This window comes from Marilutibacter aestuarii (assembly GCF_006546775.1).
GTDB classification, from domain to species: Bacteria; Pseudomonadota; Gammaproteobacteria; order Xanthomonadales; family Xanthomonadaceae; genus Marilutibacter; species Marilutibacter aestuarii.
This window is the reverse complement of sequence record NZ_VICE01000007.1, coordinates 1-40,584: the sequence shown is the minus strand read 5'-3', so window position 1 is coordinate 40,584 and position 40,584 is coordinate 1. Positions and strand designations below refer to the sequence as shown.

At 70.5% G+C, this 40,584-nt stretch carries 31 protein-coding genes; 22 read left to right on the top strand and 9 right to left on the bottom strand.

The annotated features are described in order from the left end of the window. The first annotated feature begins 29 nt into the window (after window positions 1–29). Window positions 30–1,862 carry a phosphogluconate dehydratase gene (gene edd / locus FKV25_RS01135; protein WP_141516951.1) on the top strand — a complete coding sequence of 611 codons (1,833 nt, stop codon included), beginning with the start codon at window positions 30–32 and terminating at the stop codon, window positions 1,860–1,862. Between the two features lie 76 nt (window positions 1,863–1,938). Beyond that, window positions 1,939–2,568, top strand: a complete 630-nt coding sequence (gene eda / locus FKV25_RS01130; RefSeq protein ID WP_141516950.1) for a bifunctional 4-hydroxy-2-oxoglutarate aldolase/2-dehydro-3-deoxy-phosphogluconate aldolase — start codon at window positions 1,939–1,941, stop codon at window positions 2,566–2,568. 19 nt (window positions 2,569–2,587) lie between these two features. Here eda and FKV25_RS01125 read toward each other — a convergent pair whose 3' ends face one another. Continuing rightward, on the bottom strand, window positions 2,588–3,628 hold the full coding sequence (locus FKV25_RS01125) for a LacI family DNA-binding transcriptional regulator (protein ID WP_141516949.1): 1,041 nt from the start codon (window positions 3,626–3,628) through the stop codon (window positions 2,588–2,590). A gap of 80 nt (window positions 3,629–3,708) precedes the next feature. After that, on the bottom strand, window positions 3,709–4,998 hold the full coding sequence (locus FKV25_RS01120) for a sugar MFS transporter (RefSeq protein ID WP_141516948.1): 1,290 nt from the start codon (window positions 4,996–4,998) through the stop codon (window positions 3,709–3,711). A 401-nt stretch (window positions 4,999–5,399) separates the two neighbouring features. Here FKV25_RS01120 and FKV25_RS01115 point away from each other — a divergent pair, with 401 nt between their 5' ends. The 8 genes from FKV25_RS01115 to FKV25_RS01080 all read left to right on the top strand — a co-directional run bounded on the left by FKV25_RS01115 (window position 5,400) and on the right by FKV25_RS01080 (window position 17,651). After that, a complete protein-coding gene (locus FKV25_RS01115) occupies window positions 5,400–6,413 on the top strand; it encodes a glucokinase (protein WP_141516947.1) in 1,014 nt (337 codons plus the stop codon). 122 nt (window positions 6,414–6,535) lie between these two features. Beyond that, window positions 6,536–9,283, top strand: coding sequence for a TonB-dependent receptor (locus FKV25_RS01110; RefSeq protein ID WP_141516946.1), 2,748 nt, complete (start codon window positions 6,536–6,538; stop codon window positions 9,281–9,283). A 145-nt stretch (window positions 9,284–9,428) separates the two neighbouring features. Continuing rightward, the gene (locus FKV25_RS01105) at window positions 9,429–11,789 is read left to right on the top strand and encodes a beta-N-acetylhexosaminidase (protein ID WP_141516945.1); all 2,361 of its coding nucleotides are present in this window, start codon (window positions 9,429–9,431) and stop codon (window positions 11,787–11,789) included. Between the two features lie 111 nt (window positions 11,790–11,900). Then, window positions 11,901–12,530 carry a tetratricopeptide repeat protein gene (locus tag FKV25_RS01100; protein WP_141516944.1) on the top strand — a complete coding sequence of 210 codons (630 nt, stop codon included), beginning with the start codon at window positions 11,901–11,903 and terminating at the stop codon, window positions 12,528–12,530. A 143-nt stretch (window positions 12,531–12,673) separates the two neighbouring features. Then, window positions 12,674–14,389, top strand: coding sequence for a gamma-glutamyltransferase (ggt, locus tag FKV25_RS01095; protein ID WP_141516943.1), 1,716 nt, complete (start codon window positions 12,674–12,676; stop codon window positions 14,387–14,389). 54 nt (window positions 14,390–14,443) lie between these two features. Then, window positions 14,444–15,160 (top strand): 2OG-Fe(II) oxygenase, encoded by a 717-nt coding sequence (locus FKV25_RS01090; RefSeq protein ID WP_141516942.1) that lies wholly within the window; start codon window positions 14,444–14,446, stop codon window positions 15,158–15,160. A gap of 10 nt (window positions 15,161–15,170) precedes the next feature. Further along, entirely contained in the window at window positions 15,171–16,787 is a 1,617-nt protein-coding gene (locus FKV25_RS01085; RefSeq protein ID WP_170218459.1) for a putative 2OG-Fe(II) oxygenase, read from the top strand. Between the two features lie 120 nt (window positions 16,788–16,907). After that, window positions 16,908–17,651 carry an SEL1-like repeat protein gene (locus tag FKV25_RS01080; RefSeq protein WP_141516940.1) on the top strand — a complete coding sequence of 248 codons (744 nt, stop codon included), beginning with the start codon at window positions 16,908–16,910 and terminating at the stop codon, window positions 17,649–17,651. 22 nt (window positions 17,652–17,673) lie between these two features. On the opposite strand, the gene FKV25_RS01075 is transcribed toward FKV25_RS01080, so the two are convergent. Further along, window positions 17,674–19,155 (bottom strand): AAA family ATPase, encoded by a 1,482-nt coding sequence (locus tag FKV25_RS01075; protein WP_141516939.1) that lies wholly within the window; start codon window positions 19,153–19,155, stop codon window positions 17,674–17,676. Between the two features lie 126 nt (window positions 19,156–19,281). Here FKV25_RS01075 and FKV25_RS01070 point away from each other — a divergent pair, with 126 nt between their 5' ends. From FKV25_RS01070 to FKV25_RS01035, 8 genes are all read left to right on the top strand, one after another. Continuing rightward, window positions 19,282–20,199, top strand: a complete 918-nt coding sequence (locus tag FKV25_RS01070; RefSeq protein WP_141516938.1) for an AEC family transporter — start codon at window positions 19,282–19,284, stop codon at window positions 20,197–20,199. A gap of 47 nt (window positions 20,200–20,246) precedes the next feature. After that, window positions 20,247–21,449: a hypothetical protein gene (locus FKV25_RS01065; RefSeq protein ID WP_141516937.1), complete on the top strand. Its 1,203-nt coding sequence runs from the start codon at window positions 20,247–20,249 to the stop codon at window positions 21,447–21,449. 83 nt (window positions 21,450–21,532) lie between these two features. Continuing rightward, window positions 21,533–22,162 (top strand): ParA family protein, encoded by a 630-nt coding sequence (locus FKV25_RS01060; RefSeq protein ID WP_141516936.1) that lies wholly within the window; start codon window positions 21,533–21,535, stop codon window positions 22,160–22,162. A gap of 61 nt (window positions 22,163–22,223) precedes the next feature. Next, window positions 22,224–22,700, top strand: coding sequence for a SixA phosphatase family protein (locus FKV25_RS01055; protein ID WP_141516935.1), 477 nt, complete (start codon window positions 22,224–22,226; stop codon window positions 22,698–22,700). Between the two features lie 99 nt (window positions 22,701–22,799). Next, the gene (locus tag FKV25_RS01050) at window positions 22,800–23,351 is read left to right on the top strand and encodes a YceI family protein (protein ID WP_170218458.1); all 552 of its coding nucleotides are present in this window, start codon (window positions 22,800–22,802) and stop codon (window positions 23,349–23,351) included. Between the two features lie 13 nt (window positions 23,352–23,364). Then, window positions 23,365–25,380, top strand: coding sequence for a phospholipase D family protein (locus FKV25_RS01045; RefSeq protein WP_141516933.1), 2,016 nt, complete (start codon window positions 23,365–23,367; stop codon window positions 25,378–25,380). A gap of 283 nt (window positions 25,381–25,663) precedes the next feature. Continuing rightward, a complete protein-coding gene (locus tag FKV25_RS01040) occupies window positions 25,664–25,858 on the top strand; it encodes a hypothetical protein (RefSeq protein ID WP_141516932.1) in 195 nt (64 codons plus the stop codon). 158 nt (window positions 25,859–26,016) lie between these two features. Further along, window positions 26,017–26,466: a hotdog fold thioesterase gene (locus tag FKV25_RS01035; protein ID WP_141516931.1), complete on the top strand. Its 450-nt coding sequence runs from the start codon at window positions 26,017–26,019 to the stop codon at window positions 26,464–26,466. 8 nt (window positions 26,467–26,474) lie between these two features. On the opposite strand, the gene FKV25_RS01030 is transcribed toward FKV25_RS01035, so the two are convergent. Next, window positions 26,475–27,461 (bottom strand): YheT family hydrolase, encoded by a 987-nt coding sequence (locus tag FKV25_RS01030; RefSeq protein ID WP_141516953.1) that lies wholly within the window; start codon window positions 27,459–27,461, stop codon window positions 26,475–26,477. Between the two features lie 45 nt (window positions 27,462–27,506). Next, window positions 27,507–28,310 (bottom strand): lysophospholipid acyltransferase family protein, encoded by an 804-nt coding sequence (locus tag FKV25_RS01025; protein ID WP_141516930.1) that lies wholly within the window; start codon window positions 28,308–28,310, stop codon window positions 27,507–27,509. Window positions 28,311–28,434: 124 nt separating this feature from the next. Here FKV25_RS01025 and FKV25_RS01020 point away from each other — a divergent pair, with 124 nt between their 5' ends. Both FKV25_RS01020 and FKV25_RS01015 read left to right on the top strand, forming a co-directional pair. After that, a complete protein-coding gene (locus tag FKV25_RS01020; RefSeq protein ID WP_141516929.1) occupies window positions 28,435–30,504 on the top strand; it encodes a tetratricopeptide repeat protein in 2,070 nt (689 codons plus the stop codon). A 121-nt stretch (window positions 30,505–30,625) separates the two neighbouring features. Next, window positions 30,626–31,252, top strand: a complete 627-nt coding sequence (locus tag FKV25_RS01015; protein WP_141516928.1) for a YbhB/YbcL family Raf kinase inhibitor-like protein — start codon at window positions 30,626–30,628, stop codon at window positions 31,250–31,252. A gap of 24 nt (window positions 31,253–31,276) precedes the next feature. On the opposite strand, the gene FKV25_RS01010 is transcribed toward FKV25_RS01015, so the two are convergent. After that, window positions 31,277–32,071, bottom strand: coding sequence for an undecaprenyl-diphosphate phosphatase (locus FKV25_RS01010; RefSeq protein ID WP_141516952.1), 795 nt, complete (start codon window positions 32,069–32,071; stop codon window positions 31,277–31,279). A 161-nt stretch (window positions 32,072–32,232) separates the two neighbouring features. On the opposite strand from FKV25_RS01010, the gene glk reads away from it, so the two are divergent. Further along, the gene (glk, locus tag FKV25_RS01005) at window positions 32,233–33,240 is read left to right on the top strand and encodes a glucokinase (protein ID WP_141516927.1); all 1,008 of its coding nucleotides are present in this window, start codon (window positions 32,233–32,235) and stop codon (window positions 33,238–33,240) included. A gap of 451 nt (window positions 33,241–33,691) precedes the next feature. Here the strand turns inward: glk and FKV25_RS01000 are convergent, their stop codons facing one another. Then, window positions 33,692–36,466, bottom strand: coding sequence for a TonB-dependent receptor (locus tag FKV25_RS01000; RefSeq protein WP_141516926.1), 2,775 nt, complete (start codon window positions 36,464–36,466; stop codon window positions 33,692–33,694). A gap of 349 nt (window positions 36,467–36,815) precedes the next feature. On the opposite strand from FKV25_RS01000, the gene FKV25_RS00995 reads away from it, so the two are divergent. Further along, window positions 36,816–39,482 carry an alpha-amylase family glycosyl hydrolase gene (locus FKV25_RS00995; RefSeq protein ID WP_211345332.1) on the top strand — a complete coding sequence of 889 codons (2,667 nt, stop codon included), beginning with the start codon at window positions 36,816–36,818 and terminating at the stop codon, window positions 39,480–39,482. A gap of 19 nt (window positions 39,483–39,501) precedes the next feature. On the opposite strand, the gene FKV25_RS16070 is transcribed toward FKV25_RS00995, so the two are convergent. Both FKV25_RS16070 and FKV25_RS00990 read right to left on the bottom strand, forming a co-directional pair. After that, complete coding sequence (locus FKV25_RS16070; protein ID WP_170218457.1) at window positions 39,502–39,657, bottom strand: hypothetical protein; 156 nt, start codon at window positions 39,655–39,657, stop codon at window positions 39,502–39,504. 122 nt (window positions 39,658–39,779) lie between these two features. Continuing rightward, on the bottom strand, window positions 39,780–40,142 hold the full coding sequence (locus FKV25_RS00990; RefSeq protein WP_141516924.1) for a hypothetical protein: 363 nt from the start codon (window positions 40,140–40,142) through the stop codon (window positions 39,780–39,782). Window positions 40,143–40,584: the final 442 nt, after the last annotated feature.

Here is a 40,584-nt window from a genome sequence, read left to right as displayed (position 1 = left end):
CGCGGCATCGAACACACAACGAGGTCAGCATGGTTTCCCTGCATCCCACCATCGCCGAGGTCACCGAGCGCATCCGCGCCCGCAGCCGCGACGGGCGCGCGGCCTACCTGGCGCGGATCGACGCCGCCGCCGGCCAGGGCCCGCACCGGGCCACCCTCTCCTGCGGCAACCTGGCCCATGGCTTCGCCGCCTGCGGCCCCGCGGACAAGGAGGCGCTGCGCGACGGCCGCGCGCCCAACCTGGGCATCGTCACCGCCTACAACGACATGCTCTCGGCGCACCAGCCCTTCGAGCGCTTCCCGTTCCTGATCAAGAACGCCGCGCGCAACGCCGGCGCGACCGCACAGGTCGCCGGCGGCGTGCCGGCGATGTGCGACGGCGTCACCCAGGGCCGGGCCGGCATGGAGCTGAGCCTGTTCTCGCGCGACGTGATCGCGCTCTCCACCGCGGTCGCGCTGTCGCATGACATGTTCGACGCCGCGCTCTACCTCGGCGTCTGCGACAAGATCGTGCCCGGCCTGCTGATCGGCGCGCTGAGCTTCGGCCACCTGCCGGCGATCTTCGTGCCGGCGGGACCGATGCCCTCCGGCATCCCCAACGACGAGAAGTCCCGCGTGCGGCAGCGCTACGCGGAGGGCAAGGCCACGCGCGAGGAACTGCTGGAGGCCGAGTCGGCGAGCTACCACTCGCCCGGCACCTGCACCTTCTACGGCACCGCCAATTCCAACCAGATGCTGATGGAGATCATGGGCCTGCACCTGCCGGGCGCCAGCTTCGTCAACCCCAACACGCCCCTGCGCGATGCGCTGACCGCCGAGGCGGCGCGCCGGGCGGCGGCGATCACCGCGCTGGGCACGGACTACCGGCCCGTCGGTCGCCTGGTCGACGAGCGCGCCATCGTCAACGGCGTCGTCGGCCTGCACGCGACCGGCGGCTCGACCAACCACCTGCTGCACATCGTCGCCATCGCCGCGGCGGCCGGCATCGAGCTCAGGCTCGAGGACTTCGACGCGCTGTCTTCGGTGGTCCCGCTGCTGGCGCGCGTGTATCCCAACGGCAGCGCCGACGTGAACCACTTCCATGCCGCCGGCGGGCTGGCCTTCATGATCGGCGAGCTGCTCGACGCCGGCCTGTTGCATGGCGACGTGGAAACCGTCGCCGGGCCCGGCCTCGCGCGCTACCGCGTGGAGGCCCGGCTCGACGAGGCCGGCGGCCTGGTCCATGTGCCGGCCCCCGGGCGCAGCGCCGCTCTCTCCGTGCTGCGTCCGGTGGCCGAGCCGTTCCGTGCCGACGGTGGGCTGCGCGTGTTGCGCGGCAACCTCGGCACCGGCGCGATCAAGGTCTCCGCGGTACCGGACGACCGCCAGGTAGTCGAGGCGCCGTGCCGGATCTTCAGCGAGCAGGGCGAGGTCAAGCACGCCTTCGAGCAGGGCGAGCTCGACCGCGACGTGGTCGTGGTCGTCCGCTTCCAGGGGCCGCAGGCCAACGGCATGCCGGAGCTCCACCAGCTCACGCCGACCCTGGGCGTGCTGCAAAAGCGCGGCCATCGCGTTGCCCTGGTCACCGACGGCCGCATGTCCGGGGCCTCGGGCCAGGTGCCCGCCGCGATCCATGTCAGCCCCGAGGCCGCCTGCGGCGGGCCGCTGGCGCGCCTGCGCGACGGCGACGTGGTCCGCGTCGATGCCGTCGCCGGCACCCTGGAGGCGATGGTGGACGCGGCCGTGTTCGAGGCCCGCGAAGCGGCCACGGCCGACCTGGCCAGCCACCACGCCGGCATGGGCCGCGAGCTGTTCGACCTGTTCCGTCGCGTCGCCGGTCCGGCCACGCGCGGGGCCAGCGCCTTCGACGCGAGCGCGACCTGATCGTGCCGCCGCGTCCATTTCCCACCCGCGCCTGCGGCTCGTCCGCACGCCGAGCCGGCCTTTGACGGAGCCCCTGATGACCCTGATCGAGAAAGTGCTGCACCTGGCCCCGGTGATCCCCGTGGTCGTGATCGACGATGCCCGCCAGGCGGTGCCGCTGGCGCGCGCGCTCGTGGCCGGCGGCCTGCCGGTCATCGAAGTGACCCTGCGGACCGCCGCCGCGCTGGACGCGGTGCGCGCGATCGCCGACGAAGTCCCCGACGCCGTGATCGGCACCGGTACCGTGCGTCGCCCGGCCGACCTGGACGCTTCGGCGAAGGCCGGCGCGCGTTTCGCCGTCTCGCCCGGCGCCAGCCCGGACCTGGTCGCCGCCGCCCGGGGCCACGACGTGGGCTGGTTGCCCGGCGCGGCCACGGCCTCGGAGGCAATGACCCTGGCCGAGCAGGGCTTCGTGTTCCAGAAGTTCTTCCCGGCCGAGGCGGCGGGCGGTACCGCCCTGCTGCGCAGCCTGCACGGGCCGATGCCGGAGATCCGCTTCTGCGCGACCGGCGGTATTGGCGTCAAGAACGCGCCGGACTACCTGGCCACGCCGAACGTCGCCTGCGTGGGCGGCTCGTGGTGCACCCCCGCGGCGCTGATGCGCGCGGGCGACTGGCAGGCCATCGAGGCCCTGGCGCTGGCGGCGTCGCAGCTGCGCGGCGACTGAGCGCGCGGGTTCGCCGCCCTCAGGCCTTCGGTCGGGGCGGCGCGGTCGAACCGCGGACCACCAGTACCGGGCTGAAGCCTTCGTTGGGGTGGGTCTCGATGGGCGTTTCGTTGTCGCGGCGCAGTTCGGCGATCAAGCGATAGGTGGCGTGGCGCGCGATCGCCTCGGTCGCCTGGCTGGCGGTGGTCAGCGGCGGCCATGACTGCTTGGAGAACGGGCTGTCCTCGAAGCCGGCGATGGACAGGTCGTAGGGCACGTTCAGGCCACTGGAGCGCGCCGCGGCCAGCACGCCGGCGGCGATCTCGTCGTTGCTGCCGAAGATCGCGCTCGGGCGGTCGGGGAGGGCGAGCAGGCGCCGCGCGCCGCGGAAGCCATCGTCGAAGGAGTAGTCGCCGGGCAGGACCAGGGTGTCGTCCTCCTCGATGCCGTAGTCGGCCAAGGCCTTGGCGTACCCCTTGTAACGCTCCCAGCTGGACTTGTGCGAGGTGCCGCCCCACAGGAAGCCGATGCGCTGGTGGCCAAGCTGGATCAGGTGCTCGGTGATGTCGTAGGCGGCATCGTGGTCGTCCACCCAAACGCAGGGCGCGCCATCGTGCGGGTCGGCCGCGGCGGAGACGATGCGCACCAGCTTGATGTCCTGCGCGACCAGCTCCTTGACCAGTTCCATCTGCTCGGACATCGGCGGCGCCAGCACCAGCCCGGCCAGGCGGGCGCCCTGCACCAGGTCGATCAGGTCCGCGGCGAGTACCGGCGAGGACGCGTCGCAGGGATGGATCTGCAGGCCGTAGCCGGTCTCCCGGCAGGCCGAGAGCACGCCGTTCTGGACGGCAATGATGTAGTACGGGTTCGGGTTGTCGTAGACCACGCCCAGCGCGTAGGGCTGCGCGCTGCGCAGGCTGCGCGCCGAAGGGTCGGGACGGTAGCCCAGCTCGCTGATCGCCTCGTTGACGCGCTCGCGGGTGCGCGCGCGCACCCCCGGCTCGTCGTTGATGACCCGCGAAACGGTCTTGAGCGAGACTTCGGCGCGTTCGGCGACGTCTTTGATCGTGGGTCGGCGCACCGGAACCTCGGTTGTTCGGGTCAATGGCCTAGCGTAACGTCCGCGGCGCGCGCCGGGAACACCGGGCGCGCCGTCGGCGCTCATCCCGCTTTCGACAGCCCGGCGCGGTGGCCGGCGCGCGCGAAGTAGAGGATGTACAGGTAGCACGGCACCATCAGCAGCAGGAACACCCACTGGAAGTCGTGCGCCTGCTTGAAGTGCGCGAACAGCTGCGGGATCACCGCGCCACCGGCGATGCCCATGATCATGATCGCCGAACCGTACTCGGTCAGCCGGCCCAGGCCACGGATCGCCAGCGGGAAGATCGCCGGCCACATCATCGCGTTGGCGAAGCCCAGCAGCGCCACGAAGGCCACCGACACGTAGCCGCTGGTGAGGAACGCGCCGATGGTGAACAGCACGCCGAGCACGGCCGACACCGAAAGGTAGCGTTCCTGCGAGATGTAGCGCGGGATCGTCACCAGGCCCACCAGGTAGCCGACCAGCATGCCGCCCAGGGTCAACGAGGTGAAGAACTTGGTGTGGTCCAGTGGCAGGCCCAGCGATTCGCCATAGATGCCGATGGCGTCGCCGGCCATCACCTCGACGCCCACGTAGGCGAACAGGCAGGCCGCGCCCAGCCACAGGTGCGGGTACTGGAACAGGCTGCGCTTGCCGCCGGCGGACTCGGCGTTCGCCTCCTCGGGACGGATTTCAGGCAAGGGCGAGAACAGCACGCCGACCGCGACCAGCGCGAGCAGGCCGGCCATCACCATGTAGGGGTCGTGGATGCGCGAGGCGAACTCGTTGAGCAGGGCATCCTTGGTCGCCGCGTCGGCACCTTCGACCTGGGCGGCCAGGTCGCCCATGCCGTGCAGGACGAGCGCACCGAGCAGGAGCGGCGCGGCGATGCCGGCGAGCTTGTTGCAGATGCCCATCACCGCGATGCGCTGCGCCGCGCCCTCGATCGGGCCGAGGATGGAGATGTAGGGATTGGCCGCGGTCTGCAGGATCGCCAGGCCGGTGCCGATGATGAAGATGCCGGTGACCGCGCCGGGGTAGTAACGCTGGGTCGTGTACTGGCCGAACACCGCGGCCCCCACCGCCATGACCAGCAGCGCCAGCGCCATGCCCTTCTTCATGCCGGTCTTCTTCAGGATCAGCGAGGACGGCAGGGCCAGGAAGAAGTAGGAGATGTAGAACGCGAACGGGATCAGGAACGCCGCCGATTCGCTGACGTCGAAGGCCAGCTTGGCGAAGCCGATCAGCGGGCCGTTGAGCCAGGTGACGAAGCCGAAGATGAAGAACAGCAGGCCGATGATCGCCATCGACCCGAGGTGGCGCTGCGCGCCGCCCTGGCCGGCGACTTCGGTGGCAGTGGTGGATGACATGTACGGACTCCCCTCCGGAACGGCGGGACGTCCCGCCTGTGGTGTGGACTGGCCTGGACCTTGCCGGCAGTCGTTGACTGCACGTTGTCACAAGATTGTCCTGTAAGCCAGTGGTCTAGATGGACCCACTTATACCGGCCTTTCAGGCGCAAAAACTCATGCTGCGGCGCAGCAAATTCACGGAATCGTGACGGTTGTTCGGGGCTCTGGGTGATTTTTTTGTCCGAAGTGTTGACATCGTTGTCAGGACTGAAGCAGTCTCGGTTCGCACACCGGGCGGGGAGACGCGGAGGCCGGATGAAAGGGGAATGCAGCAGCACATGTCACACCTTCTTCAATCGCATGGATGTCGGCCCGATGACGGTCTCCCACCCCGCCCAGTCCTGCGGGACGCCGACCGCATGAGCGCAGCGGAAAAGTTCGCCGCGTCCGCGCGCGGTCGCTTCATCGCCGCCGACGTCGGCGGCACCCACACGCGCGTCGGCCTAGTCCGCGCCGGCGGCCCCGACGAGTCGCCGATCGCCGTGCTCGCGCATCGCAAGTACGCCTGTGCCGACTATCCGGGCCTGGCCGAGATCCTGTCCGACTTCATTGCCGCCATCCCCGGCGGCGCCGGTCCGGTCGAGAGCGTGGCGATCGCCTGCGCCGGCGTGGTCCTCGACGACACGGTCATCAACTCCAACCTCAGCTGGAAGGTCTCGCTGTCGGAGCTGCGCCGCGCGCTCGGCCTGGAGCGCGTGCTCTTCATCAACGACTTCCAGGCCGCCGCCCACGCCGCCCAGTGCATGGACCCCGCGGATTCGACCCTGCTCACGCCGGGCGTCGACGCGATCGAGCCCGGCCCGGTGCTGGTGATCGGCCCGGGTACCGGCCTGGGCGCGGCCGTCCGCGTCCCGCATCGCGGCGGCACCGTCGTGCTGCCGACCGAGGCCGGCCACGCCGCGTTCTCGCCCGGCAACGCGCGCGAGATCGAGATCCTGCGCCAGCTGCAGCAGCGCGGCGCGCACGTGCCCAACGAGGACCTGGTATCCGGACCCGGGCTGGCCAACATCTACCGCGCGCTGTGCGCCATCGACGGCACCCGGCCGGTCACCCTGGCGCCGGCCGGCATCACCGCCGCGGCCCGCGAGGGCGACGCGGTCGCGCGCGAAGCGGTGCTGACGTTCTGCGCGCTGCTGGGCAGCGTGATCGGCGACCTCGCCGTGACCAGCAGCGCCCGCGCGGTGTTCATCGCCGGCGGGATCCTGCCGCAGCTCAAGGATTTCCTCGCAGACAGCCAGTTCCTGGCCCGCCTGCGCGACAAGGGGGCGATGCAGCCGGTGCTCGAGCGGCTGCCGGTCCGCCTGATCGAGAACGACCGGCTGGGCGTCATCGGTGCCGCCAGCTGGTACCTGGAGCATGCGCGCACCGACTGAACCGACCGTAGCAACGAAGCGCCGCCCGGTCCGTGCCGGTCGGCATCGACACACCGGACCACGCCAGCCCCGCCAAGAAGGGAAGCATGGGCCGGATACGAAACCGAGGGAGAGAGAACACAATGAAGCTTCGCAAATCCATGCTGTCGGCGAGCATCGTCGCAGCCTTGATGGTTTCGGCCACCGCGACCGCGCAGGACGCTCCGGCCGAAGCCCCATCCGACAATCCCCAGGCCGCCGGCACCCGCGACGACGCCACCGACCTGGACACGATCATCGTCACCGGCATCCGCGGCAGCCTCGAGAAGTCCCTCGACACCAAGCGTGACGCGGCGACCCACGTCGAGGCGGTCAGCGCCGAGGACATCGGCAAGCTGCCAGCCAAGAACGTGGCCGACGCCCTGCAGCAGCTGCCGGGCGTGAACATCAGCTCCTCCAGCGCCAGCGAGGGCGGCTTCGACGAAGCCGACCGCGTCAGCCTGCGCGGCACCAACCCCAGCCTCACCCAGACCCTGGTCAACGGCCACGCCATCGGCACCGGCGACTGGTTCGTCCTGAGCCAGGTCGCCAACGTCGGCCGCAGCGTCAGCTACTCGCTGCTGCCGGCCGAGATCGTCGACCAGGTCGTGGTGCACAAGTCCTCCGAGGCCAAGCTGGTCGAGGGTGGCAGCGCCGGCTCGGTCGACATCATCACCCGCAAGCCGCTCCAGTACCCCGACCAGCTGACCATCTCCGGCTCGGTCGGCGCGGTGCATTCGGACCTGGCCGGCGAGACCGATCCGCAGGTCAGCGCGCTGTTCAACTGGAAGAACGACGCCAACAACCTGGGCGTGCTGCTGCAGGCCTTCTACCAGGAGCGCAGCCTGCGCCGCGACGGCCAGGAAGTGGTCGGCGGCTACGGCCAGATCGCCTATGACGCGCCGGTCACCGTGACCAATCCCGACCTCGCCGGCGTGCTCTACCCGAACCTGCTCGGCGCGGTGCTGTTCGAGCAGAAGCGCGAGCGCCGCGGCGGCGTGCTGGACATCCAGTTCAAGCCGACCGACAACCTGACGCTCGACCTCAACGGCTTCTACTCCAAGCTCGAGGCCGACAACTACAACCGCAACTACATGATGTGGACGAGCCAGTTCGCCAACATCCGTGCCCCGGAGCCGGGCTACGTGGTCGATGGCAACCTGCTCACCCACGCCGTCTACCCGGCGGTGACCGGCGGCACCGAAGTGCCCTACGGCGTTTACGACATGATCTCCCGGCCGGGTGCTTCGTCGGAGTCGAAGTACCTCACGCTGGAGGCCGACTGGCAGGCGACCGACAACCTGGACTTCCATTTCCAGGCCGGCACCACCAAGGGCAATGGCCGCAGCGAGACCCAGGACGTGCTCGAGACCGGCATCGCCCCGAACGGCGGCGCCAGCTGGTCGATGCACGGCATCGACGAGGCGATCGACTGGAGCCTGGGCGGCAACAACACGCCTTCGACCCACCGCCCCGACTTCGGCTGGATCTTCGGTGGCCAGGGCATCGACGTGCTCGACAAGGAAGACTGGTTCGCCGCCGACGGCACTCTGTTCACGATGAGCGACAGCGTGCTGTCCTCGCTGGACTTCGGCGTGCGCTACGCCGAGCACGAGCGCAGCAACGACTACGAGATCGCGCAGGGCCCGAACTGGGCGTCGCCGTGGCAGGACATCAGCGCCTACCCGACCACCGGCGGCTATTACCCGGGCGACTTCGGCAACGGCCTGGGCGGCAACTTCCCGGGTGGCATCTGGTACTACACCCCGGACCAGCTGGCCCAGATCAACGCCGACTTCGCCAACCGCAACTTCCCCGAGCGCTTCTACTTCTCCGACGTCTACGGCGTGTACGAGAAGAACTCGGCGGCCTACGTGCAGGCCAACTTCACCGGCGACAGCTGGAGCGGCAACATCGGCCTGCGCTATGTCAGGACCGACAGCGACATCGAGTACACCCAGGCGCTGCCGATCGGTTCGGGCATCCCGGGGGCGATCACCGGTTCCGCGTTCGGCGACTACCTGAAGGTCTCCAACAGCAAGGACTACGACGAGCTGCTGCCCAGCGCGAACGTCAAGTTCGACCTCAGCAGCGACCTGCTGCTGCGCTTCGCCGCGTCCAAGACCATGACCCGCCCGGACTACTCCGCGCTGGCCGGTTCGCTGACCCTGGACGACCTGACCCACACCGGCAGCGGCGGCAACCCCGACCTGGATCCGCTGATCTCGACCAACCTCGACGCTTCGCTGGAGTGGTACTTCGCCCCGCGCGCACTGCTGTCGTTCAGCGTGTTCCAGATGGACCTGAAGGACTACATCAGCTTCGGCAACCAGACCATCCAGTACAAGGACCAGCAGGCCAGCCAGGATGCCGGTACCGACGTCTACTCGGACTACCTGGTCTCCGTGCCGGTCAACACCGACGGCAAGCTGAAGGGTTACGAGATCGGTTACCAGCAGCCGATCGGCGAGTGGTTCGGCGTCGCCGCCAACTACACCTTCGCCGATGGCGAGACCGACGACGGCAAGCCGCTCAACGGTGCCTCGCGCAACACCTACAACCTGTCGGCGTATTTCGAGAACGAGCGCTTCAACGCGCGCGTGGCCTACACCTTCCGCGAGGCCTTCTACGCGGGCGTGTCGCGCACCGATTCGTTCTACCAGGACGACTTCGGCACCGTGTCGGCCTCGCTGGGCTGGAAGATCAACGATGCGATGAGCCTGTCGCTCGATGGCCTGAACCTCAACAACCCGACCTACTCGTACTACACCGACAGTGCCGTGGGCGTGCTCCCGTACGCCATGTACTCCAACGGCCGCCAGTACTACCTGAGCTTCCGCTTCAGCTACTGAGGCACGCGCAGGGCCGCGCCACCCGGCGCGGCGATCCACCCGGCGGGCCCGCTTCTGGCGGGCCCGCCCCCATTTTCCGCGACGGCCGCCCGCGATCGGGCGATCATCGCAAGACGGATTCGAACAACACGAGCGGGGACACGGCATGACCGGCAGCACACGCAGGGCGACCTCACGATTCTTCGCGGCGGGCCTGGCCTGCGCGCTGCTGGCGGCATGCAACGCGCCGGACACCGATCCTGGCGCTGCCGCGGACGTCGCCAAGGCGCAGGGCGCCATCCCGGCCCCCGACCTCGTCCCGCGTCCGCGCACGCTCGAAGCAGGCCAGGGCCATTTCACGCTGTCGGACGCCACGCCGATGCTGGCCTCGGGCGAAGGCGCCAAGGCCGAGGCCGAGCGCTTCGCCGCGTACATGCGCGACACCCTCGGCATCGCCCTGGCGATGGGCGCCGGCAACGAAGGCAAGGGCGCCATCCGCTTCGTCGTCGATCCCGGTTTCAAGGCGGATTCGCCGGAAGCCTATCGCCTGCACGTCGCGCCCTCGGGCATCGACATCAGCGCCGCCACGCCCGCTGGCCTGTCCCGTGGCGCGGCGACCCTGTGGCAACTGGCCGCCAATCCCGGCGCCGAAGGGCGCATCCCGGCGCTGAGCATCGACGATGCGCCGCGCTTCGCGTGGCGCGGCTTCATGCTCGATTCCGCGCGCCACTTCCAGAGCCTGGACGAGATCAAGAAGCTGCTCGACGCCATGGCGCTGCAGAAGATGAACACCTTCCACTGGCACCTGACCGACGACCAGGGCTGGCGGATCGAGATCAAGCGCTATCCGAAACTCACGGAGGTGGGTGCATGCCGCCTGCCCGCCGGCGACGCCGGCAAGGACCCCGCCACCGGCGAACCGCGCCCCTATTGCGGCTTCTATACCCAGGACCAGGTCCGTGAAGTCGTCGCCTATGCCGCCGCGCGCCACATCATGGTGGTGCCCGAGCTGGACATCCCGGGGCACGCGACCGCGGCCATCGCGGCCTATCCGGAACTGGGCACGATCGACACCCCGCTGGTGCCGTCCAACGAGTGGGGTGTCTTCCCCAACCTGTTCAACACCGAGGAGGACACCATGGTCTTCCTCGAGAACGTGCTGAGCGAGATGATCGGGCTCTTTCCCGGCCCGTACGTGCACATCGGCGGCGACGAGGCTGTCAAGGACCAGTGGGAGGCCTCGGCGCGGGTGCAGCAACACATGCGCGAGGCGGGCGCGAAGGACGAGATGGCCATGCAGGGGCTGATGGTCGAGCGCCTGGAGAAGTTCCTCGCCGCGCACGACAAGCGCCTGATCGGCTGGGACGAGATCCTCGAGGCCGACCTGCCCGACGAAGCGACGGTGATGTCCTGGCGCGGCATCGACGGCGGCATCGAAGCCGCGCGCAAGGGCCACGACGTGGTGATGGCGCCGGTGTCGGACCTCTACATGGACTACCTGCAGACCGATTCGCCGGACGAGCCGCCGGGCCGCCCGGCGACCATCCCGCTGCAGCAGGTCTATGCGTTCGACCCGGTGCCCGGCGCGCTCGACGAAACGCAGCGCAAGCACATCCTCGGCCTGCAGGCGACGATGTTCACCGAGCACACCCGCTTCGACGAGCGCCTCGAGCACAACGTCTTCCCGCGCCTGGCGGCGGTCGCCGAGACGGGGTGGACGCCCGCCGGGGAGAAGGACTGGGCCGATTTCCGCCAGCGCCTGCCCACGCTGCTGCATCGCTACGACCTGCTCGGCATCCGCTACGCGAAGACGCCGTTCCAGGTGCAGGCCGTGGCCGAGGACGACCGCGCCGCCGGCAAGGCGTCGATCCGCCTGTCCAATCCGCTCGAATACGAAGTGCGCTACACCACCGACGGCAGCGAGCCCGGCGCCGCTTCGCCGGTCTACGACGCGCCGCTGGACCTGCAGCTGCCGATCGAACTCAAAGCCGCCGCGTTCTTCGATGGGCGACCGCTGGCGACGCCGCAGGCCTTCCGTTTCGACGCCGACTCCCTGCTCAGCCGCACCGACGAACAACTGGCGGTGTGTCCCGATGCCGGGCGGCTGTTGTTGCGCCTGGAGGACGACGGCCCGGCCGACGGCGAGCGCGCGATCTTCAACGTGACGATCTTCTATCCCTGCTGGCAGTGGAACGGCGCCGACCTGGACGGCATCGCCGCGCTGGACGTCCGCCTGGGGCGCATTCCGTACTATTTCCAGCTGGCCCACGACGAACCGCTCCGCAGCTTCGAGCCGGCCACCGGCGCGCACGGCGAACTGCTCGTCCATGCCGGCGGCTGCGAGGGCGAGCGCCTGGCCGCGGTCCCGCTGCCGGCGGCGCCGGAGGCCGATGGCTTCGTCGACCTGAAGGTGGAGCTGCCGGCCGGAACCCGCGGTCGCCAGGACCTGTGCATTCGCGCCACCGGCGATACGCGTCCGACGATGTGGGTGCTCGATCGCGCGACGCTGGTGCCGCGCGCGCGCTGAGATGCGTGTTTCCTGAACGGGGAATACCCCGCTGGGGCTGGAAAACGCGCTGTTTGCCGCGTCTCCCGTCGCAGTCGGGGTATCCTATAAGGGTTTACAGGGGGCCCCACGATGAAACTACGCTTGCTGATCCTGGCGACGCTGTTCGCCGCGTCTTTCTCCGCCCTGGCGCAAACCCTGCCCAGGCCCGCCGAGTTCTACTTCGACGCCGACAGCCACGCGACCAAGCCGATCGTCGTCGTCAACGAGACCGGTGAAGCCGCGATGGCGCGCTTGTTGGCGACCATCCAGCGCGACCCGCATGCCAATGCCGAAGCGGCCCAGCTGGGCCACATGGCGATGGAGGCCGGCCGCATCGAGGTGGGCCAGGCGCTGTACCAGCGTGCCCTCAGTGGCCTGGGCAGCGGCAACACGCTGTGGCGCGCGGCCAAGTGGAACTATGCCTGGGACCTGTATCGCAGCGGCGACCGCGAGGCCGCGCTGACGCAGTGGGTCGAGCTGGTGACGGCGCGCAACATCACCGGCAGCTGGATGCCGCAGACCCTGGCGATGGCCTTGTGGTCGGTGGACCGCAAGGACGAAGCCGTGCAGTGGTATGCCGCCGCCGTGCGCAGCGAGCCCGACCAGTGGCGCGGCACCTCGCGCTACGACGAGCTGCTGCCCGACTGGCGCGACGACGAGCGCGCGACCCTGGCCGAAGTGCAGGCCGCCTGGCAGGCCAATCCGCCCAGCTGGCCCTGAGCGGCGGCGCCGCCCACATCGACGGACGCAGCACAGGGCCGCCCCCGGGGCGGCCCTGTCTTTTGGCGGATCGGCACGCCTCCGGCCCTCGCGTTAGGATGGGACTTTCCACCAACGCGGCCGCGGGCCGCGCGACAGCCGCCATGCGCCGACTGCTTGCACTCTCTTCCCTGGGCCTCGCGCTGGCGCTGGCCATCCCCGCCGCCAGCGCCGCCGACCGCATCGTCGGCGAGGCCTTCGCCACCCGCAGCGAGGTCTACGCCCCGCACGCGATGGCAGCGACCTCGCATCCCTTGGCGACCCAGGTCGCGCTGGACGTGATGAAAGGCGGTGGCAGCGCGGTCGACGCGGCGATCGCCGCCAATGCCGCGCTCGGCCTGATGGAGCCCACCGGCAACGGCATCGGTGGCGACCTGTTCGCGATCGTCTGGGACCCGAAGACGAAGAAGCTGTACGGTTACAACGGGTCGGGGCGTTCCCCGCGTGGCCTGGACCTGGCGGAATTCCAGCGCCGCGGCCTCACCGAGGTGCCGCCGCATGGTCCCTTGCCGGTCACCGTGCCGGGCACGGTCGATGCCTGGTTCGCGCTGCACGGCCGCTTTGGCCGCCGCCCGATCGCCGAGGACCTCGCGCCCGCGATCCGATACGCCCGCGAGGGCCACCCGGTGCACCAGGTCATCGCCTATTACTGGGGCCGCAGCGTGCCGGTGCTGTCGAAGTGGCCGGGCTTCGCCGAACAGTTCACCGTCGACGGCAAGCGCGGCCCGCGCACCGGCGAGATGTGGCGCAACCCCAACCTGGCCAACACCCTGGAAGCGATCGCGGAGGGCGGTCGCGATGTGTTCTACAAGGGCGACATCGCGCGCCGGATCGACGCCTACTTCAAGGCCAACGATGGCTTCCTGCGCTACGAGGACCTGGCCGCGCACGAGGGCGAGTGGGTCGAGCCGGTCAGCACCCACTACCGCGGCTACGACGTCTGGGAGCTGCCGCCGAACGGGCAGGGCATCGCCGCGTTGCAGATCCTCAATATCCTGGAAGGCTACGACCTCAAGTCCTACGGCTTCGGCAGCCCCGAGCACGTGCACCTGTTCACCGAGGCCAAGAAGCTTGCCTTCGCCGACCGCGCCGCATCCTACGCCGATCCAGCGTTCTACCGCACCCCGGTGGAACGGCTGGTGTCCAAGGACTACGCCGCCGAGCGGCGCGCGCTGATCTCGATGGACCGCGCGATGAAGGCCGCCGAACCGGGCGTGATCCCGCAGCTCAACGAAGGCGACACCATCTACATGACCGTCGCCGACGCCGACGGCATGATGGTCTCGCTGATCCAGTCCAACTACCGCGGCATGGGCAGCGGCATGGCCCCGCCCGGCCTGGGCTTCATCTTCCAGGACCGCGGCGAGCAGTTCGTCCTGAAGCCCGGCCACCCCAACAGCTTCGCGCCGGGCAAGCGCCCGTTCCATACCATCATCCCCGCCTTCGTCACGCGTGACGGAAAGCCGTGGATGTCCTTCGGCGTCATGGGAGGCGCGATGCAACCCCAGGGCCACGCGCAGATCATCATCAACATGGTCGACTTCGGCATGAACCTGCAGGAAGCCGGCGACGCGCCTCGCATCCAGCACGACGGCTCCACCGAACCGGCGGGCCAGGCCGTCGCCATGAGCGACGGCGGCGAGCTCGACCTGGAGACCGGCTACCCCTACGAGACCGTGCGCGCGCTGATGCAGAAGGGCCACAGCGTGCGGTTCGCCCACGGCCCCTACGGCGGCTACCAGGCGATCCAGGTCAACCCGGAGGGTGGCTACATCGGCGCCAGCGAGTCCCGCAAGGACGGCCAGGCGGCCGGCTACTGACGCCGCGCCGCCCCTCCCGCCGAGTCCCCGGGTTCCCTCGATGTCCGCGACGCCATGATCAACGACGCACTCGATCTTCCCGCCTGGCGCAGCGCGCTGCAGCGCGACGGCCGCGTGCAGGTGCCCGACTTCCTGCAGGCCGACGCCGCCGACCGGCTGCGCGAATGCCTGGAGCGCGACGTGCCCTGGACCCTCGCCTTGCGCGACGGCGAAGGTCCGCGCACCCTCGACGCGGCCGCCTACGGCGCGATGGACGAGGCCGCGCGCATGGCGATGTACGCGCGCACGGCGGCGTCGGCGCGCGGGCAGGCGGGCGATGCCGGATATCGCTTCGCCTACGACAGCTACATGATGGTGTCGGCATACCAGCAGGGACGCGATCCGGGCCTGCTGCTGCACCGCCTGCTCGAGGTCTTCAACTCACCCCAGTACATCGCCTTTGCCCAGGCGCTGAGCGGCGATGCGCGGATCCGCCGGGTCAATGCCCAGGCCACGCGCTACCGCCCGGGGCAGTTCCTGCGCCGGCACACCGACATCGACAGCCGCGAAGGCCGCCTGTACGCCTACGTGCTCAATCTGGCCCCGCACTGGGAGGCGGACTGGGGTGGCTTGCTGCAGTTCATCGACGATGCCGGCCAGGTGGTCGACACCTTCCTGCCGCGCGCCAACAGCCTCTCGCTGTTCGCGGTACCGACCGGGCACGCGGTGAGCCTGGTGGCGCCCTGGGCCGGCAATGATCGCCTCGCGATCACCGGCTGGTGGCAGCTTTGAGTCCAGCGCCATGAGCCAGCAGGTGCGCACCTTGCTGCAACGCGCCTGGCAGGCCATACAGGCGGGGCAGTGGCAGGCTGCATGCGATGCCGCCCACGAGGCGACGCGCGCGGATGCGGGCGCCTTCGACGCCTGGCGCATGCTCGGCATCGCCGCGCTGCGGCTCGGGCGCGCGGAGCTGGCCCTGCAGGCCCTGCAGCGCGCGCACGTGCTCAAGCCCGGCGACGCCGGCACCGCGCTGGACCTGGGGGGGCTCTGGCTGGACGCCGGACAGCCCGCGCGGGCCCGGCCCCTGCTCGCCGACGCCGCGGCGGGATTGCCGGGCGATCCCCGCGCGCAGTTCCGCCTGGCCACTGCGGCCTATGCCCAGGGCGACTTCGAGGTCGCCGCGCGTGGCTTCGAGGCCGCGACGCGCCTGCAGCCGGACTGGGTGATGGCCTGGAACAACCTGGCCGCCGCGCACGGCCGTCGCGGCGACTACCCGGCGGCCATCGCGGCAGCGCGCAACGTCCAGGCGCTGGCCCCGGTGGAGGCCACCGGCCACTTCGCGCTGGCGGCCTTGCTGAGCAACCGCTTCGACCGCGATGCGCTGGGCGAGGGCCTGCGCGCGGTCGAGGAGGCCTTGCGCCTGGACCCGGGGATGGCCGACGCGCATCGCATCGCCGCCCTCTTGTTGCGCAAGCTCGACGCCCCGGCGCGCGCCGAGGCCCACGCCCGGCGCGCCCTCGCGCTGGCGCCGGACGATGCCGACAACGTCGATGCCTGTGGCGAGCAACTGCTGCTCAACGACAAGCCGCGCGAGGCGACCGAGGTCTACGCAGCGGCCTTGCAGCGCGGGGTCGACGCCCCGGCGCTGCGCCGCCAGCTCGGCATCGCGCTGCTGCAGGACGGGCGCGCCGGCGACGCCCGCCAGGCGCTGTACGACGCGCTGTCCCGGGCTCCCGACGACCAGCGCACCATTGCCCACCTGGGCGTGGCGACCGCCGACGTGGAGGGCGGCGAGGCGGCGGGCGCGCTGCTCGGCGTGCAGCGGCACGTGCACCGGATCGCATTGCCGACGCCGCCCGGCTTCCCGGACGCGGCCCGGTTCCACGCCGCCCTGGCCGGGGACATCCGCCGGCACAGCCAACAGCGATGGGAGCCCGCCGGCCTCGCCGCGCGCCAGGCGTACCTCAGCGGCGACCTGCTGGCCGACCGCACCGCGGCGATCGTGGCGTTCGAGCAGGCCCTGAGGGCGGCGATCGACGCCTTCATCGCCGGCTGCAAGCCCGACCCCAAGGACGTGTTCCTGCGCAACATTCCCCGCGACTACGTGCTGCATGTGTGGGCCACGCAGGCCGCCGAAGGCGGGCACATCGACACCCACATCCACGAAGCGTCCTGGCTGTCGGGCGCGTACTACGTCGAACTGCCGCCGGCGGTCGCCGGCGACGATGGAACGCACCCCGGCTGGATCGAATTCGGCCGCCCCTACCCGCACCTGGCGCCAGCGGCCGCCGCGCTGCGCCTGGAGCAGCCGCGCGTCGGCGACCTGTTGCTGTTCCCGTCGTACCTGTTCCATCGCACCTTGCCCTACCGTGGCGCGGGCGAACGCATCAGCATCTCCTTCGACCTCGCGGCCGCCTGAGCCGCCGAACGGCGATTTGACCCGGTGAAAGCCGCGGGTGTACACCGGAAGCCCCGGCTGGAGGACCCCGCCATGCGCCGCCCACCCAAGGCTTTCGCATTTGCAGCTGCCGTGCTGGCAATGCTGTCCATCCCACCGCTGGCCGCCCAGCCGGACGCCTCACCGGAGGTGCGCGACGGGTTGGCGCCCCAGTTGCGGGAACTGAGCCTCAACCAGCTCGACCAGGCCGCATCGATGGCGGCCGACCATCCCAACGAACTCTGGCGTGCGCGGGCGCTGCGTTCGCTCAAGCTCGAGCGTCCCGAGCGGGCGGTCGAGCAGTTCCGGACGGCCGCCCGCTACGCCGACAAGTTCTCGCAGCACTCGCTGAGCCTGATGTACTGGCACGGCGTGGGCGTGTCCGCCGATCGCGCCCTGGCCTATGTCTGGAGCGACCTGGCCGCCGAGCGCGGCTACGAGGACCTGCTGCGCGTGCGCGAGAAGATGTGGCTGTCGCTGGACGCGGCCGAACGCCGGCGCGCGCTTGAGATCGGTCCGGCGCTGTACGCCCGCTACGGCGACGACGTGGCGCGGCCGCGGACGGACTGGGCGATCCGACGGGCGCTGGCGGATGCGACCGGCAGCCGCGTCGGCGCGACGGCGGATCGCATCGAGTTCGTCGCACCCACGCAGGGGCGCGCCAGGATGAGCGCCCGCACCGACATTCCGCGGGGCAGCGAATACTATGCCGCCCATCGCTGGTCGCCCGAGCGCTATTGGCAGGCCGAGGACCGCAAGTGGAACGGGCGGGTCATCGTGCTGCCGCTGGAAACCCTCGACGCGCCGGCCGACGTGGGGGCGGACGCTTCCGACGGGCCGGGCTGAGGCCCGGCGCGCGGCGTCGGCCTCAGTCCGCCGGCACCGTCCGTCCGCGCGCCCAGTCGCGCAGCGCGTCCACCTGCTCGGCCATCAGCACCGACAGCGGGCGGGCCTGCTTGATCTCCGCGCGCAGGCTGAAGTCGTTGAGTGCCGCGCCGGTGGCATGCGCCGCGTACAGCGCCGACACGATCGCCTGTTCGATCTCGGCCCCCGAAAAACCCTCGCTGGCCGCGGCCAGGCCGTCGAGGTCGAAGCGGGAGGGATCGAGCGTGCGCTTGCGCAGGTGCAGCGCGAACAGTTGCCGGCGGCTCTCCGCGTCGGGCAGGTCGACGAAGAACACCTCGTCGAAGCGGCCCTTGCGCAGCAGTTCCGGCGGCAGGGCGTCGACCTGGTTGGCGGTCGCGACGATGAATACCCGCGAGTCGCGTTCGGCCATCCAGGTGAGCAGGTGGCCCTGCACGCGGCGCGACACCCCGCCGTCGCTGTCGTCGGCGGAGATGCCCTTCTCGATTTCATCGATCCACAGCACGCAGGGGGCAAGGCGCTCGGCGGCCGCGAGCGCATCGCGCAGGTTGCGCTCGGTCTCGCCGTGGAACTTGTTGTAGAGCGCGCCGATGTCCAGGCGCACCACCGGCACGCCGAACCCGCTGGCGACCGCCTTGGCCAGCATCGACTTGCCGCAGCCCTGCACGCCCAGCAACAGCATGCCCTTGGGCAGGTCCAGCCCGGGCGGGGCCTCGCCGCTGGCGAACACGCCGCGGCGGTGTTCGACCCAGCGCTTCAGGCGGCGTGCGCCGGCGACGTCTTCCATGCGCGCGCTGTCGTATTCGTAATGAAGGTGCCCGCTGCGGCTGAGCAGTTCGAACTTCAGCTTGGCCAGTTCGGGCAGGTCGTCCGGGCCGAGTGCGCCATCGCGGAAGATCAGGTGGCGGGCGATCCGCCGCGCATCCACCGGGTCCAGTCCGGCCAGGTTGCGGACGATCTGCTGCACGGCCTCGCCGTCGACCTGGACGCGCTTGCCGCCGTGCTCGCGCGCGTAGTCCTCGGCCTGCTGGCGCACCAGCTTGAGCAGGGCGTTGGCGTCGGGCAGGCGCGGCCGGTAGCGCACCGCCATCGACTCCAGGTCGGGTGGAAGTTCCACCGCATGGCCCACGAGCACCAGCACGTGCGGCTGGCTGCCCCGGCGGTCGATGATCTCGCGCACCTGTCGCTGGGTCATGGCCGCGCCGAGGAAAGGGTGCGCGTCGAACAACAGGTAGACCCCGCGCTGGCCCGCGGCGCGGATGGTGGCCATGGTGCTGGACATGTCCGGCGCGCCATCGGGCGCGTCCTCGCGGTCGATGTCGATGCGCCGAAGGCCTTCGGTGATCGACCAGCGGTACATCGCGCGCCAGACCTGCATGAGGGCCTGGCGGAAGAGTTCGACCACGCGGGCTTCGTCGCGGGTCTCGATGACGATCAGGGGGGTGTTGGCGCGGATCAGCGCGACCAGGTCTTGCAGTTCGCTCATCAGGCAGGGCTTCCGTGTCGAACGACCATGATAGCCGGCGCGGCGGTCGCGTCGGCTGGCGGAACGTCTACTTGAGCGTAGCCGGGCCGGCGGCGAGGATGGCATGCCCCCACACGGAAGCCGCCGATGGCCTTCGATGCCTTCGCCCTGGTGCTGGCGATGCTCGCGCTGGGCTACGCGTTCCAGCGCTTCAGGGTGCTGCCCGGCGATGCACCGCAGGTGCTGAACCTGGTGATCCTCTATGTCTGCCTGCCGGCGGCCGTGTTGCGCTATGCGCCGCGCCTGGCGCTGGAACCGGCGTTGCTGGGGGTGGTCGCGGTACCCTGGCTGCTGCTGCTGGCGACCGTCGTACTGGTCGGCGCGTGCGCGCGCTGGCTCGGCTTCCGGCGCGACGAACATGCCGTGCTGCTGCTGACCGTCGCCCTCAGCAACACCAGCTACCTGGGGTACCCGCTGGTGAGGGCCCTGGTCGGCGAGGCCGGCCTGCCCTACGCGGTGGTCTACGACCAGTTCGGCGCCTTCGTGATCCTGTCCACCTTCGGCCTGTGGGTGCTGGCGCGCTATGGCGGCGAGCACACCCCCGGCGCGCGCGAGATCGCCGTGCGCATCCTGCGCTTCCCCCCGCTGTGGGCCCTGCTGGTCGGCTTCAGCGTGATGCCCGCCGAACCGCCGCACTGGATCGCCGGCGGCCTGCAGAAACTCTCCGATGCCCTGTTGCCGCTGGCGATGCTGACCATCGGCCTGTCCGTGCGCTTGGCCCTGCCGCGCGACGAGCTGCGTCCGCTGGCGGTGGGCCTGCTGCTGAAGCTGGCGCTCATGCCCCTGCTGGCGCTCGCCCTGCTGCCGCTGCTGGGCCTGCAGGGCGTCATGGCGCAGGCGACCCTGCTGGAGGCGGCGATGCCGTCGATGGTCACCGCCGGCGCCCTGGCCATCGCCCAGGGCCTGGCGCCGCGACTGGCCGCGGCCATGGTCGGCTACGGCGTACTGTTGTCGATGGCGACGCTGCCGCTTTGGGCGATGCTGGCGCGATCGCTGTTTGCCTGAGCGTTCGCCTTGCTACGCCGTGGACTGGATCACGAGGGGATGACGGCATGGATGGGTTGCACTCGCGCGCGCTCGCCTGGCTCACGGCAGGCGTCGCGGCGGTCATGCTGGCCGCGTGCGGCGAGGCCGATCGCTCGCCGGATGCGGTGGCGGGCGCTGCCGGCGATGTCGCGGTCGTGCCGGCGGATGCGGCGCCCGCGCCGGCGACGTCCACGGGCCGCCCTGCCCCTGTTGCCTACCCTTCGCCGGATGGAACCTCGGCTGCCATGCAGCAGTGGTACGCCGACTACGACGCCGCGATCCTGTCCCACCTGCGCGCCCTCGCGGCACGGGGCGACCCCTACGCCCACCTGGCGCTCGCGATGATGCTCCCGCTTCCGGATGCGCCGGACCAGACCGAGGCGCTGGAGCGGGCGCGGATGGCCGCCCTGCGGGAGGCGGCGCGGCTTGCGCCGGACGATCCGCTGCTGGCCTGGATGGAGCTGCAGTTCTGCATGGCCGGGGACGCGGCATGCGACCGCGACGCGGCCCTGGCGCGCCTGCAGGCGATCGCGCCGGACAATGCGGCGCACTGGTTGCCTTCGCTCGCCGACGCCTGGGAACAGGGCGATGCGGCGGCAACCGACCGTTATCTCGGGCTTGCGGCGGCGGCGGATCACGTGGACTTCCATTACGGCGACGTCCTCGCCATGTTGACCGAAGCCACCCGGGACGCGCCTATACCGCCGCTGGATGCCCGGACCCGCGCCCAGATCGGCCGGGAGTTGGGCCTCGGCAGGCCCGCGACCGACGCGGAACTGGCCGCTATTTCCGTATCCGCCCGCGCCGCGGCATATGGGCTGCCGCCGTTCAACGCGGTCATGGCCACGTGCCGCCCGGACCCCGTCCGCCCGATGACGGCGACGCGCTCGGGCAATTGCCGCCGCCTGATGTCCCGGCTCGCCGTCGGGTCCTCCCTTTACGAGCGAGCGCTGGGACTGGCGGGCATGGTCCGTCTGACGCAGGGAAGGCCGGAAGGCGCCGAATGGCGTGAACAGCTCCGCCGCTTCCTGTGGATCCAGCAACAGTATCCCCAGGACGCGCTCACGATCCCCGGCTATTGGGAGGCCCATGTCTACCAAGGCGAGATGGTCGCCCTCGAGGCCCTTCTTCGACGACAGGGGCGCCTGGAGCCGCCCGACGACTGGCTGCCGGCCAATCCGCGCCAGCGCGAGCGGGTCCTGACCGGAGGTGAGCCCCCGGGGGCGTGATCCCGGGCGCGTCGTCACGCGTTGTCGATGGCCGGGCCCGCGCCGGCGGTGTAGGCTGCGGATTCCGTCCGGAGGGAGCGCGCATGAAAACCGTGCTGGTCGCCAGTTCCAAAGGGGGGGTCGGCAAGACCACCATTGCCACCCACCTGGCCGCGCACGCGGCCCTCGAAGGCCTGAACACCGTCCTGCTTGACGTCGACCCGCAACGTTCCTCGACCCGTTGGGCCGAGCGCCGTGCCGCCGCCGACAGCGCCGTCCTGCCGCTGGACGGGACCAAGCGCAAGAGCTGGCGCAAGCAGCTGCCCGACGACACCCAGCGCCTGGTGATCGACGCGCCGGCCGGGGCGATGGGCGATTCGCTGGAGCACCTGCTCGACATCGCCGACCATGTGGTCGTGCCGGTGCAGCCGTCGACCCTGGACCTGGAAGCGACGGTCCCGTTCCTCGAGTCGCTGGCCCAGCACACCCGGGTGCGCAAGGGCGAGCTGGGCGTGGGCCTGGTCGCCAACAAGCTGCGCCCGTGGACCAACACCTCGCAACAGACCGTGGAACTGCTCAAGCACTGGCCCTACCCGCTGGTGGCCGAGCTGCGCGACAGCCAGGCCTACGTGTTGCTGACCGGCCTGGGCAAGAGCCTGTTCGACTACCACTCGGCCAAGGTGCGCGAACACCAGGACGACTGGACCTCCCTGCTGCGGTGGCTGAAGCGTTGAGGCCGGTCCCCGGCGTTGGCGCCCGCCCGGCGCCGTCCCATCCACCCATCGGGGCCCGTCCATGCGTGAACTGATCCTGCTTCGCCACGCCCACGCCGAACCCGCCGTGGTGGGGCGCGCCGACCTCGACCGGCCGCTGTCGGCCGAGGGCCTGGCCGAGGCCGAGGCGGCCGGGCGCTGGCTGGCCGAACAACGGCTGATCCCGGACTGCGTGTTGTGCTCGCCCTCGCGGCGGACCCGGGAGACGCTCGAGGCGGTGCTGTCGGTGATCGGCTACGTCGACCAGCGCATCGAGCCCTCCATCTACGAGGCCACGCCCGGCACCCTGATCGCGCTGGCCGACACCCATGCCGACGTCGGCCGGCTCATGCTGGTGGGCCACAATCCGGGCTTCGAGCGCCTGTCGGCCCTGTTGCACAGCGGCCAGACGAGCGAGTACCGCGGCATGCCACCGGCTGGCCTCGCGGTACTGACGGTGCCTCCTGAAGCGGCGCTGGAGCCGGGCATCGCCCAGCTCAGCGCCTTCTGGTGGCCCTGACCGGAGCCCCGGGCGCTTGATGCAGCCATGCGGTGGCAGGGGGCCCTCGGCATGAAACGGGCAGACGGGGGTACCTGGCGGGCCTGGTGTTGCGCGGGCATGGCGATCGCCCTGCTGGTCGGCGCGCCGCCCGGGAGGGCGCAGCAGTCGGTAGGGCGCTTCGACGAGGCCCACACGCGCTTCGGCGTGGAACTGCTCACGCGCTGGGGCCAGCGGGTCAAGGGCGACTTCCCGCGCTACGACGGCAAGATCGTCGCGCTCGACGACACGCGCCGGCAGGTCCGCGTGCGCCTGCTGGCCTCGGCCGTGCGCATCGGCGACTCCGAGCGATACACGCAGATGGCGCGTGGCGACAGCTTTTTCGACGCCGTGCACTTTCCCTACGTGGAGTTCCTCTCCGATCCGATCGACATCCGCCTGGTGGAAACCGGCGGTCCACTGCGCGGTCGGCTTACCATACGCGACGTGACACGCATCGAGACCTTCCATCTGTTGCCCGCGACCTGCAGCCGGCCCGCGCGCGATTGCGACGTGGTCGCCCACGGCCAGGTCGATCGCTATGCCTATGGCCTGGATGCCTGGCGCCTGGCGCTGGACAAGGACGTGCGCTTCACCATGCGCGTGCGGCTGGCCCCGGACGAACAGCCGTGAGGTGGGCGTGGTGATGGCGTATCCCGCGCCGGGAGGCGGATCCTGCTGGCGGCGACGGGCACGGGTCGTGCTGCTGCTGGGCCTGGTCCTGCTGCTGCCCGCCTGTGCCGGCCTGTCCAATTCGCAACGCGTGCGCGCACAGGCCGTCGCCGTGGAGGCGCAGTCGACCGAATCCACCTGTGAAACATCCGGCCACTGCGCCACCGCCTCGCCGCTGCGGCGCCTTGCGTCGGAGGCATTCGCCTCCTCCACGCCCGACGCGCCGCGGCATTACGCCATCCTCCTGGATCGTGGCGACAATGCATTGCTGGCACGCCTGGACCTGCTGCGCAGCGCGACCACCTCGATCGACGTGCAGACCTACATCTTCGACGAGGACGACGCCGGGCTGTTGTTCCTGCAGGAATTGCTGGCCGCGGCGCGGCGCGGCGTGCGCGTGCGCCTGCTGATCGACCAGCTCGCGGCGATGCGCAACGTCGACACCCTGGCCGCGATGGCCGCCGCCCACGTCAACCTCGAGGTCCGCCTCTACAACGCGGTGATGGACAAGGGACGGCTCAGCTATCCCGAATACGTCATCGCCGCCGCTTGCTGCTGGAACGACCTCAACCAGCGCATGCACACCAAGCTGCTGCTCGTCGACGGCGCCGTGGGGATTTCCGGGGGGCGCAACTACCAGAACGACTATTACGACTGGGGCGAGAACTACAATTTCCGCGATCGCGACGTGCTCGTGGCGGGCCCTGCCGCGCGGGTGATGCGGACCGATTTCGAGCTGTTCTGGAACGATCACCGCAGCGCGCCCGTGGCGCAGCTCGACGACGTGGGTCGTCGCCTCCTGGACCGCGGCGCGCCGCCGCTGCCGGTCCCGGTCTACGACCGGCCCGAACGCGTGGAAGCGATGCGCGCTCTGGCCGCGGACCCGGCTGTCGTGCAGGAACGGGTGGCGCGCCGGGCCTTCCGGGTCGGCGAGGTGCGCTACCTGTCCGACACCCCGGAGAAACACAGTGGCCTGGTCGGGGCCGGCACCAGCCGCTCCCTGCGCGAACTCATCGAGTCGGCACGGGACGAGGTGCTCCTGCAGACCCCCTACCTGGTCCTGTCGCCGGCCGCGCAGGACATGTTCCGCCAGATGCACGAGCGGCCCGATGCCCCGCGCATCGTGGTGTCGACCAACAGCCTCGCCGCGACCGATGCCTTCATCGTCTACGCGCTGTCGCACAAGTACAAGCGCCGCTACCTGCGCGAGTTCGGCTTCCACATCTACGAGTACAAGCCGTTCCCCAAGGATGCCCCGATCGATGTCGGCGGCGAGGGTGGGGCGGTGGCCGGTGCCGACGCGCCGCCCGCCGCTGGCGTGACACGCGACGACCTGGCACGCGTCGGCACCGCGGGGGCGGACGCCGCGGACGAGGTGCATCGCGACCTGCGCCAGCGCTACGACCGGCGCAGCGTGGTCGGCCGGGCGCAGTACCAGCGCGCGCTGTCGCGTGAGTACCGGGCCCTGCGCTTCGCGTCGCAGTCGGCCAACGCGCCGGTGCCGCTGGAACGGGAAGGGCCACGCGTCGGCCTGCATGCCAAGTCGCTGGTGATCGACGGCCGGATCGGCGTGGTCGGGACCCATAACTTCGATCCCCGCGGCGACCACTACAACACCGAAGCGGCGGTCGTCATCGAGGACGAAGCCTTCGCGCGGGCACTGGGCGACAGCATTCGCCGAGACATCGCGCCCGCCAACTCCTGGACCATCGCGCGGCGCGACAAGCCGCCGGTCTTCTCGGGCCTGGATTATTCGCTGGGCAAGACCTTCGAATACCTGCCGGTCTTCGACCTGTGGCCGTGGCGATACGCCACCAGTTACGAGTTCGTGCCCGGCCCGGCCTGCCCGCACCCGCTGCCGCAGGACGACCCGGGCTTCCGTGCCTGCTACCAGCCGGTGGGCGACTTCCCCGAAGTCGACCTGGGCCTGAAGGGCCTCACTACGCGGATCTTCACCGCCTTCGGCGCCGGACTGGCGCCGATCCTGTAGCCGGACGTCCGGAACCGCCCCTTCCCGGGGACACCCCTGCCGTCAGTCATGGCAACCCCCGCGCCTCCCGGCCCATCCCATGAGGGGTGGCTGGCCGCGCGTGCGCCTGGCGACCCCGGACGCCCGGGGAGCCCCGTAAAACCGAGTGTGTCTTCCGATGGGTGACTTTCGGCACATGGGCAAACCGTCTAGGTGTTATACTTTACCAGCACACCGATTCACTACACCGCTTCGGAACCCCCCACCAGACGCTCCCCCGCACACCAACCCAAAGGAAACCGACATGAACGCCATCCTCAACAGCCAGCTCCTCAACCGCCGTCGCGACGACCGCCGCGCCGCCAACGACGATTCCAACCCGGTCCGCCGCCCCTACCGCGAACGCGATTTCGGCGTCGGCTACGGCAAGAGCAGCGGTTACGCCGCTGACCGCCGCTACACCACCCGTACCTTCACCCCCCTGTACCGCTGTGCGTGAAGTGGTGCCGGTGACCCGGCCCTCCCGACAGGCCCTCCCCCACCCGGCCCCGTTTTCCCCTGCCGATCGGCGCGCCTCCCTCCCCATCTCTCATGGGCGCGCCGGTCGGTGTTCTTGTCCCGCTGTCGGCACGACGTGCCAGGCGGTATCGTGAGGCGATGACTGCCTCACACGAACCCGCCCCCGAGTCCCCGTTCCGCCGCGACGTCAGCCTCGACGCCCTCAACGCGCTCTCGCGCAATACCGCGATGGAGCCCCTGGGCATCGTCTTCACCGAAATCGGCCACGACTACCTGCGTGGCACCATGCCGGTCGACGCGCGTACCCACCAGCCCTACGGCCTGCTGCACGGCGGCGCGTCGGTGCTCCTGGCCGAGACGCTCGGCTCCAGCGCCGGCGGCCTGTGCGTGCCGGAGGGCAAGGGCGTGGTCGGCATCGAGATCAACGCCAACCACGTGCGCGGCGTCCGCGAGGGGCTTGTCACCGGCACCGCGCGCCCCCTGCACGTGGGCGGCAGCACCCAGGTGTGGGAGATCCGCATCGAGGACGAATCAGGCCGCCTGGTCTGCGTCTCGCGCCTCACCCTGGCCGTCGTCGGGCGTCGCTGAGGCCGCTGTCAGCCCAGTGCGTCGACCAGGCGCGCCGCGATCCAGCGCTCGGCAAAGCCATCGAGGCGGGCGCTCTCCAGGAAGCCGCAGTGGCCGCCCCAGGGGGATATCTCCAGGCTCGAGGCGGGCGGCAAGCGCAGTGCGCGGAAGCCTTCGACCGGGATCACCGGATCGTCCTCGGCCATGAGGATGCTTGCCGGCACCTCCAGGGCGGCCAGCCGGTCGCCGGCGACCGAATACCCGTCGAAATAGTTCTCCAGGCTGCCGAAGTCGGTGTGCCGCTCGATCATCCACTGGGTCAGCGGGCGCATGCGCAGGCCCAGCACGCGGTTGTCGAAGGCGTGCTGTTCGGGGAACAGCTCGCGCTTGCGCGCCAGCGAGTTGCGCCACTTCTTCTCGAAATACCACAGGTACAGCGGCAGGCCGGCCTCCATGGCGTCCATGGTCCGGGCCGGGTCGAGCACCGGACAGACCGCCGCCACGTGGGCCAGCGGCAGGCCCGCGGCCGGTGCGCGAAGCGCGAGGCGAAGAGCGAAGTTGCCGCCCAGCGAGTAGCCCGCCACCGCCATCGGCCGGCGCCCGAAGCGGCGCGATACGTCCAGCGCGGCATGCACGACCTCGTCGATGCGGTTGGAGTGGAACAGGCCTTCGTTGAGGTGGTGGGTGCCGCCGTGGTCGCGGAAGTTGAGCCGGAACACCTCGAAGCCCGCTCGCAACAGGCTCGCGGCGGTCAGGCGCATGTAGCTCGAGTCGACGCTGCCCTCCCAGCCGTGGAGCAGCAGGGCCAGGCCGCGCGGTTCGGTGCCCGGCATCACGCTGTGCAGGCCGTGCAGGCGAACGCCATTGCCGCCGTCGATGATGTGGCCGGTGGTTTCCGCCTCGCAGGCCGCCAGGCTGCGCTCGCCATGGCGCCGCCGCAACGGGCTGCTGCCCAGCACCGACTGCACGTGTGGGCTGCGCAGGAAGCGCGGCGGGCGGTAGTCCCCGGCGGTCAGCCGGTGGACGGGGGCGGTGGGCGTGGATGCCGGTTGGGCCATGGCTCAACCCGCCATCGCGTCGACGATGCGCTGCCGCGCCAGTTCGGCGATGCGGCGGCGCCCGGACTCCGCCGCCGGCGGGATCGCCTCCAGGAAATGCACCTCGGCCACCCGCGGCGGATCGCCGAGCAGGCGCAGGAAGTTCTGCACGAAGTTTTCGCCAGGTCCGAACGCGACGTCGGCCTGCGCGGCGCCGCGCGTGCCGTAGCGCAGCGCGACCGGCTGCACCGGCACGCCGGCCTCGACCGCGGCCAGGAAGATGCGCGCATGGAAAGGTCCGACTTCGCGGCCATCGCGGGTCCGGCCTTCCGGGAACACGCCCACCGAGTGCCCGCTGCGCAGGCGCGCCAGCATCTCGTGGAGCACGCCGCCCATCGATTCGCTGCTGCCGCGCGCGTGGAAGATCGACTCACCGCGGATCGCGAGCCAGCCCACCAGCGGCCAATGCGCGATCTCGCGCTTGGCGACGAAGCCCATCATGCGCTGGCTGTGCAGGGTCGAGATGTCGATCCAGCTGACGTGGTTGGCCACGAACAGCGCCGCGCCCGGCAGCGGTGTGCCGGTCTGGCGTACGCGGAACCCGAAGATGCGCATCAGCCCGCCCTGCCAGGCACGGATCACCCGGTAATCGAAACGTTCCCCGTGCACGCGCAGGCGCCGGGTCGGACGCAGGGTCAGCAGCAGCACCAGCGGCAGCCCGACCAGCAGGTGCGCCAGCAGCAGCGGAACGCGGTAACCATAGCGGAGGACACGCAGCGGCCACGCCGAACGCGCGCCGGCGCCGATCGGTGGGGGGGGCGCAGTCATGCGCGAATCATACCGAAGCAGGGCGCGGTCACGGCAACGAAGGCGTGGGCAGGGTGCCGATGGCACGGGAAGCGCGGACGCCCGCCCGCTACAATGGTGGTTTGCCGCTGACGTCCCGACCCTCATGTACGAACCGATCATCGAAGCCCTGCGCCGAGGCGCCGCCGCCGAGGCCCTGGCCGCCGCCCGGACCCTGGTCGAAGACCAGCCCCAGGACGCCACGGCACACCGCCTGCTGGCGGCCGCGCTGCGCCAGGGCGGTGACCGCGATGCGGCCCTGGCCGCCCTCGACCAGGCGATCGCCCTGGCGCCCGAAGACGCGCAGCTCCACCTCGAGCGCGCCGGCCTGATGCTGGACGGACGCCAGCTCGACGCCGCGCAGGCGGACCTGGCGAAGGCCGTCGGCCTGGATCCCAACCAGTTCCCGGCCTACATCCTGCAGGCCCAGCTCGCGCTGGGCCGGGGCGACCTGGAGCAGGCCGAGAGCCTCGTCCGCACCGCCGCGCGCATCGCGCCGGAGCATCCCCAGGTCGCGGCCGTCGAGGGGACGCTCGCCCTGCGCCGGGGCGATGCCGATCGCGCGCTGTCGATCCTCAGCCGCGCCAGCGAGAAGGCCCCTGACGAGCCGATCGTGCAACATGCGTTGGCCTTCGCTTATGCCGCCAAGGGCCATTTCGCCTTCGCCGAACAGGCCTTCCGGCGCCTGTTCGAGTCGCGACCCACCGACACGATGCGGGCCATGATCGCCGATCTCGTGCGTCGCCAGGGCCGTCCCGGAGAAGCCGCCGACGAACTGCGGCCGCTGCTCGAGCGCGGCGACGCCTCGCCGGCGCTGAAGCGACTGGCCGGCGAGTTCGAGCTCGACGCGGGCCGCCACGAGGCGGCGGCCGCCCTGTTGAAGGAGGTCGTGCTCGCACAGCCCGGCGACCGTCGTGCCGTCGCCAGCCTCACCGACGCCTGGCGCCAGTCCGGCCGCGACGAAGAGGCCCGCGACACCCTGGAAACCCTGCTCGCCACGCATCCCACCCAGCCCGACCTGTGGTTCGCCCGCCTGCTGTTCGAGGAATTCGCAGGCCCCGGCGCCGTGGCGATCGTCGAGCGATGGATGCAGGCCATGCCCGACTACATCCCCGCGCTCGAGGCGCGGGCGACGATCCACCAGCAACAGGGCGAGCTGGACCAGGCCGATGCGATCGCGCTGCGGATCACCGAGCTGCAGCCCGGGCACTCGTCGGCGGAGATTCGGGTGATCGACGGGCTCATGCGCACCGATCCCGACGGCGCGGTGAACCGCGTGGAGAGCCTGCTGGCACGGGCCAAGGACGAGAACGTCCGGAAGATGCTGCGACAGCTCCTCGGTCGCACTTTCGACGCCGCCGGCCAGCCCGACGCCGCGGCCGCCACATGGGCCGAGCTGCATGCCGAAGCGGTGCCGCAGCGCCTGCCGTTGCCGCCGCAGAGCGACCGCATCCCGGCCTGGCCGCCCATGGGCGCGCGGGCCGAACAGGCGCCGGGGATGGCATTCCTGTGGGGTGCGCCCGGCTCATTGGTCGAACGCGTCGCGCTGACCCTCGACCAGGGCCGCCTGCCCCTGCTGGCCGACCGCCTCGGCGCCAAGCCACCGAGCGACCCGACCCAGCGTTACGGCACCACCCAGGCGCTGCTCAACGGCGAACTCGATCCTTCGTTCCTGGTCAGCCAATGGCGCGCCACCCTTGCATCGCGAGGCATCCGGGACGGCCGCGTCATCGACTGGTTGCTGTGGTGGGACAACGCGCTGCTGCTGGCGCTGCGACCGCACCTGCCCGACGCGAGGCTGATCTTCGTGTTGCGCGATCCGCGCGACATGCTGGTGGACTGGCTGGCCTTCGGCGCGCCGGTGCCCTTCGCCCTGGCGTCGCCCGAGGAAGCAGCGACGTGGATGGCGCGTCCGCTGGCGCAGGTCGCAGAGCTGCACGAGCAGGACCTCTTCCGCCACAGCCTGCTTCGGATGGACGACATCGCCAACGACGGCGCGGCAATCGCGACTGCGCTGGGCGAGATCCTGGGCACGGAGGTGCGTGCGCTGGCCACGGGCTCCCAGGGGCCGGACCGCTTCCCGGCCGGACATTGGCGCCAGTACGCCGAGGCCCTTGGCGATGCCTTCGCGATCCTGGAACCGGTGGCGGTGCGCCTGGGCTATCCCGCCAGCTGACCGCGTGGCCCGCATCGCGTCGGCGGCGCTCGCGGCGCGATGACGCCGCGTGCGGCAGGATCGCGGTTTCGACCGTAGCGCCGCGGCACGCCCCGCGGCTCCCGTCCACTGGAGGCAATGCATGAAGATCCGCAGCGACAGTTTCGAGAATGGAAAGCCGATCCCGGCGGAGTTCGCCGCCGGCCAGCGCGAGGGCGATGGCGTGGGTTTCGCGCCCAACCGCAACCCGCACTTGGCCTGGAACGACGTGCCGGAGGGCACCCGTTCCCTGGCCTTGCTGTGCATCGACACCGATGCCCCGACGGTTCCCGGCATGGCCGGCAAGCCCGGTGTCGAGATTCCCGTCGACCAGCCGCGCGCGGACTTCGTCCACTGGGCCATGGTGGACCTGCCGCCCGGCCTCGACGCGATCGCCGCCGGCAGTTGCAGCGATGGCGTGGTCGCGCGCGGCAAATCGGATCCGCACGGGCCGGACGGTGCCCGCCAGGGCCTGAACGACTACACCGGCTGGTTCGCCGGCGACGCCGACCTGGAGGGTCGCTGGCACGGTTACGACGGCCCCTTCCCGCCGCCCAATGACCTGCGCGTGCACCGCTACTTCTTCCGCCTGTTCGCACTCGACGTGGCACGCCTGTCGGTGTCCGATGGCTTCACCGCCGCCGACGTCTTCGCCGCCATGCATGGCCATGTCCTGGCCGAAGCGTCGATCCACGGCACCTACACGCTGAACCCGACCGTCGAGGCCTGAGGCGCCGCGTCCCGTCGGCGTGCGTCAGCCGCCGGCGGGCAGCCACAGCAGCAACGCGGCGCCCAGTGCGATGCGGTACGCCGCGAAGACGGTGTAGCGGTGCTGCTTGATGTAGCCCAGCAACCAGCGCACCACCACGAAGCCCGTCGCGGCCGCGGCGACGAAGGCCAGCCCCAGTTCGCCCCAGGCCTCGGGCTGCGCGCCGCCATCCATCAGGTGTTCGAGCAGTGCATAGCCGCTGGCCGCGAACATGGTCGGGATGCCGACCAGGAACACGAATTCGGTCGCCGCCGAGCGTTGCCCGGTGCCGGCCAGCATTGCCATGAAGATCGCCGCCGCCGAGCGCGAAGTGCCGGGAAAGACGCCCGCGACCACCTGCGCCAGTCCCACCAGGATCGCCACCGTCCAGGTGATCTCGCTGCTCGGCGCCCGGCGCTCGGCCAGGCGCTCGGCCACCAGCATCCAGATGCCGCCCAGGATCAGGGCCGTCGCCACCGGCGAGACCGTTTCGGGCAACTCCCAGCCGGCCAGCCGCACCGGCAGGCCAACAAGGGCCGTGACCAGGAAGGCGACCGCGATGCGGGCCAGGTAGCGCCGGTTCGCCGGATCGGCCAGGCCGGTCGCCAGCGACCACAGCCGTTGCCGGAACACCAGCGTGATCGCGATGATCGCGCCGGCCTGGATGACGATGTTGAACAGGTCCGAGCGCGGGCCGAGCCAGTGCTGGGCGATCAGCAGGTGGCCGGTGCTGGAGATCGGCAGGAACTCGGTCAGTCCTTCGAGGATGCCCAGCAGGAGGGCGGACAGCAGGTCGGACACGGCGGCGTGGCTGGGCATTCAACGGGCTCCCGGGCAGGGCCGCTAGCATAGGCGAGCGCGGCTGCCGACGTCATCGCCGCGGCGCGCGTGCGTGAAAACGTATGCAGGACGAAGCCGGGCGCGCGAGCGTTTAGGCTTGCGATTCACACAGGAGTGACTGGATGAGCGCTGCCCCGGACCCGACCCCACGAGACCGCGACGCGGACTGGATCCTCGTCGCCGACGTGGGCGGCACCAATGCCCGCTTCGCCCTGGTCGACGGTCGCCGCGCGCCTCCGGTGCTGGAGCAGCCCCGCGCGTTGCGCAACGCCGATTACGCCAGCCTCCAGCATGCGGCGGAGCACTATCTGGAACTCACCGGCGTCCGACCGCGTCGCGCGGCGATCGCCGTGGCGTCACCCGTCGGCCAGGACGAGATCCGCCTGACCAACCGCGCCTGGTCGTTCAATCGCTCCGGCTTGCGCGACGGCCTGGGCCTGGAGGTACTCGCCCTGGTCAACGACTTCGGTGCGGTGGCACGCGCCGTGCCCGCGCTGGGCAACGATGACCGCGTGCACCTGCATGGCCCGGTCGAGGCGCTGGGGCAGGGGCCGGTCAGTGTCCTGGGGCCGGGCACCGGGCTGGGCGTGGGACTGCTGGTGGGATCGGCGACCACGGGCTGGCAGGTGGTGGAGACCGAAGGCGGGCACGGCAGCTTCGCGCCGCTCGACGACGAGGAGGAGGCGATCGCCCGCTGGCTGGTGGCGCGTTACGGTCGTGCGTCCAACGAGCGCCTGTTGTGCGGCGAGGGCCTGACCTGCATCGACGCGGTGCTGCGCGGCGAGCCGTCCGGCCGCGAAGCACTGCTGCGAAAGCCCGCGGACGTCGTTGCGCTCGCGCTGGATGGGCACGACGCCGAAGCCCGGCGCGCGCTGGCCCGCTTCTGCGCCGTGCTGGGCAGCGTGGCCGGTGACATCGCGCTCGTGCAGGGCGCGCGCTGCGTGACCATCGCCGGTGGCATGGTGCCGCGCTTCCTGCCGTTCCTGCGTGCGAGCGCGTTCCGCGAACGCTTCCTCGACAAGGGGCGGTTCTCGGTCTACCTGGAAGCACTGGCGATCCAGGTCGTGACCCACCCGTATCCGGGCCTGCTCGGCGCGGCGATGTCGATGCGCGACCCCAACCGGGGCTGAGCCGCATCCTGGCCCGCTACGCGCATCGGTCAAGCGCGTAGCCCGGGCAAGGCCGAAGGCCGCAGCCGGCATGGACCCGGTGGCCCCTGCGATTGCCGGGTGCGGTCGTGCATCGATGGGTTTCGCCTTCGGCTCTACCCATCCTACGGCGCTGCAACCGCGTAGCCCGGATAGGGCCTAAGGCCGAAGCCGATACGGCCGCGATCCACGAGTCGTCAGCCCAGCGGACGCTGGGATCCAGCCTCTGGTTTTTCCGCGCAAGCTGTCGTGGGGGCTGCCCCGAAGCCCGTGCAGGCGCACGGCGCGCCCCTGGGAACCCACGTTCCCTCGAGCGGTGGTCGCACGAACGCTCCCATCCAGCCCCCGCATCGCGCCCGATCCTCGACGGCCCGCCATGAAAAACCCCGCCGGCAGGCCGGCGGGGCGGGATCGGAATCCAAGGGAAGGGGTATCAGAACTTCACGTTGAGGCCGACCAGGTACGTGCGGCCCCACTCGATGTATTCCAGCGGGCGGTCCTTGCTGCCGGCGTAGGTCTGGTAGGGCGAGTTGGTCAGGTTCTGCGCCTGCAGCAGCAGGCTCAGGCCGCCCAGGCTGCTGCTTTCCGGGAAGGTGTAGCTGACCTGGGCGTCGATGATGTCCTCGCCGACCACGTAGCGCAGGGTCCGGTTGCCGGCGAAGTTGCCGATCTCGCCGATGAAGTCCGAACGCTTGCGCTGGCTGACGCGAGCCTCGAAGCCGCTGCGTTCGAAGTACGCGGTGAGGTTGTACACCTCGTCAGACAGCCCGGGCAGGCTGATCGGGCCGCTGCCGACGCTGCTGGCGCTTTCCGGGTCGAGGATCTCGATGTCGCTGTCGTTGAAGCTGGCGCTGGCGATGACGCCGAAGCCGCGCAGCGGCTCCCACAGCAGGTCCAGCGGCAGCGACGCGGTCAGTTCCAGGCCCTGCAGGGTGCCGCCCTGGCCGTTGAACGGCGCGGTGAAATTGCCGGTGGTCTGCACCGGCGGCGAGCCCGGCGGCGGCACGTAGTCGGCGACCAGCGCAGTGAAATCGTAGTCGTCGCGGGTCTGGGTGTAGATGTAGCTGCGCAGGTCCTTGTAGAAGTAGGCCGCCGCCACGTAGGCACGGTTGCCGAAGTACTTCTCGTAGGAAATGTCGAGCGCATTGGCCTTCCACGGATCCAGCTGTGGGTTGCCGCCGCTGGCGCCGGGGCGACCGGTGGAGGTGTCGACGCCGAATTCCAGCGACGCCCGCATCTGGTCGACGCGCGCGCGTGCCAGCTGGCGCGCCAGGGCGAAGCGCACGGTCTGCTCGTGCGGGAGTTCGAAGGCCAGGTTCAGGCTCGGCAGCACGTCGGTGTAGGTCTTGCCGTCCTCGAAGGGACGCACGTTGCTGCCGGCGGGCTGGGTGCCGTCCCAGTAGTTCGCGCTCGAGGACTGGTCGGTGTGCTGGACCTGCACGCCGATGTTGCCGCGCACCGGCACCGAGCCCCACTGGGTATTGATGTCGGCCTGCACGTAGCCGGTGGTGATCTGCTCGTTCACCGTCCACGCCTTGGACACCAGGTAGGACGCGTCGGAGTTCGGCGCGAAGGTCATGTAGCGCGCCACGGCGCCGGGCACGTTCCACGACGGGATGAAGCCCACGCCCGCGAAGCCCAGGTCGACCAGTCCGTACTGCAGGTCGGCGCCGATCGTGGTGTCGCCCTGAGGGCCGAGGTTGATGTTGCCCTCGGGCTGGGTCTTGCTCTTCTCGCGGTCGGCATGGTTCACGCCGAACTCGATGTCGGACAGCCAGCCCAGCATCTCGGGCGCGGGCAGCAGGGCCGACACGCGGTAGCCGCGCAACTCGTCCTCGACCTGGGGCACCTTGCCGTAGCCGGAGCCGTAGATGGTGTTGGTCAGGAAAAGCGTGTCCGGATTGGAATAATCCAGGCCCGGCACCAGCTGCGAGAAATCGCTGTTCGAGTAGTCCAGCTGCAGGGTGTCGAGCTGCGGCATCGGCGCCAGCTGGGTGTTGTTCTCCAGGTTGATCTCGTCGCGGGTGGCCTTGGAGTAGCTGATGTCGGCGACGATCTGCGCCATGCCGACGTTGAACTCGTTGTTCCAACCGAACGCGTCGATCTCGTCCTCGCGCTTGTTGTACATGCCGCGCACGAGAGGGTACAGGCCGCTCGCGGTGCCGCCGGTGAAGGTCCCGTTGCCGTTCACCTCCGGATTGGTGATCTGCAGGCCCGGCGCATAGCCGCCGTTGTAGTTGCCCAGGTTGACCTCGAACTGGTTGGCCGTGTCGACCTGCTCGGCTTCGGAGTGGAACAGGTCCAGCGTGCTGTTCCAGGCATTGGATGGGCGGTACTGCAGGGTGGCCATCACGCCGTCGCGCTCGGTGCGGCCGGTGCGGCGCAGCGCCTTGATGCCGTCGGAATACCACGTGCCCCCGGCCACGCCGGGACGCCAGCCGTCGCCCAGTTGCTGCCAGGGCTCGTACAGGCCGACCTGGTTTTCCTGGATCGGCGTCTCGGTGTGCGAATAGCCGATCGACAGGCCCAGCGTGTTGTCCAGGAACTGGCCGATGTAGCTAGCGTTGATGCGGTTGCCGTCCTCGTCCGCGTTCGCGGCCGAGCCCAGCGAATTGCGCTGCAGGCGACCGCCGGCGGCGATCACCGTCTCGCTGTAGCTGAGCGGGCGCACGGTGCGCATGTCGATCGTGCCCGACAGGCCCTGGCCGACGAGCGATGCGTCGGGCGTCTTGTAGACGGTCACGCCATTGAACAGCTCGGAGGGATACTGGTCGAACTCGACGCTGCGGTTGTCGCCCGTGCTCACCATCTCACGCCCGTTCAGCAGGGTCGTGGCGAAGTCCGGCGACAGGCCGCGGACGCTGATCACCTGCGCGCGGCCGGCGACGCGCTGTGCGCTCAGGCCCGGCAGGCGGGCGAGGGATTCGGCGATGCTGATGTCGGGCAGCTTGCCGATGTCCTCGGCGGAGATCGCCTCGACGATCGAGGTCGACTCGCGCTTGGTCGAGATCGCGCTCTCGATCGCGGCGCGGATGCCGGTGACCACCACGCTGTCGAGCGTGGTCGCGTCTTCGTTCCCGTCGGGGGTCCCGGTCTCGTCGGTTTCGCTGGCAGGCTCGGCCACGGACTGTGCCTGGACGCCCGCGGCCATCAGCAGCGTCGCTGAAGCCAGCGCCACGCTGAGTAGATTACGCCTGAGTTGCAACATGCTTCCCCTCCACACGGTTGGTAGTGGTTGCCGGTGGGGTGAACACCGGGCGACTGTCGCGCCCTTGTTCCGGCAGACCTCGATTTCACGCCTTCCCCGCGACGCACCGAACGGCGTCGCCATCGTGGCGTGGGGCGATAGTAGACGCGGGTGCAACTGCACAAACGATCCTGCAAACGTATTCACCGCGGCTGCAGACGTATGCAGCGGATCGGCGGACGAAACACCGTGGAATAGTGATGTCCGACGAACGGCGAGCCGGCGCACGGTCGGCCGCCGTGGATGCAGCGAGGGAGGCGGGATGGCGCGAACAAGCGGAGGCGCGGCGGCGGGCCGGCGGGATCGGTGCGTGCCGGGCGGGACCGGGGCCCTGCGGCGAGTCGCCGGTGTACTGGGCGCCATCGCGCTGCTGCAGGCGGGGGCGGCGATGTCCTCCGGTGTCGTCGGGCCGGTGGCTGAGGACGCCGGCCTGCACGTGCCATCGCCCGACTGGCGCGACCAGGTCATCTACTTCGCGATGATCGACCGCTTCGACGACGGCGACCGCGGCAACAACGACCAGGGCGCCGGCGAGTACGACCCGGGCGACGGCACCCGCTACAGCGGCGGCGACCTACGCGGGCTCGCCCGACGCCTGGACTACATGCAGCAACTGGGCGCGACCGCGCTATGGATCACGCCGCCGGTCGCGAACCAGTGGCTGAACCCGTCGCGCAGCTTCAGCGGCTACCACGGCTACTGGGCCAGCGACTTCAGCGCCGTGGATGCGCACTACGGCCGACTGGACGACTACCGCGCCCTGGCGCGCGCGCTGCATGGCCGCGGCATGTACCTGGTGCAGGACGTGGTGGTGAACCATGTCGGCGACTTCCTCGCCTGCGAACCGCCGGCGCCGAGCAAACCCGGTGAGAACTGCCGCGTGCGTCGCGATCCGACCGGCCATGCCGCACCCGTGCAGCCGCCGTTCGACCGCAACGATCCGCGCGATCGTGCGCAGCGCGATGCCGGCATCTACCACTGGACCCCGGCGATCGCGGACTACACCGATCGTCGCCAGGAGCTCGAGCATCAGCTGGCCGGGCTGGACGACCTCGACACGGAAAACCCGCTGGTCCGGCGCGCCTTGCGCAAGGCGTACGGGGACTGGATCCGCGACGTCGGCGTGGATGCCTTTCGCGTCGACACCGCCTTCCACGTGCCGGCCGACTTCTTCAGCGATTTCATGCAGGCCACCGATCCTGGCGCTCCCGGCATGGCCGCGGTCGCCGCCGCGACCGGACGCAAGGACTTCCTGGCATTCGGCGAGGGATTCGGCGTCGATGCCCCCTACGACGACACCCGTGCACGCAAGCTGGACGCCTACATGCGCACGCCCCGCGGCCTGCCGTCGATGATCAACTTCCCGCTGTACGGCGACCTGGGCGACGTTTTCGCGCGCGGGGGGCCGACGGCACAGCTGGGGCACCGCATCCGCGCGATGATGGCCCTGCACGCGGACCCCTGGCGGATGCCGACCTTCGTGGACAACCACGACGTCGATCGCTTCCTCGCCGGCGGCAGCGAAGCGGGGCTGAAGCAGGCGTTGCTGGCGATGCTGGCCCTGCCCGGCATCCCGGTCATCTACTACGGCACCGAGCAGGGGTTCATGGAACAGCGGCCGGCGATGTTCGCCACCGGCTTCGGCAGCGGCGGGCGCGACCACTTCGATACCGGCGCGCCGCTCTACCGCTACCTCCAGCGAGCGATTGCGCTGCGTCGGGGCGACACCCTGTTCTCGCGCGGCACGCCGACGGTGCTGGCCGACAATCCGGCGCGCTCGGGTGCGATCGCCTGGCGCATCGACGGCGAAGGCGGCCGCCACGCGCTCGTCGCGTTCAACAGCGCCGATACGCCCATGCTGCTGGACCGGGTGGCCACCGGACTGCCTGCCGGGACGCCGTTGCGCGGCGCTTTCGCGATCGAGGGCACGCCACGCGACCTCGTGGTCGGCGCCGATGGCACGATCAGCCTGGTGCTGCCCGCGCACGGCGGGGAAGTGTGGCGAGCGGGCCCGGTGCCCACCCCCGCCGAGGCGCGGGCGATGTTACCGCGCGGCGAGGCACCCTTGCCGCGCCTGCGGCTGGACCCGATGCCCGGGGTGATCGCGGACAGCGAGCATCTCGTGAGCGGGCGCGCAGCGGCCCTCGCCCGCATCCAACTGATCGTCGACGGCGACCTCGGCCATGCGCAGGTCATTCAAGTCGGCACCGATGGGCGCTGGCAGGCGCGGTTGCGTACCGATGGCATGATCGATCCCGATCGCGTCCACCGGCTGCTCGCCCGCGATCCGGTCACCGGGGCCACCAGCGATCCTGCAACGTTCCGTGTCGCACTCGACTGGCAGCCGCTGGCCGACCGCGACGACCCGGTCGGCGACGACACCGGCCCCAACGGACGCTACCGCTACCCGAGCGATCCCGGCTGGCGCGAGCGCCATCCGGCCGACATCCACCGGGTCCGTGCCTGGCGTGCGGGCGGCGCGTTGCGGCTGGAGATCGGCATGGCCGGCATCAGCCAGGCCTGGCATCCGGCCAACGGCTTCGACCATGTCGCGTTCACCGCCTACCTGTCGCTGCCCGGCCGCGACGACGGCACCGCGGTGATGCCGCAGCAGGCCGCGCGGCTGCCCGGCGACCGGCGTTGGCAGTACCGTTGGCGCGCGCATGGCTGGTCGAACCTGCTGACCCGCGCGGAAGGCGCCGACGCCCAACACGAGGGCGAGACCGTCACCCCGGGTCCGTCGCTGCACGCGGACGCGGCGGCGGGCACCTTGACGGTGACCTTCCCGGCGAACGCCTTTGATGGCATCGACAGCCTGGAGGGCGCCATGGTGTACCTCACCACCTGGGACTACGACGGCGGCTATCGGGCCCTCGCGCCGGAAGCGGGTCCCGTCGAGTTCGGCGGCGGCGCGCCCGAGGACCCGCGCGTCATGGACGCCATCGACGTGGTGCTGGACCGCGACGCGTCGCGTTGACGCGTCGTGGTGACCGTGCCTACTGGCCGGTGCCGCCTCCCGGCGGCATGCCGGCGGCCCCCGGCACGCGAAAGTAGTCGGTGCGGCGGCGCTCGCCTTCGACGATCTCGCAGCCCATCAACCCGAAGATCCGCGGGCCCATGAAGATCAGCCGTGCGTTGCCGTACCCGTCCACGCAGCCAGCGTGGCAGTCGTCCCCGTGTCCGGGCCGCGCCCGTGGCCCTTGCCGTGCGCTTGCCAATCCCCCGAAGCCTGTCGCGTGCGGAGCAAGCGGCCACGCCGCCATCACAGGCTCCGTCAGCTTCCGGCGGGCTCCACCGTGATGCTCAAGCCGAGCTCCCCGGCCGACAGCGCCATCGGCTTTCCGATGCCCGTGGTCACCGACGTCGAGACCGACCCCTTGTGGGTATCGACCTTCGCGGCGACATCCAGTTCTCCTTCCTCGGGCGAGGTGACCGTCACCCGGAGCCGGTAGCCGGACTCCCCGTTGATGCTGACCTGGCCCGGCACGCCATCCCTGACGACCAGCGTGGGCGTGTCGACCACCGTGTCCGCGTGCCTGATCTCGGCGGTGACCTTGTAGGTTTCGGCGGCGAGGCCGGGGATCGCGAAAGCGCCGATCGCGGCGAGAAGCAAAGCCTGCTTGTACATCCTGTGCATGGAACCCTCCGTTTGACGTGGGTGTCGCGTTCCAGGCGATGGCGCGAAACAACGCCGGCCCGGATCGATTGTCGGCCACGCACGCGACGTCTTCAAGCGCCGACCCAGCCTGTGCGCCTCTGGTGTCCTCGCCCTGCGGCGCCTGGGAACTCCTTGGCGTGGTGCCGAGCCACGTCGACCGGAAGGGACGTACGGGCGCGGCGCCGGGCTACCGCGCGGCCTTCGCGCATTTCCGGGTAAGCGCATCGATTTCCCGGAAGAGCAGTGGATCCTCCGACTTGAAGTTGAAGCAGGACTTGCCCTGCATCCTCTTCCGGAGTTGATCGCTTGCGCCCTCGAGGAGGCTTCGTAAGCTTCCCCGTCAAGCAGACACTTCAGAAGTAGAACCTCCGGCGACTTGTTGGCGGTACTCGGCGGGCGTCAGATCGCCTAGCGAGTCATG

Excerpts from the sequence above, each read along its gene's own strand:
- edd (WP_141516951.1), top strand. The coding sequence starts at position 30 with ATGGTTTCCCTGCATCCCACCATCGCCGAGGTCACCGAGCGCATCCGC.
- eda (WP_141516950.1), top strand. The coding sequence starts at position 1,939 with ATGACCCTGATCGAGAAAGTGCTGCACCTGGCCCCGGTGATCCCCGTG.
- FKV25_RS01120 (WP_141516948.1), bottom strand. The coding sequence starts at position 4,998 with ATGTCATCCACCACTGCCACCGAAGTCGCCGGCCAGGGCGGCGCGCAG.
- FKV25_RS01115 (WP_141516947.1), top strand. The coding sequence starts at position 5,400 with ATGAGCGCAGCGGAAAAGTTCGCCGCGTCCGCGCGCGGTCGCTTCATC.
- FKV25_RS01110 (WP_141516946.1), top strand. The coding sequence starts at position 6,536 with ATGAAGCTTCGCAAATCCATGCTGTCGGCGAGCATCGTCGCAGCCTTG.
- FKV25_RS01105 (WP_141516945.1), top strand. The coding sequence starts at position 9,429 with ATGACCGGCAGCACACGCAGGGCGACCTCACGATTCTTCGCGGCGGGC.
- FKV25_RS01100 (WP_141516944.1), top strand. The coding sequence starts at position 11,901 with ATGAAACTACGCTTGCTGATCCTGGCGACGCTGTTCGCCGCGTCTTTC.
- ggt (WP_141516943.1), top strand. The coding sequence starts at position 12,674 with ATGCGCCGACTGCTTGCACTCTCTTCCCTGGGCCTCGCGCTGGCGCTG.
- FKV25_RS01090 (WP_141516942.1), top strand. The coding sequence starts at position 14,444 with ATGATCAACGACGCACTCGATCTTCCCGCCTGGCGCAGCGCGCTGCAG.
- FKV25_RS01085 (WP_170218459.1), top strand. The coding sequence starts at position 15,171 with ATGAGCCAGCAGGTGCGCACCTTGCTGCAACGCGCCTGGCAGGCCATA.
- FKV25_RS01080 (WP_141516940.1), top strand. The coding sequence starts at position 16,908 with ATGCTGTCCATCCCACCGCTGGCCGCCCAGCCGGACGCCTCACCGGAG.
- FKV25_RS01075 (WP_141516939.1), bottom strand. The coding sequence starts at position 19,155 with ATGAGCGAACTGCAAGACCTGGTCGCGCTGATCCGCGCCAACACCCCC.
- FKV25_RS01070 (WP_141516938.1), top strand. The coding sequence starts at position 19,282 with ATGGCCTTCGATGCCTTCGCCCTGGTGCTGGCGATGCTCGCGCTGGGC.
- FKV25_RS01065 (WP_141516937.1), top strand. The coding sequence starts at position 20,247 with ATGGATGGGTTGCACTCGCGCGCGCTCGCCTGGCTCACGGCAGGCGTC.
- FKV25_RS01060 (WP_141516936.1), top strand. The coding sequence starts at position 21,533 with ATGAAAACCGTGCTGGTCGCCAGTTCCAAAGGGGGGGTCGGCAAGACC.
- FKV25_RS01055 (WP_141516935.1), top strand. The coding sequence starts at position 22,224 with ATGCGTGAACTGATCCTGCTTCGCCACGCCCACGCCGAACCCGCCGTG.
- FKV25_RS01050 (WP_170218458.1), top strand. The coding sequence starts at position 22,800 with ATGGCGATCGCCCTGCTGGTCGGCGCGCCGCCCGGGAGGGCGCAGCAG.
- FKV25_RS01045 (WP_141516933.1), top strand. The coding sequence starts at position 23,365 with ATGGCGTATCCCGCGCCGGGAGGCGGATCCTGCTGGCGGCGACGGGCA.
- FKV25_RS01040 (WP_141516932.1), top strand. The coding sequence starts at position 25,664 with ATGAACGCCATCCTCAACAGCCAGCTCCTCAACCGCCGTCGCGACGAC.
- FKV25_RS01035 (WP_141516931.1), top strand. The coding sequence starts at position 26,017 with ATGACTGCCTCACACGAACCCGCCCCCGAGTCCCCGTTCCGCCGCGAC.
- FKV25_RS01025 (WP_141516930.1), bottom strand. The coding sequence starts at position 28,310 with ATGACTGCGCCCCCCCCACCGATCGGCGCCGGCGCGCGTTCGGCGTGG.
- FKV25_RS01020 (WP_141516929.1), top strand. The coding sequence starts at position 28,435 with ATGTACGAACCGATCATCGAAGCCCTGCGCCGAGGCGCCGCCGCCGAG.
- FKV25_RS01015 (WP_141516928.1), top strand. The coding sequence starts at position 30,626 with ATGAAGATCCGCAGCGACAGTTTCGAGAATGGAAAGCCGATCCCGGCG.
- glk (WP_141516927.1), top strand. The coding sequence starts at position 32,233 with ATGAGCGCTGCCCCGGACCCGACCCCACGAGACCGCGACGCGGACTGG.
- FKV25_RS01000 (WP_141516926.1), bottom strand. The coding sequence starts at position 36,466 with ATGTTGCAACTCAGGCGTAATCTACTCAGCGTGGCGCTGGCTTCAGCG.
- FKV25_RS00990 (WP_141516924.1), bottom strand. The coding sequence starts at position 40,142 with ATGCACAGGATGTACAAGCAGGCTTTGCTTCTCGCCGCGATCGGCGCT.